Genomic DNA, 56,800 nt, shown 5'->3' with positions numbered 1-56,800 from the left:
GGCTGCGCCTTCAGTGAGTTGTAGAAGCCCTGGTAGCCGCCGGACTTGAGGTGACCGGTGCTCTTGACGGTGCCGTTGGCAGCCTTGACGCCGACCGCGTACGGCGCCGAGAACATGTCCACCTGGGTGCTGTTGAGCCAGATCCCGGCGTCGTTCAGCGTGTACTCCGACCAGTTGAACAGGATGTTCCGGTTGGGGTCGCTGGGGTTCTGCACGGCCGGCTGCACCAGACCGCCGGTAGCCAGCTTGAAGACCAGCTTCTGGCCGTAGGAGAAGTAGATCCGGCCGGAGAACTTCGGGATCCGGATCGTCGTGGACTGGCCGTTGGCCGGGCCGGCGATCGACGCGTCGGGGGCCGGTGCGGGCGGGTTCGCACCGCCCGGCCAGGGGTGGAACCCGCCGCCCGCGTCCGCCCAGCCCTGCTGGCCGGTGGAGAGCAGGGTGCCGAGGTTGTAGATGTAGATCGGCTCGGTGCGGCCGGAGTTGTTGGTGAAGGTGAGCGGGATGGTCGCGGGCACGGCGGCCTCGGCCGGCGCGCTGGGGGCTACCACCGTCAGGCCGGCGCCCGACGCCACCGCGACGGCCAGGGTGGCCCAGGCGGCCCTGCGTCTGGCCGGCGCGGCCCGGTGGGCGGCGGTCGCGGCCGAGGCGTTCCTCGTCCTCATCTGATCACTCCTTCGGGGTCGGCTCTACTCCGGTTTCGACGGCACACGGCGGAGAGGCGCCGGGCACCGGCGGGGTCGCCACGACGATGTCGTGTGGGGTGGCATCGCCTTCTGCGACCTCGCAAACGTGAGAGCGCTCTCAAGAATGGAGGCGCCGGAGTGGGCATGTCAATGACTTGAACGCATCGGAAATGCGCGACCCCGCATCCGTTGAACATCTGAACAGGCCACCGAGGCAAGCCTGTTCACACTCCGGCCGGCCACCAGTCCGACCGGGGTCGTACGCCTGCCCGCCCTCGCGACCCGGCCGAACGGTCGCCGATCTGCCGGTAGGGCGCCGAGAGCGTTCCCAGCGATCGACCCGCCGTCGACCGGACACCGGACCGAGCACCGGATCGAGCGCCCGCCGGTCGGAGGAAGGCCAGCCCGCCCCGGAGCTCCTGACCCGTCGTCACCATCCTTCTGAACACCGGGCCGCACGGCCCGGCCGGGTCGCGCACCGGTATGATCACGTACCCATGGACGCCGCCGCACTGCACGAGATGGTCACCATCCCCCGGGGGCGGGTCACGCTCGCGGACCGGCGGACGCAGCGCAGCTGGTCGGTCGACCTGGCGCCGTACCGGCTCGGGGCCTGCCACGTCACCCAGGCGCAGTACGCGCGGATCACCGGCGACCGCCCCGGCGCCACCCCCGGCGACCGGCTGCCGGTCGAGGGCGTGTCCTGGTGGGACGCGGTCCGGTACTGCAACGCCCTGTCCGAGCACGACGGGTACCGCGCCGCCTACCGCCTGCACCCCGACGGCGAGGGCGTCGAGTGGGACCGGGCCGCCGACGGGTACCGGCTGCCGACCGAGGCCGAGTGGGAGTACGCCTGCCGCGCCGGTACCGCCGGGCCGCGCTACGGGCCGCTCGACGACATCGCCTGGTACCGCGGCAACTCGCAGGAGCGGCTGCACGAGGTGGGCGGCCGGCAACCCAACCCGTGGGGCCTCCACGACATGCTCGGCAACGTCTGGGACTGGTGCTGGGACCTCTACGACGCCGAGGTCTACCGCAGCTACCGGGTCCTCCGCGGTGGGGGCTGGTTCGACGAGCACTGGAGCTGCCGGGCCTCGGTGCGTCGCCGCAGCCACCCGACCTTCCGGGTCGACGACGTGGGCTTCCGCGTCGCCCGCTCCCTCCCGGACGCCCCGACCGGCTGAGCCGCCCCCTCCCGCACCCCCTCCCGCACCCCCTGCCGCGCCGCTCCCGCCACGTCGGAGCCCGCCCGCCGACCGACGGACCCCCGCCATCTCCCGACCTCCCGCAGGACCGGCCGACTCCCCGTGCGGCCGGTCCCCGCCGGGCCGCGACCATCGATTCGCGCACCTGTTCGATTTCGGGCGTAGACTCGGTGCCATGACCATCCAGCTCCAGGCCAGCCTCTTCGACGAGGCGGACGAGATCGGACTGAACCCGCTCGCCGCCGTCCGTCGAACGGTGCTCGGACACGGCGCCTGGATCGACGTACTGCCGGGCTGGCTGACCGGCGCCGACACGCTGTTCGAACAACTGGTCGCGGACGTCCCCTGGCAGGCCGAGCAGCGGCAGATGTACGAGCGGGTGGTCGCGGTGCCCCGTCTGCTGGCGCACTACCGGGAGGGGCGGGAGCTGCCGCACCCCGTCCTGGCGCGGGCCCGCTCGGTGCTCAGCGCGCACTACGCGGCCGAACTCGGGGAGCCCTTCGTCAGCGCGGGGCTCTGCTACTACCGGGACGGCCGGGACAGCGTCGCCTGGCACGGGGACCGGATCGGGCGGGGCGACCGGGAGGACACCATGGTCGCGATCGTCTCGGTGGGCGAGCCGCGGGCCCTGCTGCTGCGTCCCCGGTTCGGCGGCGCCGCGGCGGGCGGGACGGTGCGGCAGCAGTTGGGCCACGGGGATCTGCTGGTGATGGGCGGGTCGTGCCAGCGCACCTGGGAGCACGCCGTCCCGAAGACGGTACGGCCGGTGGGTCCGCGGATCAGCATCCAGTTCCGACCGCGCGGAGTGAGCTGACGCGCGGAGTGACCCGACGGGCCGAGCGAGCCGACGGATCGGTGCGCCGGCAGCCGGCCGGTCGGCCGGTCGGCCGGGGAAAGAATTGGAGCGCCGGGCCCGATTCGAACGGACTCTTCCTACTGAAAGTAGGACGTGCTCCACCAGCACCACCGACGCATTGCCGAAGATCGAACTCCGGCGGAACGAACATTACCAGCTCATCGGACTGACTCGATCCCGCGGCCCCCGCCCACCGGTGGACCGGGCGACGACCCGACGGGCGGCCGGAGCGACCGGCCCGGCGAAGCCGTCGGTCGAAGCAGCCGGTCGAAGCAGCCGGTCGAAGCAGCCGGCGGCGGCGCGACGGCAGGACGAGCCTGCGCACCGCCGCCGGCCCGTGCGGTCACCCCGCCCGGTGGACGATCTCCCCGCCGACGACGGACAGCTCCACCCGGGCGTCCAGGATCGCCTTCGGCTCCCGGTCGAACAGGTCGTCGGAGAGCAGCACCAGGTCGGCGAGCTTGCCCGGCGTCAGCGAACCCAGCTCGTCGTCCAGGAAGTTGGCGTACGCGCTGCCCAGCGTGTAGCCGCGCACGGCGGTGGCGAGGTCCAGCGTCTCCTGGGGCATCCAGGGGTCGCCGCCGCCCAGGCCGCGCCGGGTGACGGCGGTGTACAGGCCGATCAGCGGGTCCATCTCGGCGACGTTCCAGTCGCTGGAGAGGGCGAGGGTGGCGCCCGCCCGGTGCAGGCTGCGCATCGGCCAGGCCTTGGTCCAGCGCTGCTCGCCGACGGCCTCCGCCCAGTCCCGGCCGGGGCCGGCGATGTCGGGCGAGCAGTGCCGGGGCTGCATGCAGGCCACCACGCCGAGTTCGGCGAACCGGGACACGTCGGCCGGGTCCAGGCACTCCACGTGCACCACCTGGTGCCGGGCGTCGCGCGGGCCGTTGACCCTGCGGGCGTGCTCGACGGCGTCCAGGACGGTGCGGATGCCGCGGTCGCCGGTGGCGTGCACGAAGGCCTGGAAGCCCGCCGCGTCCAGACCGGCCAGCACCTCCGCGAACTCCTCCGGCGGGTAGAAGGTCTCGCCGCGGTGGCTGTGGTGCCCGGCGTAGGGCTCCAGCAGGGCGGCCGTGTGCGGCTCCACCACGTCGTCGATGTAGAGCTTCAGCGGGCCGACCCGCAGCCGGTCGGAGGTGTACCGGCGGCTCACCTCGGCGAACTCGGCGAGTTCGGCGGCGGTGGTGCCGCGCGGGTGGAAGAGGGCGGCGACCAGGCGCGAGCGGAGCCTGCCCTCGGCCATGGCGCGCTCGAACAGGGCCAGGTCGTCCAGCGAGTTCTGCGGTTCGACGACGGTGGTGATGCCGTACCGGGCGGCCATGTCCAGGCTGCTGAGCAGCCGCCCGTACTGGCGGTCCGGGGCCGCCCAGGGCACGCCGGCGGCGCGCAGCGCCCGGTGGCCCGCGCGGGAGAGCCCCTTGACCGCGAAGTCGGTGAGGAACCCGGTGGGCTCGCCGGTGGCAGGGTCCTTGCGGACGGTGCCGTAGGGCAGTTCGGTGGTGTCCCGGGTGATGCCGAGCCGGTGCAGGGCGGCCGTGTTCAGCCAGGCGGTGTGCACGTCGTAGCTGAGGACGAAGGCCGGCCGGCCGCCGGTGAACGGGTCGAGGTCGGCCGCGGTGGGCATCCGGCCGCCGGGGATCGCGGAGTAGTCGAAGGCCTCGCCCTCGATCCAGTCGGCCTCGGGGTGGGTGCGCAGCCGCTCGGCGATCCGGGCACCGATCTCGGCGAGGGTGGCGGCGCCGGCGAGCTGGACGCAGTCGGCGTCGGAGCCCAGGCGGACGTGGTTGTGGCTGTCGACGAAGCCCGGCAGGACCAGCCGGCCGCGGGCGTCCACCAGGTCGGTGTCGGGGCCGGCCAGTTCGCGCCAGTCGTCGCCGTCGCCGATCCAGGCGATCCGCCCGGCTCGGACGGCGACCGCCTCGGCCCGCGGCCGGGCGTCGTCGACGGTGTGGACGTGGGCGTTGTGCACGATGAGGTCGGCGGGGCGGCTCGTACGGCCGGCGGGGCGGTTCACGCGTTCTCCGGGAGGGGGGCGGGGGCGGGGGTACCGGGCTGTGCGTCGAGGTCGGCGGGCAGGGTGAGCACCCAGTGGGTGGCCCGGCGCGGGCGCAGGTAGCCGAACCAGTAGGCGACGCCGACGAGCAGCACCGCGCCGGTGATCAGCAGGTCGCGTGCGCTCTGCTGGGTGAGCGAGTACGCCAGCGCACCGATGGTGACCAGCGGGATCACCGGCCAGAGCGGCATCCGCCAGGCCGGGGTGGCGCGGTGACGGGCCCGGCGGGCGGTGAGGGCGGCGCAGCCGAGCAGCAGGTAGATCACCGCGACGACGACGCCGGTGAAGCCGAGCAGGGCGTCGATCGGGACGGCGAGGGCGAGGACGATGCCGGGCACCCCGATGGCGAGGGTGGCGACCCAGGGCGAGCCCCAGCGCGGGTGCAGGCTGCCGAGTGCGCGGTTCACCGGGTCCGGCCAGGTGCGGTCGCGGGCGGAGGCGTAGAGCACCCGGCCGTTCTGCAGGACCATCACGATGACGGCGTTCAGGATGGCCGCGGCGATGCAGAGGCTGATGAAGGTGCCGACGGTGCTGCCGGCCCAGGAGTCCACGACGGCGACGAGGTCGCCGGTGGCGAGCATGTCGGCGGAGTCGACGCCCAGGCAGATCGCGGCGACCGGGACGGTGATGAGGGCGACGCCGGCCAGCAGGGACCACAGGACGGTGCGGGCGACGGTGCGGCGCGGGTCGCGCAGGTCCTCGGAGAGGTACACGGCGGTGCCGAAGCCGTTGTAGGTGAAGAGGGCGACGGCGAGCCCGGAGATCAGCAGTGCGGCGGTGAAGGGACTGGTGCCGCCCTGGCCGTCGGGCACCACGGCGTGGACCAGGGTGGAGACCGGTTGGCGCACGTGCAGGAAGCCGAGGACGCTGACGACCGCCGCGGCGAGCACCTCGATGCCGAGGAAGATGCCGGTGATCAGGGCGTTGGACTTGATGTCGAGGACGCCGACGGCGACGGCCAGCGCCATCACCGCCGCACCGGCCACCGCGGGGTCGACCGAGACCACGGAGGAGAGGTAGCCGGCCGTGCCCAGGGCGATGATCGGCGGGATGACCAGGAGGGACACCAGGGAGATCACGAAGACCAGCCAGCCCGCCGGCCTGCCGAGCAGCCGCCCGACGATCGAGTACTCGCCGCCCGCGCTCGGGACGAGGGTGCCGAGCTCGGCGTAGCAGCAGCCGACGCCGAGCGAGAGCAGCGCGGCGATCAGCAGGGTCAGGACGGCGCCGCTGCCCTGGCTCTGCAGCAGGGGCGGGACGACGATGAAGAGCGAGGAGGCGGGGGTGACGCAGGAGAGCGTGAGCAGGACGCCACCGAAGACGCCCAGGGAGCGCGGCAGCGCCGTGAGGTCCGGCTTGGGGGATTCGTTCATCAGGCACCCGGACTCGGTAGGCGGTGGGGGTGCCGGCCATTCAACGCGTGGCGAAAAGATCGCGTCAAGGCCTACTGGTTAACTTTTCGCCTTCCGAGGCCGATCTGTTCTCTGTTTCATAGGGCAATGATGCTTGCGGCAAACGATATGCCGGTCAGAGCGGCAGATCGTAGGTGTAGGACTCCTTGACGATCTCCAGGTGGTACCAGGACTCCAGCCGGACCACGCCCTCGGACGCACGCAGGGCGTCGAGGCCGGCCAGCAGCGCCGGGCGGTCGCCGGCGTCCACTCCGCAGACCACGTCGAAGCGGCCGTAGCCGGCCGCCGCGTAGTTCACCCCGGGCAGGCGGGCGACCGCCGCGGCCGCCGCCACGGCACCCCCGCGCACGGTGAGACCGACGCCGACCGCCTCCCGGACACCAACGGCCCGGGAGTCCACCAGTCCGGTCACATGGACGGCTCCCGTCTGCAGCAGCCGCAGCACCCTCGCCCGGGTGGCCGGCTGGGAGAGCCCGATCCGCTCGGCCAGCGCGGCGAACGAGGCCCGGCCGTCGGCCTGCAACAGGCCCAGCAGCGTACGGTCCACCTCGTCCACGACCGGCCACCGCGCCGCGGCGGGACCGGCCGCGGGACCGTTGGCGGGATCGGCCACGGGATCCGTCGTGGGCAGGCCGTCGGCGGCGAGGGGGGCGGCGGACAGGGGGGCGGCGGCGAGGGGGGCGGCGGCCGGCGAGTAGGCGTCGCGGACCAGCCGGGTGCAGCGGAAGACCTCGATCCCCCGCACACCGGGCGCCGACCGCAGCACCGCGAACTCCCGCTCCAGCGCGGCCTCGTCCGCCACCCGCAGCTCGGCCACCACCGATCGCGCACCCGCCGTGCAGGACACGAAGCTGGTCGACCGGCGGGCCGCCGCCGCCTCGGCGGCCGGGCGCCCCGGCCCCTCGACGTCCAGCGAGACATGGGCGACCGCCCCGAGGCCGACCACCCACGGACGGACGATTCCGACCACCCGGACGGTGCCCGACTCCAGCAGCCGGTGCACCCTGGCCCTGGCCGCCTCTCGGGAGACGCCCAGCAGTTCGGCGAGCCGCTGGTAGCTGACCCGGCCGTCCTGCTGCAGCTCGCGGACGAGCGCGGCGTCGAACGCGTCCAGCATCATGGTCACTCCCCTTGCCGGCCGGCCCCGCCCGTCCGGCCGCCCGCCTGTCGCGCGGCCCGCGCCCGCGGGGCGGCGGCCCGGTACCCGATAGCGGATACCCGGCGATCGTACCCAGCCCCGGTCTCGGGCCCGGGGGCTTGCTTTCTTGACCGTTCGTTCCAGAGAGTACTAAGGTCCCTTCCGTGGCCCGCACCAAGGAATTCGACCCCGACGCCGTCCTGCAGGCAGCCCTCCGACTGTTCTGGCAGCACGGTTACGAAGCGACCTCGATGAGCGACCTCGTCGAGCATCTCGGCATCGGACGCGCCAGCATCTACGCCACCTTCGGCAGCAAGCACCAGCTCTACCTCCGGGCGCTCGACCGGTACGGCGAGCTGACCGACCCCCGCCTGCTGGACGAACTGTCCCAGCCCGGGGCCGTCCTGCCGGCCGTCCGGGCGCTGGTGCGCAGGTTCGCCGACGAAGCCTCCTCCGAGCAGCGGACCATGGGGTGCTTCGTCACCAACACCGCCGCCGAGCTGGCCTCCCACGACGCCGAGGCGGCCCGCCGGGTCGAGGCCAGCTGGGACCACCTGGAGACCCTGCTGCACTCCGCGCTCGTACGGGCGGCCGCCCGGGGGGAGCTGCCGGGCGCGCGGGACCCGCGGGCGCTCGCCAGACTGCTGATCGTCCTGATGCAGGGCATGCGGGTGGTCGGCAAGGCCAGCGCGGACCCGGCCCGGGTGCGGGACGCCGCCGAACAGGCGCTCGCCCTGCTCGACTGAGCCCGCCGGCACCCGCCGCGGGTGCCGACGCATCCGGACCGGACGACACGCCACCCGGAACGGAGGCGCCCTCCGCCCTCATATTGGACCGATCGGTACACTATGAGGTCGACCGGGCGGGCGGCGCCCGGCCGAACGGTGCCGCCCGTCGCGTTCCTCCGACCATCGCTTTCCCTCCGACCATCGCGTTCCGAGACATCGCCTTCCGACCACACCGCGTACCGACCACACCGCGTTCCGACCAAGGGGAGACTCACCATGACCACTCGATTCGCCGGCCGGACCGTCCTCGTGACGGGTGCGGGCTCCGGGCTCGGCCGCTCCATCGCCCTCGCGTTCGCCGCCGAGGGCGCGCGGGTGGCGGTGGCCGGCCGGGGGGCCGCGCCGCTCGCCGAGACCGTCGCCCTGATCGAGAAGGAGGGCGGCACCGCGGCCGCCTTCACCGCCGACGTCAGCCGGTCGGCGGATGTCCGGGCACTGGTCCGGCAGACCGTCGAGGAGTTCGGCGGCCTCGACGTCGCCGTCAACAACGCGGGCGTCTTCCGCGGCGGTCAGGCGCTCGGCGACCTCCCCGAGGAGGACTGGCACACCCTGCTCGACGTCAACGTGACCGGCGTCCTGCTGTCGATGCAGGCCGAGATCGCCCACATGCGCGCGAACGGCGGCGGGGCGATCGTCAACATCTCGTCCAACCTCGGCACCCACCAGCGCCGGGCCGGCACCGGCGCCTACGCCGCCACCAAGGCCGCGGTCACCGCCCTCACCCGCAGTGCGGCCCTCGACCACACCGGCGACGGCATCCGGATCAACGCCGTCAGCCCGGGCCCCTCGGACACCTCCATGTCGCTGCTCCCCGGCGAGAGCCCGGCCGAACGCGCCGAGCGGATGCGGGACCAGTCCCCGCTCGGCCGGGTGTCCTCGGGCGAGGAGGTCGCCGCCGCCGTCCTCTACCTCGCCTCGCCGGCCGCGGCCTCGGTGGTCGGCGCCGACCTGGTGATGGACGGCGGCGCCTCGGCCTGACCCGAGCAGCCTCGCGGCGGGTGGCCGAAGCCCGGGCCGGGGGCCGGGAGCCGGGAAATCGGCTTCCCGGCCCCCGGCCCCGCGCTCCTGCGCCGGTTGCGCCGCGCCCTCAGCTGCTCGCGTGCACCAGTCGGCCGCCGACGTAGGTGCGCTCGACCCGCGCCTCGCCGATGGCCTGCGGCGGGGCCGTGAAGATGTCACGGTCCAGGACGACCAGGTCGGCGAGGTAGCCCGGCCGCAGGCTGCCGGCCTCGTCGAGGCCGTTCACGTGGGCGGAGCCGGCCGTGTAGGCGGCGAGGGCGGTCGCGAGGTCGAGCCGCTGCTCGGGCAGGAACACCCGCTCCTCGGCGCTCTCCGGCAGCCTGCGGTTCACCGCCACGTGGATCCCGGCCAGCGGGTCGGGGCTGCTGACCGGCCAGTCGCTGCCCGCCGCGAGGGTCGCGCCGGCGCGCAGCAGGTCGCCGAACGGGTACTGCAGGGCCGCGCGCTCCGGGCCGAGGAAGGGGATGGTCAGCTCGTCCATCTGCGGCTCGTGGGCCGCCCAGAGCGGTTGGATGTTGGCGATCGCACCGAGCCGGGCGAAGCGCGGGAGGTCCGTCGGGTGGACGACCTGGAGGTGCGCCAGGTGGTGGCGGGTGTCGCGGCGGCCGTTGACGCGGCGGGCGGCCTCGACGGCGTCGAGCGCCTCGCGGACGGCGCGGTCGCCGAGCGCGTGGAAGTGCACCTGGAAGCCCAGCGCGTCCAGCGCGACCACGTGCTCGCACAGGGCGGACGGGTCGACGAAGCTCAGCCCGCTGTTGGCGGTGGCGCAGCCGCAGCCGTCGAGGTAGGGGCTGGTCATCGCGGCGGTGAAGTTCTCGGCGATCCCGTCCTGCATGATCTTCACCGACCGGGCCCGGAACCGCCCGTGCTCCAAGTTGGCCTGGCGCTCCACGAGTTCGGGGATCTGCTCGGCGCCGCGGCCGCGGTCCCACCAGAGTGCGCCGGCCACCCGGGCGGTCAGACTGCCGTCGCGGGCCGCGGCCAGGTAGGCGTCGGACGGGTCCGGCTGGCCGTTGAACACGCCGAGCAGGGCGTCCTGCCACCCGGTGATGCCGAGCGAGTGCAGCAGCCGCTGGGCGCGCAGCAGGCCGGCCAGCCGCTCGGCGGCGCCGGTCGGCGGGACGAGCCGGGCGACCAGGGCGGTGGCGCCCTCCTGGAGCACGCCGCTGGGGGTGCCGTCCGGCTCGCGCTCGATCCGGCCGTCGGCGGGGTCGGGGGTGTCGCGGGTGACCCCGGCCAGCTCCAGGGCGCGGGTGTTGGCCCAGGCGCCGTGGTGGTCCCGGTTGACCAGGTAGACGGGCCGGTCGGCGACCACCTCGTCCAGCTGCTGCCGGGTGGGCAGGCCTCCGGCGAAGCTCTCCATGGACCAGCCTCCGCCGGTGATCCACTCCCGCTCGGGGTGCGCCCCGGCGTAGGCGGCGATCCGGCTCCGGTACTCCGCCACGCCGGTCGTGCCGGTGAGGTCGCACTCCCCCAGCTCGACCCCGCCGAAGACGGCGTGCACGTGCGCGTCCTGGAAGCCCGGGATCAGCAACCTCCCGCGCAGGTCGACCACTTCGGTCCTCGGACCGATCAACTCCCGTACCTCGTCGTGTCCGACGGCGGTGATCCGCTCGCCGGTCACCGCCAGGCTGCTCGCCCGGGTGCGGGCCGGGTCGCCGGTGTGGACGGGGCCGCCGGTGAACACCAGGTCGGCATGGGTGGAACTGCTCATGGATGTCGGTCCGTTCGTTCGGTGCAGACGATGCGGACGGTGCGGGCCGGCGGTCGACCGGCCCGCACCGCGGGTTCAGGCCGCGGGGGCCGGGGTCAGGTCGGCGGCCTCGGCATCCGTTCCGCGGCCGGTGGTGAAGTAGGGGGACTTGCGGACCCAGCGGGCCCAGGCCGCGGCGACCAACCCGGTACCGATCATGAGCACCGGCCCGAGGAGCTGGAACCAGCCGTTGTCGGCGCTGAGTTCGAAGTGGTCGGCGGAGGTGTAGAACGACCAGGCGAGGTAGCCCCCGAGCGCGACCAGCACCAGCGCGCTGACCAGCGGCGCCACCACGGCCCGCAGCGCCTGCGCCGGCGCCTCGCGCAGCAGGTGCCGGAAGCGGACGGCCGCGGCGGTTCCGGTGAGCGCGTAGTAGAAGGCGACCACGATGCCGATGGAGTTGACGGCGGCGCCGATCAGGTCCGTCACGGTGGGGATCACCAGGCACAGCAGTGCGATCGCGGCGGCGACGGCCGCGACCAGCAGGGTGCCGGCCGCCGGGGTCCCGTACCGCGGGTGCAGCCGGGTCCAGACCGGCCCGAGGGTACGGTCGCGGCCCATCGCGAAGTTGCCGCGCGCGGTGGGGATGACGGCGGCCTGCAGGGAGGCCACGGCGGAGAACGTCAGGGCGATCAGCGGCAGCGCGGCCAGCGGTTGCTGGGCGAGCCGATGCCCGAAGTAGGTCAGCCCCTGGGCCCCGTTGTCCACCAACTCGCCTACCGGCAGGACGCGTTGGAAGGCGGTGCCGGCCAGCAGGAACACCGCCAGCACGGCCACCAGGGCGAGCGTGCCGGCCCGGGAGGCGTCCCGCGGGTGGCGGACCTCCTCGCCCACGCTGAAGACCGACTCGAATCCCCAGTAACAGAACACCATCAGCACCATGCCCTGGGCCAGCGCGGAGAGCGAGGGGATGGCGAACGGGTCGTACCAGGACAGCGAGAACGGCTGGTCGCCGGCGAAGAGGCCGTAGCCGCAGAAGCCCAACAGCACCAGGTACTCGAAGACGAGCAGGTACTTCTGCAACCGGGCCGCCAGGCCCACGCCCCGGACGGCGACCAGGGTCGCGGCCAGCAGGACCAGCAGGCCGATCAGGGTGGTCTGCACGGTGGAGTCCGGGTCCAGGGTGAGCCCCGCCAGCTCGTGCAGGCCTGCCTCGCCCAGGAGTTGGAGGAGCGCCGACCCGGTGATCGCGGTGGTGTAGGCCATGAAGACGATGCTGCCGACCAGGTTCACCCAGCCGGTGAGGAAGCCCAGCCAGGGGTTGAGGATGCCGCCCACCCAGGTGTAGGCGTTGCCGGCGTTGGGCTCCACCCGGTTCAGCCGGGCGTAGCCGCTCGCGATGCCGAGGACCGGCAGGAAGGCGAGCAGGGTGACGGCGGGCAGGTGCAGGCCGACCACGCCCGCGGTCAGGCCGAGGCCGACCCCGACGCTGGAGGTGGCCGCGATGCTGGAGGCGGCGATCACCACGCCGTCCCCGACCCCGAGTGACTTGCGCAGACCCGGGCGCACGGGCCCACCGCCGCCCTGCGGGGCTCTCGCCCCGTCGTTCGCCATGGATGCCAACGGACCACCACCTTGATCGACCGGAGCCTCGGACGGGCTCCGTTGGCAGGAATGAAACGTCCTGCGTCCTTCACACGTCAATGGCGTTGTCGTAAGGTGTCGGCACGGTGACCGGGCCGGAGCGGTCCGCGGGCGGCCGCACTCGGCGGTACGGACCGGCCCGCGAGCAGGCGGACCGGTGAGCAGCGGGACCGTGTGCACGGGCGGCCGGTTCGGACGAGCGGTTGGAGGGAGCACCCCGATGGGTGAACGCGTGGTTCCGGAGCCGCAGCGCCGACGTAGGCGCCCGACCAAGCAGGGCACCGTGCTCTCCGCGGAGGCGATCGTCGCGACCGCGCTGCGGCTGCTCGGACAGCACGGCTCCGAGGCGCTCACCGTCCGCCGGCTCGGCGCCGCCCTCGGGGCCGACCCGAGCGCGATCTACCGGTACTTCCGCAACACCGACGACCTGCTGCTCGCCATCACCGACGAGCTGATCGCCGTCGCCCAGCAGGGCTGGCAGGCGACCGGGGACTGGCAGGCCGACCTGCGGGAGATCGGGCGGCGGATCCACCGCGCCTACCAGCTGCACCCGCAGACGGCCATGCTGGCCGCGTACCGCACCACCGGACGGGCCCACGAGATCGGGGCCGTGGAGGTGATCCTCGGCGTGCTGCGCGACGGCGGGTTCCCCGACGCCGAGGCGGTACGGATCTACCACGCCTTCGTCGACCAGGCCCTGGCCTTCGCCGCCCTCGACGCGGCGGCCAGCGCCCTCCCACCGGCCGCCCGGCAGGCCGACGAGGGCGTGTGGCGGGAGACGTACGCCCGCCTGCCCGCGCGGAGCCACCCGCACATCGCCGCCACCGCGCCGCTGCTGGTGGCCGAGATGAGCACCTCCGGGTACCCGCCGGCCCTGGAGCTGCTGCTGGAGGCCGCCGCGGCACGTCTGGCACGGCTGCGCCGCCCGGCGGGGTGAGCGCTGCGCCCGGCGGGGTGGACAGGACGCCCGGCGGGGCAGCACGACGCCCGGACCGCTGCGCGCGGTCCGGGCGCCGTCCGTCCCGGGCTACTGCGGGGTCACGTACGCCCCGGAGATGCCGCCGTCCACCAGGAAGGTGTTGGCGGTCATGAAGGAGGAGTCGTCGCTGGCCAGGAAGGCGACGGCGGCCGCGATCTCGTCCGGCTCGGCGAAGCGCCCGAGCGGGATGTGGACGAGCCGGCGGGCCGCGCGCTCCGGGTCCTTGGCGAACAGCTCCTGCAGCAGCGGGGTGTTGACCGGGCCGGGGCAGAGCGCGTTGACCCGGATGCCCTCCCGGGCGAACTGCACGCCCAGCTCGCGCGACATCGCCAGCACGCCGCCCTTGGAGGCGCTGTAGGAGATCTGCGAGGTCGCCGCACCCATCACCGCGACGAAGGAGGCGGTGTTGATGATCGACCCCTTGCCCTGGCGCTGCATGTGCGGGATCGCGTACTTGCAGCAGAGGTAGACGCTGGTCAGGTTGACGTCCTGGACCCGCTTCCAGGCCTCCAGGCCGGTGGTCAGGATCGAGTCGTCGTCGGGCGGCGAGATGCCGGCGTTGTTGAAGGCGATGTCGAGGCGGCCGTACTCGGCCACGGCCCGCTCGTACATCTCGCGCACGGCGTCCTCGTCGGTCACGTCGGCCTGCACGAACAGGCCGCCGACCTCCTCGGCGGCGGCCTTGCCGGCCGCGGCGTCGATGTCCACGCAGACCACCCTGGCCCCTTCGGCGGCGAAGCGCCGGGCGGTCGCGAGGCCGATTCCGCTGCCCGCGCCGGTGATGACGGCCACCCGGCCGTCGAGTCGCTCGGTCATGGCGTTACTCCTCCGTGGAGATGAAGACGTTCTTGGTTTCGGTGAAGGCGTGGAGGGCGTCCGGGCCCAGCTCACGGCCGAGCCCGGACTGCTTGAAGCCGCCGAACGGCGTCGAGTAGCGCACCGAGGAGTGCGAGTTGACGGACAGGTTGCCCGCCTCCACCCCGCGCGCCACCCGCAGCGCCCGGCCCACGTCGCGGGTCCAGATCGAGCCGGACAGGCCGTAGTCGGTGGCGTTCGCGATCCGCAGCGCGTCCTGCTCGTCGCGGAACGGAACGACGGCGACCACCGGCCCGAAGATCTCCTCGGTGAACGCCGGCGCGTCGTGGCCGACGGGCGACAGCACGGTGGGCGGGAACCAGAAGCCCGGCCCGTCCGGTGCCGTGCCGGTGAAGGCGACCTGGGTGTCGGCGGTGACGTAGGACGCCACCCTGGCCCGGTGGGCGGCCGAGATCAGCGGGCCCATCTCGGTCTTCTCGTCACTCGGGTCGCCCACCCGCACCCCGCGGACGGCCGGCTCCAGCAGGGCCATGAACTCCTCGAACACGCCCGCCTCGACGAGGATCCGGGAGCGGGCGCAGCAGTCCTGCCCGGCGTTGTCGAAGACGGCGTACGGCGCGGTGGCGGCGGCCTTGGCGAGGTCGGCGTCGGCGAACACGATGTTGGCGCTCTTGCCGCCGAGTTCGAGGGTGACCGGCTTGACCTGCTGGGCGCAGCCGGCGGCGATGCCCTTGCCGACGGCGGTGGAGCCGGTGAACACGACCTTGGCCACGTCGGGGTGGGTGACGAACCGGTGGCCGACGACCGGGCCGCGGCCCGGCAGCACCTGGAGGACGCCCTCGGGAATCCCCGCCTGCAGGGCGAGTTCGGCCAGCCGCAGGGCGGTGAGCGGGGTCAGTTCGGCGGGTTTGAGGACGACGGTGTTGCCGGCGGCGAGGGCCGGGGCCAGGCCCCAGGCGGCGATCGGCATCGGGAAGTTCCAGGGCACGATGACGCCGACCACGCCGAGCGGTTCCTGGAAGGTCACGTCCAGGCCGCCGGCGACCGGGATCTGGCGTCCGAAGAGGCGTTCGGGTGCGGCGGCGTAGTACTCGATGACGTCGCGGGCGTTGCCGGCCTCCCAGCGGGCGTTGCCCACCGTGTGGCCGGCGTTGGCGACTTCGAGGGCGGCGAGGTGGTCGCGGTCGGCGTCGACGGCGGCGGCGAAGGCCCGCAGCAGCCGGGCGCGGTCCGCCGGGGCGACCCTGCGCCAGCCGTCGAAGGCGCGCCTGGCGCGGGCGACGGCGGCGTCGGTCTCGGCGAGGCCGGCCATCTCCACCGTCCGGATCACCTCCTCGGTGGCGGGGTTGACCACCTCGAAGAGGTCCTGGTCCGAACTCACGGTGCTGTCTCCTAGGGGGTGGTGGCCGTGGCAGCGGTGACGAACGCCTCGAAGAGGCGGGGGTCGGAGGGATCGGTCTCGGGGTGCCACTGCACGCCGAGGGCGAAGCGGTGGTCGGGCAGTTCGACGGCCTCGACGGTCTCGTCGGAGCTCCAGGCCGCGGGCAGCAGCCCGCCGCCCAGCCGGTCGACCGCCTGGTGGTGGTAGCAGGCCACCTTGGCGGTGCGGCCGAGGATCCCGGCGAGCCGGGTGGCGGGGCGGATCATCACGGCCTGGGTGCTGAAGGTGGCGGGGGCGAGCTGGTGGTCCCGGTCGCCGACCCGGTCGGGCAGGTGCTGCACCAGGCTGCCGCCGAGGGCGACGTTCAGCAGTTGCATGCCCCGGCAGATGCCGAGCACCGGGAGGTCCCGCTCCAGGGCGCCGTCCAGCAGGCCGAACTCCCAGCTGTCGCGCAGCGGGTGGGGGTCGCCGGTGCTGGGGTGCGGCTCCTCGCCGTACCTGGCGGGGTCGATGTCGGGCCCTCCGGAGAGGAGCAGGCCGTCCAGCCGGTCCAGCAGGCGGCCGGTCGCACCGCTCTGCGGGGGCAGCAGGACGGGCGTGGCGCCGGCCCGGGCGACGGCGTCGACGTAGTTCTGCGGCAGCAGGGCCGCGCTCTGCTCCCAGACGCCCCAGGCGGCCCGGTCGAGGTAGCTGGTGATCCCCACCAGCGGCCCGCCGGTCACAGCCGCTCGAATCCGCGCCGGCGCTCCCAGTCGGTCACCGCCGCGTCGTAGGCGGCGAGTTCGACCCGGCCGGCGTGCGTGTAGTGGCGGACCACGTCCTTGCCGAAGGCGAGTGCGGCGGCCTCGCTGTGCTCGAAGGCCTCGACCGCGTCGCGCAGCGTGGCGGGCACCCTGGGCGCGTCGGAGCCGTAGGCGTTGCCGGTGAACTCCGGCTCCAGTGGCAGCTGGTGCTCGATCCCGTGCAGTCCGGCCGCGATCAGCGCGGCCACCGCGAGGTACGGGTTGACGTCGCCGCCGGGCACCCGGTTCTCGAACCGCAGCGAGGCGCCGTGGCCGACCACCCGCAGCGCACAGGTGCGGTTGTCACGCCCCCAGGCGATCGCGGTGGGCGCGAAACTGCCCGGCACGTACCGTTTGTAGGAGTTGACGGTCGGAGCGAGCAGCAGCGCGAAGTCCGCCAGGCAGGCGAGCTGCCCGGCGAGGAAGTGCTCCATCACCGGGGAGAAGCCGTGCGCCCCCTCCCCCGCCATCACCGGCCGGCCGTCGTCCTCGCGCAGGCTCAGGTGGATGTGACAGGAGTTGCCCTCGCGCTGGTCGTACTTGGCCATGAAGGTGAGGCTGACGCCCTCCTGGGCGGCGATCTCCTTGGCCCCGGTCTTGTACACCGCGTGGTCGTCGCAGGTGCGCAGCGCCTCGTCGTACTTGAAGGCGATCTCGTGCTGGCCGAGGTTGCACTCGCCCTTCGCCGACTCGACGGTGAGCCCGGCGCCGGCCATCCCGTTGCGCAGCCGGCGCAGCAGCGGCTCCACCCGGGAGGTCCCGAGGATGGAGTAGTCGACGTTGTACTGGTTGACCGGGGTGAGCCGGTGGTAGTCCCGCTCCCAGGCCTGCTCGTAGCTGTCCTTGAAGACGATGAACTCCAACTCGGTTCCGGCGTAGGCGTGCCAGCCGTAGGCGGCGAGGCGTTCCAGCTGTCGGCGCAGGATCTGCCGGGGCGAGACGGTGACCGGCCGGCCGTCGTGGTGGGTGACGTCGCACTGGACCATCGCGGTGGCGGGGTGCCAGGGGACGGCCCGCAGGGTGCCGAGGTCGGGGGTGAGCACGAGGTCCCCGTAGCCGCTCTCCCAGGAGGAGATCTCGTAGCCGTCCACGGTGTTCATGTCGATGTCGACGGCGAGCAGGTAGCCGCACCCCTCGGCGGAGTTGGGCACGACGTCGGTGAGGAAGTACTCGGCGGCGACGCGCTTTCCCTGCAGGCGTCCCTGCATGTCGGTCATCGCCAGGACGACGGTGTCGATGGCACCCTCGGCGACACGGGCGCGCAGCTGCTCCAGGGTCAGGCGCGGACTCATCGGATCTCCAGTTCGGCTTCCAGGGCGGCGAGTTCCTCGGGCGTGCCGGTCACCTTGGGGCCGGTGAACCAGTGCCGGGCGGAGACCAGCCACCAGAGGCCGGCGAAGCCGAGGACCACGGCCACCGCGACGGGGGTGTAGTTGAAGCTGAGGGCGGTGACCGGGCTGACGGTGGGGAGCATGAACAGCACCGCGATCACCGCGGTCCAGCCGACGGCCACCATGCCGATCGGCCGGCTCCACCGGCCGAGGTGCCAGGGCCCGCGGGCGAAGGCCTCGCCCTGGCGCAGCCGCAGGAACACCGGGATGACGTAGGCGATGTAGAGGCCGATCACCGAGACGGAGGTGACGGCCGCGTAGGCGGTGGTGTTCCACAGGGCCGGCAGGCCGAGCAGGAAGGCCCCGCCGGCGGCGAGCCAGACGGCGCTGGTGGGGGTCTGGGTACGGGGGTTGATCCGGTGCCAGAGCCGGGAGCCGGGCAGTGCGCCGTCCCGCGAGAAGGCGTAGATCATGCGGGAGTTGGCGGTGACGGAGGCCATGCCGCAGAAGAACTGGGCGCCGATCACGATGACCAGCAGCAGCTTGGCGCCGGTGTCGCCGATGGCGTCGATGAAGATCTGGGCGGGCGGTACGCCGGTGGAGCTGGTGAGGGCCCCGTCGTAGTCCTGGATGGCGAAGGTGAGGCCGAGCAGCAGCACCCAGCCGGCGACCAGCGAGACCAGGACGGAGTTGACGATGCCGCGCGGGCCGGAGCGGGCGGCGTCCCTGGTCTCCTCGGTCATGTGGGCGGAGGCGTCGTAGCCGGTGAGGGTGTACTGGGCGAGCAGCAGGCCGAGCATGGCGACGTAGAACGAACTGTGGAAGCCGGTGTTGTTGACGAACTTCGTGAGGACGAAGGAGGCGGAGGCGTGGTGGGAGGGCACCAGGACGAGGACGCCGACGATGATCGTGACGCCGGCCAGGTGCCACCAGACGCTGACGTTGTTGAACAGGGCGACGAGTCGGACGCCGCGGGTGTTGAGCAGGCCGTGGACGAGCAGGATCACCGCGAAGACCGTGACGGTGTGCCCCGGGGTGGCCGCGAAGCCGAACTGCATCTCCAGCAGGGCGTTGGCGAAGGTGGCCGCGCCGTAGTCGACGCCGGCGGTCACCGCGACCTGCCCGAGGAAGTTGAACCAGCCGGTGAACCAGGCCCAGGCCGGTCCGCGGGAGGGGGCGAGTTTCGCCGCCCAGTAGTAGAGGCCGCCGGCGGTGGGGTACGAGGAGCAGATCTCGGCCATGGCGAGGGCGACGCAGAGGGTCATCAGGCCGACCACGGGCCAGCCCCAGGTGATCATCGCGGGGCCGCCGGTGTTCAGGCCGAAGCCGTACAGGGTGAGGCAGCCGGAGAGGATCGAGACGATCGAGAAGGAGACCGCGAAGTTGGAGAAGCCCGACATCGAGCGGGCGAGCTCCTGGGTGTAGCCGAGCTCGCGCAGGCGCCGCTCGTCGGAGGACAGCTCGCTCGGGGCGGGGGCCGCCGGGGCGAGGGCGGCGGCGGGGGTCGCCGGGGAGGGGATGGCCGAGGGGCCGGCCGGACCTTCCGGTGCGGCTGCCGGAAACACCGGTGTGCCAGGGTGGTCGACGGGTGAGGGTTCGGGAGACATGCGCACCCCTTGGGGGTTCGGTGGGGATCCGAAACGTGCGCCCACAGCGCTGTGGCGGCCAATGGACTGAAACCAGACCATTGGCGTAGTGCGCATGGTTCACCCTGCGGCTCCACCGCGTCAAGGGGACCTGCCGACCGACCGCCCGACCCGTACCTCGGTACGATTCCGGAGTGGACCTGGCGGGCGGGCGCGACGCGCGGACGGACTGGCGGGGCGGCGCGATCTTCCGCCCCGTCCGCACCGGCAATGCCTTCGAGGAGACGGTCGAGCGGATCCTGGAGGCCATCAAGCTCGGCGTCCTCGCCCACGGCGACCGCCTCCCGGCCGAACGGGAGCTCGCCACCCGGCTGAACGTGAGCCGCGAGACGCTGCGCGAGGCGATCCGCTCCCTGCAGCTGGCCGGTTGCGTGGAGTCACGGCGCGGTCGCTACGGCGGCACCTTCGTCACCTACCGGCTGCCCCCGCCGGACCTCGGCGAGCTGCGCCGGGCCGTCCAGGACATGGGCGCCGAGCTGGAGGACGCCCTCACCTACCGGATGGTGCTGGAGACCGGCGCCTCCGAGCAGGCCGCCCGGCGCCCGCTCACCGAGGAGCAGCGCGACTACCTGCGCGAGCGCCTCGCCGAGCTGGAGAGCGCCCCACCCGAGGAGTACCGGCAGCTGGACTCCCGGTTCCACCTGGCGATCGCCGAGCTGACCGGCTCGCACACGTTGGCGGCCGGCATCGCCGAGAGCCGGATGCGCCTGAACGACCTGCTCAACGCGATACCGATGCTGGAGCGGAACATCGACCACGCCTCGGAGCAGCACCGCACGATGGTGGAGACGATCCTGGCTGGGGACGCGGAGGGCGCCCGGCGCTCCACCGAGGAGCACCTGGAGGCCACGGCCGCCCTGCTGCGCGGATTCCTCGGCTGACGCCCGCCGGGCCCGCGCAATCCTCGGGCCGAGTCGGGGGTCGGGGCCGGGCGGGAGGCGGGCGGGGGCCCGCCGGGCCCGGCCGGCGGCACCCGCCGGAGCCGCCCCGCGGACGCCCCCGGAAGCGGAGTGACCCGAGTCACTCCATCGATGCGTAACGCCCGGGGCTCTGGGAACGATTAGTCGAACGGTGCTTGCCGCGTGGAGGATCCTTGATCCGTCACACTCTCCGTGCGCGGCGGAGCCGTTTCATGCCCACTGCACCGAGAGGCCACTCGTGTCGCCCAGCCCGTCCCGCACGCTTCCGCATCGGATCGCTGAATCCGCGTCCTTGATGGCACTCATCGAGCGCGGCAGGACCAAAGGACACATCACCGGCGATGAGGTGCGCCAGGCTTTCGAGGCCGACAACATTCCGACCACCCAGTGGAAGGTCGTCCTGCGGAGCCTGAACCAGGTGCTCGACGAGGACGGGGTGGTTCTGGCGGTCCGGCCTGCTCAGGAGCCCAAACCAGCTGCTGGAGACCCCAACCGGCGCTCTGTCAAGAAAACCGTAGCCACGCGCGCTACCCCTGTCAAGAAGATCACAGCGGCCCCCGTGGAGACCGCGGACGAGGCCTCCGGGGCCCCCGCCGACTCCCCCGCACCGGTGAAGAAGGCGGCCGCGGCGAAGAAGGCCGCGCCCGCCAAGAAGGCCGCCGCGGTGAAGAAGACCGCCGCGAAGAAGACCACCACGGCCGCCGCCGCCAAGAAGACCGCGGCGAAGGCCGGCCCGGAGGACACCTCCGCGGCCGAGCCCGCCGCCGAGGACGACCTCTTCGACGAGGCCACGGCCGGCGACGCCGGCCAGGAGCCGGAGACCCCCGGCATCGGCAGCTTCGTGCTGTCGGACGACGACGAGGACGACGCCCCCAAGGTCCAGGTCACCACCCCCGGCGCCAGCGCCGACGCGGTGAAGGACTACCTGAAGCAGATCGGCAAGGTCTCGCTGCTCAACGCCGAGCAGGAGGTCTCGCTCGCCAAGCGCATCGAGGCCGGTCTGTTCGCGATGGAGAAGCTGGCCTCGGGCGAGGAGCTCACCCCGGTCTTCCGGCGCGAGCTGGAGCTGATCGCCGAGGACGGCCGCCGCGCCAAGGACCACCTGCTGGAGGCCAACCTCCGCCTGGTCGTCTCGGTGGCCAAGCGCTACACCGGCCGCGGCATGCTGTTCCTGGACCTCATCCAGGAGGGCAACCTGGGCCTGGTCCGCGCGGTCGAGAAGTTCGACTACACCAAGGGCTTCAAGTTCTCCACGTACGCCACCTGGTGGATCCGCCAGGCGATCACGCGGGCGATGGCCGACCAGTCCCGCACCATCCGCATCCCGGTGCACATGGTCGAGGTCATCAACAAGCTGGCCCGCCTGCAGCGCCAGATGCTGCAGTCGCTCGGCCGCGAACCCACCCCGGAGGAGCTGGGCAAGGAGCTCGACCTCACCCCGGAGCGGGTGATCGAGGTCCAGCGGTACGGGCGCGAGCCCATCTCGCTGCATACCCCGCTCGGCGACGAGGGCGACAGCGAGTTCGGTGACCTGATCGAGGACACCGAGGCGGTCAAGCCGGCCGACGCGGTCAGCTTCACCCTGCTCCAGGAGCAGCTCCGGGCCGTCCTGGAGACGCTGGCCGAGCGCGAGGCCGGTGTGGTCTCGATGCGCTTCGGCCTCACCGACGGCCAGCCGAAGACGCTGGACGAGATCGGCAAGGTCTACGGGGTCACCCGCGAGCGGATCCGCCAGATCGAGTCCAAGACGATGTCCAAGCTGCGCCACCCGTCGCGCTCCCAGGTGCTGCGCGACTACCTGGACTGACCGGGCCGGCGCTCCGGCCCCACGAGCCCCGGCCCGGTACCCCCGGCCGGGGCTCGTCCGGGTGCCCGCCCCCCGGTCCGGCCGGGAGTACCGGGCTCCCCGGCGGAACGGGGAGGCCCCGGTGGGCCGGCGGGAGGAAGCCGGCCAATGCGACGGGCCCGATTTGAACGGACTCTCCCTACTGAAAGTAGGGCGTGCTCCACCAGCACCTCCGACGCGTGTCCGGAGGATCTCTCCTCCGACGTGGAGAACATTACCAGGGCCGCGGCAGTGCTCCCGCACCCCGCGCCCGGACGCACCGCCGGGAGGCGGAGGAGCGGCACGGATCCGGACGGCGCCGCCGCCTCCCCCGCCCCGGGCGCTACAGGTGCTTGGCGATCTCCGGCAGCAGTTCCTTGAAGGTGCGCCCGGCGGCCGGCTCGCCGATCGCCGTCAGCTGCCAGCCGGTGCCCGCCCGGTGGACCTTGGCCATGATCTGGGCGGTGTACGGGCCGCCGCCGGTCAGGGTGTAGCGGGCCAGCTCGGTTCCGTTGGTCTCGTCCACCAGGCGGCAGAAGGCGTTCTCCACCTCCTGGAAGGTCTGGCCGGTGAACGAGTTGACGGTGAAGACGATCTGCTCGACCTGCGCCGGGACCTTCTGCAGGTCCACCACGATGGACTCGTCGTCCGCGCCCTGGCCGGCGCCGCCGGTCAGGTTGTCACCGCTGTGCCGCACCGAGCCGTCCGAGCTGGTCAGCTTCTGGAAGTAGACGACCTCCACCGGCTTGCTGCCGGCGAACAGGACCGCCGAGGCGTCCAGGTCGATCTCCTTCGGAAGCAGCTTCGCCAGGAACCCCTTGCGCGGCGAGGCCTTCCAGCCGAGGCCCATCCGCACCACGCCGAGCGCGCCTCCCCCGGCCTTCTCCAGGCTGATCCGCTGTCCCTTGCCGAGGTTGACGCTCATGAGTCCTGCTCTCCTTGTGTCGGTCGACGGTCGGACGAGGCGCTCGTGCACCCGAGCATCCGGGTCACTGGTGCTCCGGTGACACCGGTGCGCGGTGACACCGGTGCGCCGGGGGGCCGACCGGTGCGCCGGCCGGCCCCTGCCGGACCGGTCAGACGTTGACCCCGTAGTCGGAGGCGATGCCCCGCAGACCGGAGGCGTAACCCTGCCCGATCGCGCGGAACTTCCACTCGGCGCCGTAGCGGTACAGCTCACCGAAGACCATCGCCGTCTCGGAGGAGGCGTCCTCGGTGAGGTCGTAGCGGGCGAGCTCGCTGCCGTTGGCCTGGTTGACGATCCGGATGAAGGCGTTGCGGACCTGGCCGAAGTTCTGCAGCCGGGCGTCGGCGTCGTAGATCGAGACCGGGAAGACGACCTTGGCGACGTTGCCGGGGACGGTCGAGAGGTCGACCTTGATCTGCTCGTCGTCGCCGTCCCCGCCGCCCGTGAGGTTGTCGCCGCTGTGCTCGACCGAACCGTCGGGGCTCCTGAGGTTGTTGAAGAAGACGAAGTGCTGGTCGGAGACCACCCGGCCGCCCTCGGTGCACAGCAGCGCGCTGGCGTCGAGGTCGAAGTCGGCCCCCGTGGTGGAGCGGACGTCCCAGCCCAGCCCGACGATGACCGCGGTCAGCCCCGGGGCCTCCTTGGTCAGCGAGACGTTGCCGCCCTTGGCCAGCGAGACTCCCATGTTGCCCTCCTGGGGATTCCCCGTGCCGGGCCCGGAACGCCCGGCTCTCTGTGGTTCGGGACTGATAAATCTACAACACTGTAGAGAACAGGAGAATCTGCCCGTCCGTCATCGGTCGGACACCGGCGGGGTGCTGCGCCCGGACACCGCCTGCCGCCGCGGCCCGGCCGCCGTCCCGACCACAGGCCCGGCCCCGGCCCGGCCACCGGCAAAACCCGGGCAAAGGCCCGGCAAAAGACCGTCAGGTCCGCTCAGTAGAATGGGCGGCGCCCGCCCGAGCAGGACCGGGCGGCGAGACCGGAGGGAGAGCCCGGTATGGGCACGGAACAGCAAGCCCCCGCCGAGCACCCGCGCGTCCGCAGGCGCGGGCAGGGCGAACTGGAGGCCCAGGTACTGGCCGCGCTCCAGGCGGCGCCCGGCCCGGCGACCGCGGCCTGGGTGCAGCAGCACCTCGGCGACGGCCTGGCCTACACCACCGTGATGACCATCCTTTCGCGGCTGCACGCCAAGAAGGCCGTCTCGCGCAGCCGTTCGGGCCGCTCGTACGTCTGGCGGGCCGCCGCCGACACCGCCGGGCTGGCCGCCCTGCGGATGCGCCGGGTGCTCGACAACGAGGCCGACCGCGACGCCGTGCTGGCCAGCTTCGTCAGCACGCTGCTCCCCGACGACGAGCACCTGCTGCGGGCCCTGCTCGACAGCGCCGCCGACGGCGGGAGCTAGGTCCGTTGGGTGTCTTCGTCTTCCTGCCGCTCGTGCTGCCGCTGACCGCGCTGCCGATCGCGCGGCTGGCCGAACTCCACCTGCACCCCCGCACCGCGGCCCGCCTGCTCACCGCGCTCAGCGTGGTGATGGGCGGGTGCAGCACGCTCTGCCTGGGGCTGCTGGGCGTGGTCGGCACCGCCCAGATCCCCGGCAACCCGCTGCCGGACACCTGGTCCGCCCCGCAGGTCAGGGACGCCGTGCCGTTCCACGAGGCGGTGGGCTTCGGCAGCATCGCGCTGCTCTGCCTGCTCGCGGTCGCCTGCGGTGGCTTCCTTGGGCGGCACCTCAGGGTCCGGGCCCGACTGCGGCACGCCCTCGCCGCCGTCCCGCACGACCGGGACGTGGCCGTCCTGCCGGACGTCGCGCCGTACGCCTACGCGCTGCCCGGCCGGCCGGGGCGGGTGGTCGCCTCCAGCGCGATGGCCGCGGGGCTCGCGCCGGCCGAGTTCCGGGCCCTGCTGGCGCACGAGCGGGCCCACCTGACGCACCGCCACCACCGCATCCTGACGGCCACCCGACTCGCCAGCCGGGCCAACCCCTTCCTCCGTCCGCTGCAGGCAGCCGTGGCCTTCAGCACCGAGCGGTGGGCGGACGAGGAGGCCGCCCGGGTGGTCGGCGACCGGCGGCTCACGGCGCGCGCGGTCGCCAACGCCGCCCTGCTCTCCCACCGGGCCGGCGGCCGGCCCGGCACCCCGCCCGGCCTCGCCGCCTTCGCCGCGCCCGGCCCCGTACCCCGGCGGGTCGCCGCCCTCCTCGGCCCCGGCCCGGCGGCCGGCGGCTGGCCGCCGGCGCACAGTCGGGCCGGGCTCGCCGCGATGGTCGCGGCGGCGGGCACGGCGGCATCGGCGCTGTCGGCCGCCAACGCGGTGGTGGCCCTGCTGCTGGTGGTGAAGGCGGCGACGCCGCTGTAGGGGGGCGGCCCGCGCCGTGATCACCCGTTCGGCCCCGCCCACCCTGCGTCGCTAGGCCGCACGGGTGAGGCTGCTGGGGAGCCCTGCCCGGGCTCCCGGCCTCGGGTTCACCGGCCCCCGGTCGGGAGCGGCGCCCCGCCGCCGCCCGCCCCGCCGCCGAACGGAGTCGCATACATGAAGGCCGCCGTCGTCAAGGACTTCACCGCCCCGCTGGAGATCCAGGACCGTCCCGTCCCCGAGCCGGCCCCGCACCAGGTGCTGGTCCGGATCGAGGCCTCCGGGCTGTGCCACACCGACATCCACGCCGCGCACGGCGACTGGCCGGTGAAACCGTCACCCCCGTTCGTCCCCGGCCACGAGGGGGTGGGCATCGTCGAGGCCGCCGGGCAGGCCGTCCGGCACGTGGCGGTCGGCGAACGGGTCGCCATCGCCTGGCTCGCCGACGCGTGCGGCCGCTGTGACCAGTGCGTCTCGGGGTGGGAGACGCTCTGCCTCCGGCAGCACAACAGCGGCTACTCGGTGGACGGCGCGTACGCCGAGTACGCGCTGGCGCACGGCGACTACGTCGTCCCCGTGCCCGAGGGACTGGATCCGCTGGACGCCGCGCCGCTCTCCTGCGCCGGGGTGACCACCTACAAGGCCGTCAAGGTCTCCGGCGCGCGGCCCGGCACCCGGGTGCTGGTGTCCGGCATCGGCGGACTGGGCCACCTCGCCCTGCAGTACGCGCGGATCAGCGGCGCCGAGACCATCGCGGTGGACGTCACCGACGACAAGCTGGCCCTCGCCCGCGAGCTCGGCGCCGACCACGTGATCGACGCCCGCACCCAGGACGTGGCGGCCGAGGTGCAGAAGCTCGGCGGCGCGCACGCGGCGATCGCGCTGGCCGTCAGCAACGCCTCCTTCCAGGCCGCGTACGGCGCGCTGCGGCGCGGCGGCACGCTGGTCCTGGTCGCGCTGCCCGCCGGGGGTCGGCTCGAACTGCCCGTCTTCGACACGGTGCTCAACGGCACCAGTGTGATCGGCTCCATCGTCGGCACCCGGGAGGACCTGGCGGAGGTGTTCCGGCTGCACGCGCTCGGTCGGACCACGGTGATCCGCGAGTCGCGGCGGCTGGAGGAGGTCAACACCTGCTTCGAGGACATCCTCTCGGGCCGGGTGACCGCCCGGCTGGTCTTCGACCTGACCTGACCCGGCCGGACCCGACCCGACTCGACCTGGTCGGACCTCACCCGGCCTGACCTGGTCGGACGGACCCGGGCCGGTGGGACCGGGTTGGTGGGACCGGGTTGGTGGGACCGGGTCGGTGGAGCGGCCGCGGGCGGGGCCGCTCCACCGACCTGCGGTCGGGGCCGGGGCGCTACCCCACGAGCAGGTCGATCAGGCCGGCCCGCCCACCCCGGTGCCAGGCCAGCCGCTGGCGCCGCGCGCCCGTACCCGCCGCCAGGAAGGCCTCCAACAGCTCCCCGACCCGCTCGGTGTCCCCCACCGCGGCGAGCCCCGGCGCCGCGTACGCCATCAGCTCCTCGACCACGGACCCGGCCGGGCGCGCGTACGGGAGGTTCGGCGAGGCCAGCCGGCCGTCGAGCCCGTTGTGGGCGGCCTGCCAGGTGGCCGCCCGGAGCAGTTCCTCGTCGGGCCGCAACGGCGGTACGCCGGCGCGGTCGTCCGCCAGCGCGGTCGCCACCAGGGCACGGACCAGCGCCGCGAACAGTTCGGCGTCCTGCGGCAGGAGCTGGACGTCGGCGGCCCGGACCTCGATGGTGGGGTAGCGCTCGGACAGCCGCGCGTGCCAGTAGAGCGCACCGCGGTCCCGGATCAGTCCGGTGTCCTGCAAGGCCCGCACCCGCCGCTCGTAGTCCGCCGCGTCGCGGAAGGCCGGGGGCTGGCCGCTGGCCGGCCAGCGGTCGAAGTGGATCGTCCGCCAGCTGGCGAAACCGGTCTCCCGGCCCTGCCAGAAGGGCGAGTTCGCCGCCATCGCCACCAGCACCGGCAGCCAGGGCCGGAGCCGGTTGAGGACCGCGATCCCGCTGTCCCGGTCCGGGACGCCGACGTGCACGTGCATGCCGTTGAGCATCAGGTCGTCCACCAGCTGCGGTGCGTCGGCACGCGCCGAGCGGTAGCGGGCCCGGTCGGTGACCGGCACCGGCATGAGGCCCTGGAACGGGGCCGCGCCCACCGGGGCGATCCGACAGCCCGCCTTCCGCGCCGCCGTGCCGAGCGCGTCCCGCAGGCGGACGAGGTGGTCCGCCGCCTCCGCCAGTTCCTCGCAGACCGGTGTGGCCACCTCGACCTGCACCTGGAGCAGCTCGTGCTGGGCCTCCTCGGGCCGCAGGGCCGGGAGCAGGTCCGCCGCGGCCAGTACCTCGGCGGCCCGGGGTACCGGCACCCCGCTCACCTCGTCGACGAGCAGGTACTCTTCCTCGATTCCGAAGGTCAGCATGGCGCCCGGCTACCCCGCGCGCCCCGGGCCCAATCCCGCAGGCGCGTCCGAGACGGAACGGCGGTCAGGTCACCGGCACGGGGTACGGATCCGGGCCGGGCACCGGGAAGGGGCCGGGGGCCGGGTCCGGCACCGGGTCCGGCCAGGGGTCGGGGGTCGGGGCCGGCGGCGCGGGTGGCACCGGATCGGGGCCGCCGGGAGCGGGGGCCGGCCCGGGCAGCGGACCGGGGCCCGGCCCGCCCGGGCCCGGCGCCGGGGTCGGGTTCGGGGGGACGGGGTCCGGCGGGCGGACCAGCGACGGATCGTGCGGGCGGACCGGGATCGGGCCGGACGGACGGGTCATGAGCATTCCTCCACCGGGTGTCGGGGGGCGAGCCCCGCGGTGACGGGCACGGTGCCCGCCGCCGGGCCGCCTACCCGGATTCCGCCGGGACATGGTCGGCCCGCCGACCCGTCACTCCATCGACCTGCATCGATCCAGCACTGGATCGACCTGTCACTCGGTCGATCTGGCGCTCTGTCGACATGGTGCCCGGTCCGGTGGGCTGCCCGCCCCCAGGGCTTCGAAGCCAATGCCCGCGGGCCGGAGGACCCTCACGGCTTCGGGGCCGATGCCTGCGAGCCGGGAGGGCCGGGGCGGTGCGCCGGCGAGCCCGGCGGGCCCAGCGGCTCGCGCGGCCGGGGCTCGGCGGGCCGCCCCGTCCCGCCCGCCAGGACGTCGGCGAGCGCGGTGGCCAGGGCCAGCAGGACGAAGCCGATGGCCACGACCAGCCCGAGCTGGAAGGCGCCGGCCCAGTCCTGCGGGTGGCCGGCGAGCCGGGTGAAGAACACCGAGCCGACGGCGGCGATGCCCGCCGCCGAGCCGATCCGCTGCGCCGTCTGGAGCACACCGCCCGCACTGCCCGCCCGCACCACCGGCACCTCGGCCAGCGTGAGCACCTGGTTCGGCGAGATCACCAGCCCGCTGCCGATGCCCGCCACCAGCAGCGGGGCGGCGGTCGCCCAGCCGACGTACGGGCCCGACCACAGGTGCACCACCCCGCCGGCCACCGCCAGCCCGACCGCCACCAGGACGAGCCCGGCGGTCACCAGCGGCCGCCCGAACCGGTGCACCACCCGGCCCCCGACGGCGGCGCCCGCGCCGGAGCCGAGGGCGAACGGCGTGATCGACAGCCCGGCCGCCAGCGCGCTGTAGCCCAGCCCGTTCTGCAGATAGAGCGTGAAGATGAAGAAGATCGCGGTGAAACCGGCGAAGTACACCAGCGACAGCAGCGTCCCCAGTGCGTACGACCTGGCCCGGAACAGGCTCATGCTGACCAGTGGCTCGTGGCGCCGGGCGTAGCGGCGCTCCCAGCCGGCGAACGCGGCGAGCAGCACCACGGCCGCGGGCAGCAGCAGCCACTTGCCCGCACCCGGCCACTGCTCGACCTGGATGAACGGCAGCAGGAGCAGGACCGTCCCCGCCCCCAGCAGCAGGACGCCCACCGGGTCGAAGTCGCGCCCCCGGGCGCGCCCCGGCGCACCGGGCGCGGCGACGGGACGGGCCGTCGGCGGTGGCAGCAACCGGTACGCGAGCGGCAGCGCGACCAGGCCGATCGGCAGGTTGACGTAGAACACCCAGCGCCAGCCGTCGGCGGTGCCGAAGAGCTGGATGAGCAGACCGCCGAGCAGCGGACCGACGGCCGTGGAGACGCCGATGGTGGCGCCCAGCAGTCCGAAGGCCCGGCCCCGGTCGGCGCCCTGGAAGAGCTCCTGGATGAACCCGGACACCTGGGGGACGAGGATGCCGCCGGCCGCGCCCTGGGCGAGCCGGGCGGCGATCAGCCACCCCTCGCTCTGGGCGGCGCCGGCCAGCACGCTGGTGGCCGTGAACAGCGCCAGCCCGCTCATGAAGACGGCCCGCCGGCTGCGCGCGTCACCCAGCCGGCCCGAGGGGACGAGCGCCAGGCCGAAGGTCAGCGCGTAGCCGGAGAGCACCCACTGCAGGCCGCTCTCGGACATGTCGAGCCCGGCACGGACGGACGGCAGTGCCACGTTCACGATGCTGACGTCGAGCAGGGTCATGAACCCCGCGACCAGGCAGACCGCGAGGGCCTGCCAGCGGTGGTCCCGCCCGGCCGCCGGGGCCGGGGTCGCGCCCGTCACGACGCCCGTCCCGCCGCCGCCCCGCCCGCCGGACTCCGGCCGGGCCGCTGGCGGCCCGGCGAGGGCCCGCCCGTCGGTGTGCCGGACCGTCCGGGCGCTGTCGGGGCCGTCGTCCGGCCGTCCCGTGTCGCCATCGCTCCTCCGTCCGGCGGGGGCGCGGCGCAGGTCGAACGCGGGTGCGCCGCTCGTCCAGTGTCGGCCGAACGGCCGCACCCGGCTCGCCCGGACGGGCGAGGGCCCCGCCCGGGGCGGCGGGCGCGCGCCTCCGGAGGCCGGGAACGGCGGCGGGGGCTGAGGGCATCGGGCGCGGAGAGCGACGGGTGCGGGGAGCGACGGGTGCGGGGAGCGACGGGTGCGGGGAGTGCCGACAGTGCGGAGTTGCGGAAAGTGGTGGGCGTGCCGGCGGAGGAGCGGGGCAGACGGATGCCGTGGCCGGCCCTGGAGGGTCCAGGGAGCGCCGCTACGAGGAGATCTCCATGTCGTTTCTCTGGGCGGTCATCGCCGGACTGGTCATCGGCGTGCTCGCGAGAATAGTGCTGCCGGGACGCCAGCCGATCCCGATCTGGCTGACGATCCTGCTGGGAATCGTCGGAGCTCTGGGCGGGAACGCCCTCGCCGGCGCGCTCGGAGTCCGCGACACCGGCGGAGTCGACTGGATACGCCATCTGCTCCAGATCGGTGTGGCCGCCCTGGTGATCGCCGTCGTGTCGCCGGTCTGGGGACGCCGGACCTGACCGACGCACGCCTCCCGGCCCCGCCGCCCGCCCGGGTGGCGGGGCCGGCCGCCGTTCGGGCCGCGTCGACCGGCCCGGCCCGGGTGGTGCCCGCGCCGCGGTGACGCGGATCTCCGACCCGTCACCAGATTTCCCCTCTCCCGCAGGAGTGCCGGGGGCGAACAGGGGCACCCGTTGTACACCTGACTTCTCCGCCGGAGGCTGCCGCGCACATGGACCCCCACACGAACCCGCCCACCGAACCGTCCACGACCGCACGCGGCGCCGGCCCCGCCCGCCAGCCGGGCGACCTGCCGCAGCACCCCACCCGCGTGGAGCGGGAGTTGTCGGCCCACCTCGCCGGTCCGGCGCCCCGGACCCTGCGCATGGTGCTCCGCTACGATCTCGCGGCGCCGTACGAGGTCTCGATCTGCTTCCCCGCGCCCGCCGTGCTGGCGGACGGCCTGGTCGTCGAGGACGGCGGGCGGGCGGAGGACGGCGTCGTCTGGACCGTCGCCCGTGAGCTGCTCGCCGACGGCATCCGGCACCCGGCCGGCCAGGGCGACCTGCGACTGCGGCCGGCCGGGACCGGCCTGACCAGGCTGGAGTTCTACGGCGACGGCGGCGTCGCCCTGCTGCACACCGACAGTGCCGACCTGGCCGCGTTCCTGGCCGAGACGGAGCGGGCACTGCCGGTCGGCGGGGAGCACCGGCTGATCGTCTGGCCGGACACCGTCGAGGCCCTGCTGCGCTACGCGGACCGCGGATAGGCCGCGACCCGGTCCGTCACCGCAGGGGCCGGACGGTGACGGACCGGACGTTGACGGACCGGACGTTGACGGACCGGACGTTGACGGACCGGACGTTGACGGACCGGACGTTGACGGACCGGACGTTGACGGACCGGATGTTGGCGGACCGGATGTTGGCGGACCGGGCGTGACGGGCCGAAGGGTGACCGGCCGGGCCGGACCGGCTACCAGCCGATCCCGATGGTGAGCCGGCTCGGCGGGTTGGCGTTGGGCAGGATCCGCACCGAGCTCTGGTCGTTGATGTCGTCGTAGGCGAAACCGTAGGCCCGGTGGCCGAGGCCGACGGAGTGGAAGAACCCGGCGTAGTCGTTCTTGGCGGTGGCGGCCGGGTAGTACGCGCCCGGGGCGTACCACTTGGTGGTGTCGAGCGCGACGCCCCGGTTGAAGGCGGCGCAGAACTCGGCGCCGAGCTCCAGTTCGGTGGTGTTCATCCCGGCCGAGGCGAGGGCTCCGGCGCAGGCCGTCACGTCCGCGGTGGTCGGCTTGCCCAGGAAGTACGGGCCGGCGCCGTCCTTGGTGAACTGCAGGCGCCCGTTGACCACTCGGCCGGTGAAGGTCTGGTTGAGCCGGGTCAGGGTGAACTGGTTCGCGGTGTAGTACGACCAGGCCTGGTCGATCACCGGCTGCAGGTACCCGGCCTGGGCGCCGCCGGGGCGGAAGGACGCGGCGCTGCGCGGCGCGGTGATCCGGTAGGGCGTGGCGAGCGGACCGAAGGCCGGGCCGACCGCGGCGGCGTACTGCGCGCGGACCTGGTCGCGGGTGAGCGTGATGCCGACGGTCTGGTCGTAACCGGTGGCGGACTGCTCCAGCCGGGCGGTGACCGGGAACCCGAACATGTCGACCTGGGTGGTGTTGCCGCCGAACGGGATCACGCCGTACCGGTAGGTGAACTCGTACCAGTCGAAGTACACGTCGGCGTTGGGGTCGGCGGGGTTGAGCAGGTCGGGTCCGCCCCAGCCCGCGTCGTCCGGTGAGATCGGGATGTACATGGGCGAGCCGATCGAGAGGTACATCCGGGCGCCCTCCAGACCGCTGGGGACGGTGACGGTGGCGGCCTGGGCGAGGGAGAAGGACATCGCCGCGTAGGAGCGGCCGTTCTTGGTGAGGTGCCCCGGAGCGCTCTCCTCCAGGTGGCTGATGTGGGCCAGGGTGCCGTTCGGCCGCAGGTAGGACCACTGGCCCGGGGTGGCCATCCCGAGGACGAGCACGTAGACCTGACTGTCCGGCCAGATGCCGCGGGTGTTGTTCTGGAACACCACGGGGAAGGTGCCGGTGCCGCCGGGCGGGGGCGTGCCGCCACCGGGGGGCGGGGTGCCGCCGCCGGTGCCGACCGTCCAGGCGAAGTGCGGGGTGTCGAGGAGCGGTCCGCCCTTCTCGTAGGTGAACCAGTAGTCGACGGCGGCGCCGGCCGGCAGGCCCGTGGCGGTCTTCGTCCAGGTGCCGGCGGCGTTGTCCATCCGGAAGTTCTGCTGGCCCGAGCCGTTGACCAGGTAGTGGACGTCGACCAGGGCGGCGGGGGCGGTGGGTCTGAACCAGAACTGGGCCTGGCCGGTGCCGGCCGCGGTGACGCCCTGGGTGTAGTCGACGGCGGCGCCGGCGGGCGTGGCTCCCGCGAAGGCCGCACAGAGCAGCAGCAACACGGCCAGGAGCAGGCCCGGGGTGGAACGACGGGACGGGGTCATGGCTTCCCTCGTGGGGTGGGGGCTACGGGGATGTTGGGAGTCGGGGCCGGGAACGTGGGGCTCGGGCTCGGGCTCGGACTCGGACTCGGACTCGGACTGTGGGACTCGGGGGCGGGGATCCGGAACTCGGAGAGCGGGGCGGTGGGGAGGGCAACTCCTGCCCTCGGGACCCCACGCCTTGAGAGCGCTCTCGGCAGGAGCGTGACGAGGAGCCCGTTGACTGTCAAGAGTTCTGACGGAAGCTCAGCCTCGAAGCGGGGTAAATCGCCCATTGGTCTTCAATTCTTCAATGGATAACACGCCTCTTTCGCTCGATGCATTGACACTCCGTCGCCAGCTCGGTTACCAACATCCCCGAGAGCGCTCTCATCGACAGTCCCCCACCCGAGAGGCAGTCATGACCGCACGAACACGCGCACGGCTCCGGCCGCGCCGCCTCAGAGCCCTGCTCGCCACCTTCTCCACGGCCGCCCTACTGGCCGTCGGACTGGCCGGCGCGATGAACGACGCCAGCGCGGTCGTCCCGGCCCCGGCCGGCTGGACGCAGGTCTTCTCCGACGACTTCAACGGACCGGCCGGCACCGGGGTCAACACCACCAACTGGCGCTACACCACCGGCACCGGCTACCCCGGCGGACCCGGCGGCTTCGGCACCGGCGAGGTCGAGACGATGACGTCCAGCACCGGCAACGTGTCCCTCGACGGCGCCGGGAACCTGCGGATCACCCCGATCCGCGACGGCGCCGGCAACTGGACCTCCGGGCGGATCGAGACCAACCGCGAGGACTTCCAACCGCCGGTCGGCGGCAAGCTCCGGGTCGAGGCCCGGATGCAGCTCCCCAACGTCACCGGCGCCGCGGCCAAGGGCTACTGGCCCGCGTTCTGGATGCTCGGCACGCCCTACCGGGGCAACTGGTGGAACTGGCCGGGCATCGGCGAGATCGACATCATGGAGAACGTCCAGGGCATCAACAACGAGTGGGCCACGATGCACTGCGGCACCAGCCCCGGCGGCCCCTGCAACGAGAAGAGCGGCATCGGCGGCCAGAAGGTGTGCAGCCCCGGCACCTGCCAGAGCGGCTTCCACACCTACGGCATGGAGTGGGACCGCAGCACCAGCCCCGAGCAGGTGCGGTTCTACCTCGACGGAGTGCAGTTCCACTCGGTGAGCGCCAACCAGATGGACGCCGGGACCTGGGCCGCCGCGACCAACCACGGCTACTTCCTGATCCTCAACGTGGCCATGGGCGGCGAGTTCCCGGCCGCCTTCGGCGGCGGCCCCGACGCCGGCACCGCCTCGGGGGTGCCGCTGACCGTCGACTACGTCGGCGTCTGGCAGGCGGGCCCCGGCGGCGGTACTCCGACGCCCACCCCGACACCCACCGCCACGCCCACCCCGACCGCCACGCCCACCGCCACCCCGACGGGAACCCCCACCGCCACTCCCACCGCCACGCCGGTGCCCGGCAGCCGGGACGCCTACACCACGATCCAGGCCGAGTCCTACGACGGGCAGGCCGGCACCGTCCTGGAGGCCTGCAGCGAGGGCGGCCAGGACCTGGGCACGCTCGCCAACGGCGACTGGGCGCTCTACAAGGGGGTCGACTTCGGCACCAGTGCGGCCCGCCAGTTCAACGCCCGGGTGGCGAGCGGCGCCGCCGGCGGTGTCAGCGGACTCGTCGAGGTCCGCCTCGACAGCCGTACCAGCGCGCCGATCGGCTCCTTCGCCGTCGCCAACACCGGCGGTTGGCAGAGCTGGCGGTCCGTCCCCGCCAACATCAGCGCCGTCACCGGCACCCACGACGTGTACCTGACGTTCACCAGCGGCCAGCCGGCCGACTTCGTCAGCCTCAACTGGTTCACCTTCGGCCACTGATCACCCGGCCCCGGCGGCCCCGGAACGCGGGGAGCGGGGAGCAGGGTGCGGGGAGCGGGGGCCGGCCCACCGCCGGCTCCCGCTCCCCGCACACCCACGGCCCACAGGTCGACGGCGGGTGACCGGGCCGCCCCACGGCACCTCGGCCACCCGCCGTCGTCACTCCCGACCGGCCCACACCGATCGGCCCTCGACCGCCCTCGACGGCGATCGGTCCACGACCGCCCCTCGTCGGCGGTCAGTCCTTGACGGCGCCCGCCAGTCCGGAGACCAGCTTGCGCTGGACGGCCACGAAGAACACCAGCACCGGCACGGTCATCAGCGTCGACGCGGCCATGATGCCGCCCCAGTCGTTCTCGTCCGGCTTGAAGAAGACCAGCAGGGCGGACGGGAGGGTCTGGTTCTGGGTGGCGCTGATGATGAACGTCTTCGCGAAGACGAAGTCGTTCCAGGCCGCGATGAACGAGAACACGCTGGTCGCGGCGAGGCCCGGGGCGACCAGCGGCAGCAGGATCCGCCACAGGATCCGGGTGCGGCTCGCGCCGTCGATCTGGGCGGCCTCCTCGATGGAGACCGGCACCGCCGCCACGAAGCCCCGCATCATCCAGATGCCGAACGGCAGCGAGAAGGCCAGCTGCACCAGGATCAGCGAGGCCAGCGTGTTCAGCCCGATGCCGGGGGCGAACCGGCCGGCGTCGCGGAACATGAAGAACAGCGGGATGGTCAGCGCCTCGACCGGGATCATCTGGGCGATCAGGAACATCACCATGACGGTGGTCCGGAACCGGAACCTGAACCGGGTGACAGCGACCGCCGCCAGGAAGACCACCACTGCGGACAGCACGACCACCGCCAGCGCGATCACCACGCTGTTGAGGAAGTACCGGCCGAAGCCGTCCACGCTGAGGACCTGCCGGAAGCTCTCCAGGGTCGGGTGCGTCGTCCAGGGCCTGGGGTGCAGCGACTGCACCTCGCCCTTGGGCTTGAACGCGGACAGCACCATCCAGAAGATCGGGAAGGCGGCGACCGCGGCCACCAGGTACGCGATGGTGTCGGCGGCGAGGCGCCGACGGCTTCGGGTGTTCACAGCTCGTTCCCCGTACGTCGCAGGGTGCGGATGTAGAGAGCCGTCGGGATGACCAGGACCAGCAGCATGATCACGCCGATGGCCGCGCCGAGCCCGTACTGCGAGGAGGCGAAGGCCTTCTGGTACGCGTACACGTTCAGCACCAGGTTCTGCCCGGCGATGCCCCCGCCGGTGGTCATCACGTAGATCTGGGTGAAGACCTTGAAGTCCCAGATCACCGACTGGATCACCACGATGGTCAGGATCGGGCGCAGCATCGGCGCGGTGATCCGACGGAAGGTCGTCCAGGTGCCGGCGCCGTCCAGCGACGCCGCCTCCAGGATCTCGGTCGGGATCGCGTTGATGCCGGCGTACAGCGTCACCATCACGAACGGGTAGGAGTGCCAGACCACCACGGCCCCGACGATCAGGAACGCCGTCCACTTGTCGTAGAACCAGTTGTACTCGTGGAATCCCGACAGGCCCAGCTTCACCAGCGTGTCGTTGACCAGGCCCAGGTTCGTGTCGAACAGGAAGCTCCAGACGGTGGAGCCGGTCATCGCGGGAGCCGCCCAGGCCGCCATCGAGGCCGTGGTCAGCACCAGCCGGGCGGTCCTGCCGATCCTGGTCAGCAGGACGGCGAGGGCCGCCCCGACCACCAGGGTCGCGACCACGCAGAAGGCCGCGAAGCCGACCGTCTGGGCGAGCACCGTCCAGAACTGGGCGTCGGTCAGGATGCCGCGGTAGTTGTCGAGGCCGACGAAGCGGGTCGGGACGCCGCCCGAGGCCTGCGCCTGGCCGAAGTCGAGCACCGACAGCAGACCGAGCTGGTAGATCGGGTACGCGACCAGCGGGATCAGGATGACGGCGGCCGGCAGGAGCAGCAGCAGCGGGGTGCGGCGCCGGCCGCGCGGGGGCGCGGCCGGGCCGGGGCCCCGGCGGCGCCCCGCGGGGGGAGCGGACGCCGCCGGGGCGGTCGTGGTGGGTGCGGACACGGGCGGGACCTGCTCTCAGTGCGCCGCGAAGGCGGTGTTGATCTGCTGCGCCGCGTCGCCGGACGCCTTGGCCACGTCGGCCTTCCCGGTGACGACCTGCTGGAGCATGGTCGGGACGACGGCCTGCGCGTCGATCTGCGCCCAGCCCTGGTCCATCGGGACGAACCGGGTGCCGGCCGCGATGGTGTCGGTGAACGGCTTGAGGAAGGCGTCCTTGGCGGCGACGGCGGTGTTCACCGACTTCAGCGTCGGCAGGTTGCCCATCGCGTCGTACATGCCCTGCTGGTAGGCGGGGCTCGCGAGGAGCTCGGCGAACTCCACGGCGAGGGTGCGGTGCTTGGCGGCCTTCATCACGCCCAGGTTGTTGCCGCCGGCGAAGGCCGGGGCGATCGAACCGGCCTTGCCGCCGGGCAGCGGCACCACGGCGTACTTCCCCTTCGCCGGACCGGCGTCCACCTTGCTGCGGCTGGAGTTGGGCAGGATCGCCATCGCCGCCTTGCCGGCCGCGAACAGGTCGACCGTCTTGCCGCCGGTGAGGTCCGCGCACTGCTGCGCGGGGCAGCCGTCCGCACCGAACAGGTCGGTGTAGCGCTTCACGCCGGCCTGCGACTCGGCCGAGGCGATCGCCGCGGTGTACTTGTCGCCCGCCTTGGTGGCGATGTCGCCGCCCGCGTCCCAGACGAAGGGCAGGGCGCCGAAGGTGTACTTGCCGCCGACCGCGATGCCGAAGGTGTCGGGGTGCTGGGCGTGCACGGCCTTGGTCGCGGCGACCAGCTCGTCGTACGAGGTCGGCGCGGCGAGCCCGGCCTCGGTGAACAGGTCGGTGCGGTAGTACAGCGCGCGCACGCCGACCCACCAGGGCAGGCCGTAGGTCTTGCCGTCCAGGACGGCGGTCTTGGCGATCGCCGGGTCGAGGTCGGCCTTCGCGCTCCAGCCGTCCAGCTCGGCGCCGATGTCGGCGAGGCCGCCGGCCGCGACGTAGCCGGGGAGGTCGGTGTTGCCGAACTCCACCAGGTCGGGGGCGCTGGACGGGTCGTTGAAGGCGCCCTTCATCTTCGCCGCCCGGGCCGCCGCGTCGGTGTCGATGTAACTCACGTTGACGGTGACGCCCTGGTGGGCCGCCTGGAACTCGGTGACCGCCTTGGCGACCACGCCCTCCTTGGGCGCGTTGCCCGCCTCGTTGTAGAGCCAGACCTGCAGGGTGCCGGTCCGGTCGTCCGCCGCCTTGTCGCCGGCGGGCAGGGCGGTGCCGGGCGAACAGGCCGACAGTGCGAGGCAGCCCACGGTCAGCGCGGCGGCCGTGGCGGTCCATCTGATGAGTCGCATGGGTGGAGACCTCCCGCCCGACAGGCGCCGCCGCGACACCGGTCCGTCGGGGGGGCGGACGCGTCGAGACAGGCCCTGACCGGGGCCGATGGTGAAGAGATGCGGGGGTGGGAGCGGAGCCGCCCGGCATACCGTGCCGGGGTTCCGCTCGATGCCGTGACGTTAGGCGGGGGCTCGCCCGGCCAACAAGAGACCCCTCGGGAAGTTTTGCACTGCACAACACCATGCCGAAGAATCGGCACGCACCGCCGGGAGCGCGGTACCGTCTGATCGGACGGAGGGCCCGGCCCGGGTCACCCCGGACCGCACACCCCGTCAAGGCCCGCCCGGCCGGACCGAGCAGTCGGACCCGGGCGGGCCCGCCGCGACGCGCACGAGGGCGACGCGCACGAGAGAGGAACGCAGCGATGACGGAGAAGGCCCCCGACGACGGGCCGGCGACCGAGGCACCGACCGGCCGCAGGGCCGCGCCGGCCGCACCCGGGGACCGGAACCAGTCCTCCTCGCTGCGCCGCGCGCTCGCCGTCCTCGGACACGTCCGGGACCACGCCAACGGCGGACGAGGCGTCCCGCTCGGACAGCTCGCCGAGGAGCTGGGGCTCAACAAGAGCACCGTGCTGCGGCTCACCGGCCCGCTGCTCGACGAGCACCTGCTCGACCGCGACCGGGAGACCGGCTGGTTCCGGCTCGGCCACGGCGCGCTCCGGCTCGGCCAGGCCTACCTGTCCACCCTCGACCTGCGCAGCGTCGCCGCCGAACACCTGCGCCGGCTCCAGCGCGAGGCCGGCGAGACCGTCCACCTGACGGTCTGGGAGAGCCCGGGCATCGTCTACGTCGACAAGGTCGAGGACGAGACCAACGTCCGGATGGCCTCCCGGGTCGGGAGCCGGGCACCCGCCTACTGCACCGCCACCGGCAAGGCGATGCTGGCCTGGCTGCCCGACACCGAGGTCGACGCGGTGGTCGAGGCCGGGCTGCGCCCGGTCACCGCCTGGACCATCTCCGACGCCGAGCGGCTGCGCGCCGACCTCGCCCGGATCCGTACCCGCGGCTACTCGATAGACGACCGGGAGAACGAGCCGGAGGTCCGCTGCGTGGCCGCACCCATCTTCGACCACACCGGCGAGGTCACGGCGGCGCTGTCGGTGTCCGGCCTGATCTCGCGGATGACGGCCGCCCGGGTCCGCAACCTCGGACCGGTGGTGTCCCAGGTCGGCCTGCGGATCTCGCGCGAGCTCGGATCCGACCGGCAGCCGACGGAGGCCCCGCCCGAGCGCAAGCGCTGAGCCCGGACGGGGGCGCGGCCCGCCGGCCGCCGATCGCCGGGGCGGTGGATCAGCCGCCCACCCGCAGCCCCGCGGCCTCGCCGAACCGCGCGGTGCCGGCCTGCTCGGCGGCCACCGGCGTGAAGCGGACCGGCAGGTGCACCAGGGCGCGGTGGAACGGGCCCGGCCGCCACAGGAGTTCGGGCAGCGGGACGGCGAGTTCGAGGTCGCCCAGTCGGCTGGTGAGCTGCTCGATCGCGGTGATCGCGATCAGCAGCGCGGGGTCCCGGGCCGGGCAGGCGTGCGGGCCGGCCGCCCACGCCAGGTGCGCGCTCTCGCCACTGCGCAGGTGGGTGGCCTCCGGTGCGGGCGCCGCCTGCGAGTTGGCCGCCGCGTAGGAGACCAGCATCAGCTGCCCGGCCTCGATCCGGCGGCCGTGGAAGGTGACGTCGTACCGCGGGTAGTGCGCCGACAGGTTGGCGATCGGCGGTTCGTGCCACAGCACCTCGTCGATCGCCTGGTGGGCCGTCATGGCGCCGCCGAACAGCGAGCCGGCGTAGCCGTCGTCCGTCAGGATGCGCAGCAGGGCGTTGCCGATGAGGTTGGTGGTGGGCTCGTGCCCCGCGCTCATCGTCAGCGTGATCTGCCGGACCACCTCGTCGTTCTCCAGCCCCGCCGGGTGGTTGAGGAACCAGGAGGTCAGGTCCTGCCGGCCGCGCTCGCGCCGGTCGGCGACCATCCCCGCGACCACCGCGACGAAGTCGGCGTAGGCCGCCGCCGCCTTCTCGGTGGACTCCATCATCCCCGACATGCCCGCCACCAGCCGGGCGCTGTGCTCCTCGGCCACGCCGAACCAGGTGTTGAAGACGAACAGCGGCAGCTGGCGGGCGTACTGGGCGATCAGGTCGGCGGTGCCGGATCCGTCGAAGCGCCGGATGAGCTCGTGGGCGACCTGGGCCACCCGCGCCTGCAGCACGTGCGGTTCGATCAGCGCCAGGCCGTCGGTGATCACCTGGCGGTAGCGGGCGTGCACCTCGCCGTCGCTGAACAGCGCGGTGGGCCGCCAGCCGAGCACCGGCAGCACCGGGGAGTCCGGCGGCAGGTCGCGCTGCCAGGCGCGCGGGTCCTTGGAGAAGGTGTCCGTGTCGCGCAGCACGTCCAGCGCCGCCTGGTAGTCGGTGACCAGCAGCGCCTCGACGCCGGGTGCGATCTCGACGGGTGCGGTCGCGCCGTGGCCGCGCAGCCGGTCGTAGTGGCCGTGCGGGTCCGCGGCGAACGCCGGGCCGTAGAGGGCGGTGGGTCGGGGGCCGGACTGGGTCACCGCTGCTCCTGGGGCAGGCTGGGAAGGCTGTGCAGGACGTGTTCGGCCAAGGCGATGAGCGCCTCGACGCTGGTGGCGCGGTCGCGGGCGTCGCACAGCACCAGCGGGGTGTCGGGGTGCAGGTCGAGATGGCCGCGCAGCACCTCGGCCGAGTGCGCGGGCGCGTCCGGGAAGCAGTTGACGGCGACCGCGTACGGCAGCCCCTGCTCCTCGACCATGTCCATGATCTCGAAGGACTCCGCCAGCCGCCGGGTGTCGGCCAGCACCAGTGCGCCGAGGGCGCCCCGCGCGATGTCCTGCCAGAGCGGGAAGAACCGCCGCTGGCCGGGGGTGCCGAAGAGGTAGAGGACCACGTTGCCCGGCAGGGTGAGGCGGCCGAAGTCGACGGCCACCGTGGTGGTGGTCTTGTCGGGCAGCCCGGCCGTGTCGTCCACCGGGGCGCCGGTCTCGGTCATCACCTCCTCGGTGTGCAGGGTGGGGATCTCGGACAGGGTCCTGATCAGGGTGGTCTTGCCGACCCCGAAGGGGCCGGCGACCAGCATCTTCATCAGGAGCTGGTCCCGGTCGGGCAGGTAGCCGACCGGGCTACCGGAGGCTGCGGAGTCCATCGAGGAGCCTCTCGACGAGTGAGCGGTCTATCTGCTGGGCGCGCGGGATCGGGCTGCGGGCCTGTAGGCCGCCCGCGTCGACCAGATCGGCCGCGAGGAAGTTGGTGGCACTGACCGGCAGCCGCAGGTGCGCCGCCGCCTCCACCAGGGTCAGCGCTCCGGGCCGCAACAGCTCCCACAGACGCCGGTGTTCGGCCTCCAGACCCCGGGGCGGGTCCGGACTGGCGGAGTGCAGCACGGTCAGCCGGTCGAAGGCGTCGCGGCTGGGCCGGCTGCGGCCGCCGGTGGCCAGGTAGGCGGGCACCATGCGCCGCCGCGGGGGGACGGCGGTCATGTCCGGGCGACGGCGTCCTGCTGCCGGGCCGGGCTGGCCATCGCCCGGGACAGGGCCGCGACCTGGACCTGCATCTGGTAGGCGACGTTGCCCAGTTGGGCGTCCGGGGCGGCGAAGACGGCCAGCGAGGTGTTCTGCCCGGCCGGGACGACGATGGCGAACCCGAGGTCGGACTCCACCACGGTCTGCGCCAGCTTCGGCTGCTCGACGTCGGTGAAGGCGGTGGTGAACGCGCGCGCGGCGGCGTGCACGGTGGCCGTCATGGCGGCGACCCGCTCGGCCGAGGCCCGGCTCAGGTCCTTGGAGGCACCCTCGATGAGGCCGTCGCCGGTGGCGATGACCGCGTGCAGTACTCCGGGCAGCTCCAGTAGCGGGGCCAGCACCCAGGAGATCTCGTCGGTGACGGGAGGGCGGGACGTGCTCACTGGTCGGCTCCTTGGGGGTTCTCGGACGTGGGGCTGGGTGCGGACGAGGCGACGGCGGCCCGGCCCGAGCCGGTGCCGTCCTGCAGGGCCTGCCAGCGCGCGGAGGCCTGCTCGGGGGTGCGCCCGGAGGTGGCCGGCGCCTCGGCCCGGTGGTCGGTGGACGGGGTCTGCGGCGGGAGCGGCGCCCGCCGCCGGCGGCTGGGCAGCGCCGCGGGGTCGGCGAACCCGGCGGGCGCCGGCGTGGCGGACGGCGGGGTGACGGACGGCGGGGTGACGGACAGCGGGGTGACGGACAGCGGGGTGACGGACGGCGGGGCGGGTTCGACCACGGGTGCGGGGTCGGAGGTGGGTACGACCGCCGGTACGGGGTCGGGGTCGGGGGCCGCGGACGGCTCGGCGTCCCTGCCCACCGGCAGTGGCACGGCGGCCGGCAGCGGTGCGGCCACCGGCAGCGGGGTGAGGACGGACAGCTGCTGCCCGGCGTCCACCACGGTCAGCAGCGCGCCGGGGATCCGCACGATGGTCCGCATCCCGCCGTAGGGGGACGGCTCGATGTGGCAGGCGAAGCCGTACTGCCGGGCGAGCTTGCCGACGACCGCGAAGCCGGCCTTCGGCGGGTTGCCCAGCTCGGTGAGGAGCACCTCGGGCGGGCCGGTGAGCAGGCGCTTGGCCCGCCTCAACTGGTCCTCCTCCATGCCGATGCCGCTGTCGTCGATGACGACCAGTGCGCCGCGCCCGCCCTGCTGGACGGTCACCGGCACCTCGGTCTCCGGGTGCGAGTAGGCGGTGGCGTTGGCGAGCAGCTCGGCGATCGCGACCGCGAGCGGCTCGGCCGCACGGGCGACCACGGCCAGCCGCTCCTCGCGCAGGTGGTTGGCGACCTTGATCCGGGCGTAACCGGGCACCCGGGAGAGCGCCCCGAGCACCACCTCGGCGAGCGGGGAGTCGGTGCGGGCGAGTCCGGGCCAGGCCTCGCAGAGCACGGCCACGGTCTGGATGCGGCGCAGCGCGACCTCGTTGCGGAAGTCCAGTTCCAGCAGTCGGGGGTCGTCGTGATCGTGCTGCAACTGCTGGACCAGGCTCTGGATCTGGTAGAGCAGGGTCTGGATCTTGGAGGTCGCGCCGCGCATGGTGGCCCGGGCGGCGCCGTCCACCCGGTCGCGCTCGCCGGTGACGGCCACCGCGACGGCGTCGAGGACGGCCTGCAGGGCGCGTTCGGCCTGGTCCCCGGTGACGCCCGGGGCCTTGGGGCCGGGCACCGGAGCCATCGGGTGGGTGAGCCTGAGCGCGGTCGCCGGGAGGCGCTCCTCCGCCAGGTGGGCGATCTCGGCCAGCAGGGCGCGGCCGGCCTCCTCCGCGGAGCGCAGCCGTTCCTCGCTCCTGGCCAGCCGGTCCTCGGCGGTGCGGGTGCGTTGCTCGCTCTGCGCCAGGCGGCCCTCGGCGGTGCGGGTGTGCTCCTCGCTGCGGGCGAGCCGGGCCTCGGCCTCCCGGGCGCGGTCCTCGCAGCGGGCCAGGCGCTCCTCGGCGCCCTCGGCCCGTACGGTGACCCGGCGGCGGGCGCGCGCCAGGATGCCGGTCGCCACCAGGGCGGCGGCGGTGAGGGCCGCCAGGGCGAGCAGCGCGATCTGCGTCATCGATGTCCTCGGTCGCGTGGGGGGGTTCGGCGGGATCCGGGCGGAGCTCCGCGCCGTGGGGATCGCGGTCGGGCCGTCGCGGGCCCTGGCTCCGACCGGGCGGGCGGTGTGCGACGGGCCGGATCCCTCCGCGGCTCGGCGCCCTCGCCCGGACGGGTGGTCGGGGTGGGCGGCTCAGGCCGGCAACGGCTGCCCGCCGCCGGCCGGGGTCCGTCGGCCGGGGATCGCGGCCGACCGCAACTCCTTCGCCACGGTGGCGACCTGGCTCATCACGTCGAGGATGGCCGGCTGCTCGGAGCCGTCCAGGTGCCGGTACTCGGAGCCGATGGTGACCACCAGCCGCTCGGGCAGGCCCAGTTCGGGGTGACGCTGCTCGGCGATCACCCGGCGGGCGGCGTCCAGCGCGGGTATCCCGGCCGAGTGCAGCGCGTGGGCGCGCTCCTGGACGTACGCCAGCAGGTCGATGTGCCGCTGGACGCCGGCCCGGTCGAGCAGCGGCCCGTGGCCGGGTACGACGATCTCGGCGCCGGTGTCCAACACCCGTGCGCAGGCGTCGATCACGTTCTGCAGCGGCCCGGCCCAGTGCACCGGGTGGTCGCCGGGGAACTCGGGCGTCGAGGCGAATATGACGTCGCCGGAGAAGACCGCCCGCTGCCGGGGCAGGTGCACGATCAGGTCGCCCTCGGTGTGCGCCGGCGGCAGGCCGATCACGTGCACGGGGTGGTCCCCCACCCGCAGTTCGAGTTCGCCCTGGAACATCAGGGTGGGGTGCACCGGCTCGGCGCTCGACCAGTCGAACTGCCCGAAGTGCTCGGCGAGGTACCAGCCGAGCGGGGAGTGCGGGTCGGCGCCGTCGACCAGGGCCTGCTGCTGCTGCGGGGTCGGCTCGTAGTGGATGTGCTCCAGGGCCTCCCTGGTGCTGATCACCTCGGCGTCCGGCAGCACCCCCGCGCCCCAGAGGTGGTCCCCGTTGGCATGGGTGACGATCACGCGGTCGACGGACACGCCGTCGGCCAGCCGCTTGCGGCTCTCGGTAAGGAACTCCCCTGCCAGGGACGGGTCGTACGGGGTGTCGATCCAGGCCGCGGTGCGCGCGGAGGCCAGCAGGCCGCAGTTGGCCAGGCCCCAGCCCCTCTTCGGCGGAAGCCATACGTACAGGTCTTCGGCAATCGTGCTCATGTTCGCACGCGCGGTCGTCATGGTCGCGATTATGCCGATGCCGGGTCGGCCGCGCGGCCGAACGCACACGATCACCACAGCCGTATGCCGCGAGAGCACCCCAAACGGTACGAACCGCCCGCCGGTCCGGAGCGGCCGGCGCCGGGCCCGTCCACCAGCTGGACGGCGGACGGACGGCGGACGGACGGCGGGGCGGCTGGTCCCGGGCGGCCACCGGTGCGCGGGAACCGGCGCGCGACCGCCGGTGACCGTCGGGTCCGGGGCACCGCCCGGCAGCGCCCCGGACGTTCGGTCAGCGGGCATTGTCAGTGGTCATCGGCATGATGTGGCCCATGACTTCCACCGCTCCCGTCGCCGTGCTCGCCGATCCCGACGCCTACGCGCGCGCCGTCGACACGGCCGTGTCCGCCGCGGCGGCCTACTACGCGGGCGGCGAGACGCCGCTCGACGACGCCGCGTACGACGCGCTGGTCCGCGGCATCGAGGCGTACGAGGCCGGCCACCCGGCCGAGGTCCTGCCGCACAGCCCGAGCGGCAAGGTGGCGGGCGGCGCGGCGAGCGGGGACGTGACCCACGGCGCGCCGATGCTGAGCCTGGCGAACGTGTTCTCCGCCGACGAGCTGACCGCCTGGGCGGACGGGCTGGAGCGCCGGATCGGCCGGCCCGTCGCCGGATGGCACGTCAGCCCCAAGCTGGACGGCCTCGCGGTCGCCGCCCGCTACCGCGAGGGCCGGCTGGTGCAGTTGGTCACCCGCGGCGACGGCACCGCCGGTGAGGACGTCTCGCACGCGATCGGCACGGTGGTCGGCCTGCCCGACCGGCTGACCTCGGCGCAGACCCTGGAGGTGCGCGGCGAGGTGCTGATGACGCACACGCAGTTCGAGCACGCCAACGCCGCCCGGATCGCGCACGGCGGCGCCGCCTTCGCCAACGCGCGCGGCGCTGCCGCCGGCAGCCTCCGCGCGCGGGACCGCGCGTACGCGGTGGAGATGACCTACTTCGCCTACGACGCCGTGGTGTCGGAGAGCAGCGACGACACGCTCCGGGCCGCGTCGGCGCTCGGCCACGGCCACCTGACGGCCCTGCTCGGCGAGCTCGGCGTGCGGACCACCGACGACACCGGCGTCGCGGGGCGCGGGGCCGCCACCCTGGACGAGGTCCGGGCCCGGGTCACCGAGATCGCCGCACTCCGGGCCGGCCTGCCGTTCGGCATCGACGGGATCGTGGTCCGCGCCGACGCCGCGGCCGACCGCGCCGACGCCGGCGAGGGCTCGCGGGCACCGCGCTGGGCGGTGGCCTACAAGCTGCCGGCCACCGAGAAGGTCACCCGGCTGCTGGGCGTCGAGTGGTCCGTCGGCCGGACGGGCGTCATCGCGCCGCGCGCCGTCCTGGAGCCCGTCCTGATCGACGGGTCCACCATCACCTACGCCACCCTGCACAACCCCTCCGACATCACCCGCCGGGACCTGCGGATCGGCGACCACGTGCTGGTCCACAAGGCCGGCGACGTCATTCCCCGGGTGGAGGCACCGGTGCTGGGCCTGCGCACCGGGGGCGAGCTGCCGGTCGCCTTCCCCGAGGTCTGCCCGGAGTGCGGTTCCGCGATCGACACCTCCGAGCAGCGCTGGCGTTGCGTGCGCGGCCGTGACTGCCGCCTGGTCGCCTCGCTGAGCTACGCCGCCGGCCGCGACCAGCTCGACATCGAGGGCCTGGGCGCCAGCCGGGTCGTCCAGCTGGTCGAGGCGGGCCTGGTGGCCGACCTGGCCGACGTCCTCGCCCTGACGAAGGAGCAGCTGCTCACGCTGGACCGGATGGGTGACACCAGTTCGGACAACCTGGTCGCCGCCCTCGCGGACGCCAGGTCCCGGCCGCTGTCCCGGGTGTTCTGCGCCCTCGGGGTGCGGGGCACCGGGCGGTCGATGTCCCGGCGGATCGCGAGGGCGTTCGGTTCGATGGAGGCGGTGCGGGCGGCCGACGCCGAGGCCCTGCAGCAGGTGGACGGCATCGGGGCCGAGAAGGCCGGCCAGGTGGTCGCCGAGCTCCGCGAACTCGCCCCGTTGATCGACAAGTTGGTGCTCGCCGGGGTGAACATGACCGAGCCCGGCGTCACGCCCGCCGGCCCGGCCCCGGCCGGTGACGAAGCCGCAGCCACGGCCACAACCGCCGGTACCGGAGACGGAGACGGACCGGAGCTCCCGCTCACCGGTATGGCCGTGGTCGTCACCGGCGCGATGACCGGCCCGCTGGAGGCGCTCGGCCGCAACGAGATGAACGCCCTGATCGAACGCGCCGGCGGCCGGGCCTCCTCCGGCGTCTCGTCCCGCACCAGCCTCCTGGTGGCCGGTGAGCGGGCCGGCTCCAAGCGCGCCAAGGCCGAGCAACTCGGCGTCCGCGTCATCACGCCGGCGGAGTTCGCCGAGCTCCTCGGCGGCCTGCTCGACCCGGCCACCCCGTGAGCACCGGGCGGGCGGTGCGGCACCCGGCCGACGGCGGCCCCGCGAGCACCGCACGGACGAGGGCGGGGGCCGGATGACCGCGCCCCTCGCCGTGCTGGTCAACGGGCTGCCCGGCTCGGGCAAGACCACGCTGGCCCGCGCCCTGGCACGGCACCTGGGCCTGCCGCTGTTCAGCAAGGACGTGATCAAGGAGGCCCACGCCGACGTGCTGGGCCCCGACCCGGCCGGCCGGCGGCAACGGCAGTGGAACGCGGCCCTCGGAGCCGCAGCCGCCGAGGCGATGTGGGCTCTGCTGGCCGACGCACCCGCCGGCGCCGTCCTGGAGTCCTGGTGGCCGATCGACGCCCGCGACTTCGTCGTACGGGGTCTGAGCCGCGCCCATGGCCCTGCGGCCGTGGAGATCCGGTGCGACGTCCCGCCGGCGACCGCCCGACGGCGCTTCGAGGCACGACACCCGCGCCATCCGATCCACGGCGGACCGCCCACGGACGACGACTGGGAGCGATGGGTGCGTACGGCACGACCGCTGGGCGTCGGGCCGACCCTTGACGTCGACACCGCCCGGCCGGTCGACGAGCAGGCGGTCGTCTCGTGGATCCGGGCCGCCGGAGCGCCTCGCGCCTGAGCGGCAGCCCGCTGCCGGACCGTACGGGCGCGGCGGCTGCGCGGCGGCGACAGGAGCGGGCATGCCGCTGGGCGCGGCCCCGAGGAGGAGGCCGGGTCCGGGCCCGGAAAAGAATGGAGCGCCGGGCCCGATTCGAACGGACTCTTCCTACTGAAAGTAGGACGTGCTCCACCAGCACCACCGACGCCTGACGAAAGATCACTCTCTCGACGGGAGGAACACTACCAGCTCAGCCCGGGTGCCCGGCACCGCCGGGGCCTCCTCCCGAGGCCCCGGGCCGCGGGGTCAGCGGTAGCCGGTGGCGTCCGCCGGCCGGCCCGGGTCCTGCACCTCCACCATGTAGCGCCAGGCGTCCGGCCGGCTGCCGTCCAGGTCGGTGAACCCGTACTCGCGGGCGAGCTGCCCGCTGGAGAGGGACTGCCCGTTCCAGCGCGCGCGCCCGGGATCGGTGGCCAGCGCCAGCACGGCCCGGCCGACGTACGAGGGGGTCTCGGAGATGCAGAAGTGCGGCACCTGCCCGGTCGCGTCCCGCCAGGTGTCCTCGGTGACGCCGAAGTGGTCGAGCATCATCTCCGAGCGCATCCACCCGGGCGTCAGGGCCACGGCCGTGGCCCCGCGCGGGCCGAGTTCGTGGCCGAGCGCGAACGCCATCCGCAGCACCGCGGACTTGGCGACGTCGTAGAAGAAGGACACCCGGTACCTGCTCCGGTTGTACTCGTCGGTGCCGTCGGTCATCTCCACCACCAGGCCGCCGGGGTTGCGCAGCAGCAGCGGCAGCGCGTGGTGGCTGGTGACGGCGTGGGTCTCGACGGCCAGCCGGAGCAGCCGCAGGCCGTTGTCCAGGTCGTGCTCCCAGACCGTGCTGTCCCACTCGAACAGCCGCTCACCGCCCCAGATGTCGTTGACCAGCACGTCCAGGCGCCCCTGCTCGGCGTCGATCCGCCGCACGAGCGCCTCGACCTGGGCGGGCACCAGGTGGTCGGCCACCACCGCCACGCCGTGGCCGCCCGCGGCCGTGACCAGCGCGGCGGTCTCCTCGACGGTCTCCGGCCGGTCGTACTCCGAGCGCCGGCCGGTGGTGCTGCGACCGGAGACGTACACGGTCGCACCGGCGGTGCCGAGCTGGACGGCGATCGCCCGCCCGGCGCCCCGGGTCGCCCCGGCCACCAGCGCCACCTTGCCGGCGAGTTCCTCTGACATGGCTGGTCCTTCACTTCCGGGGGTCCGGGGCCGAGGGGCTCCGGACCCGGGAGGAATCGGGTGTCGCCTCCGATTCTCGACCAGGGACGGGCGACGGCGGGCCCGGACACGGGACGTCCACCGCCCCTCCCCCCGACCGACGAACCCGCGAACCCCCGCCTGCCGCCCCCGAACCCAGGCTCAGTGGCGACCGGAGACCACGTCCGCGATCCGGGCGATCGGCGAGGTGCCGGCCCGGCCGCCGCTCTCCTGCCGGTCGGCGGCGTGGTAGGCGGCGTACATGCCGTGCACGCCCAGCCAGCGCAGCGGTTCGGGCTCCCAGCGCCGTACGGCGTGCCCGACCCAGGGCAGCGCGGTGAGTTCGGTGGCGCCGGCCGGGCCGTGCCCGGCGTACTCGCGCAGCACCAGGTCACGCAGGGTCCGGGCGGCCAGGTTGGTGGTGGTGACACCGCTGCCCACGTACCCGCCCGCCCAGCCCAGGCCGGAGGCCGGGTCCAGTTCCACCGTCGAGCACCAGTCTCGGGGTACGCCCAGCACCCCCGACCAGGCGTGCGCCACCCCCGCGTGCGGGCCGACGTACCCGCCGGCCGACGGGAAGAAGCGCAGCAGGATCTCCCGCAGCTGGTCGACCGTCCGCCGGTGGGTGAAGCCGTCGTGATCGACCCGCGAGCCGAAGCGGTACGGGACGCCGCGCCCGCCGAGCGCGATCCGGTCGTCCGCGGTGCGCTGCGCGTACATGTACGCGTGCGCCATGTCGCCGAGCGTCTCGCGACCCTCCCAGCCCGCCTCGGCCCAGAAGGACGGCGGCAGCGGATCGGTGACGATCATCGAGGAGTTCATCGGCAGCCAGGTCCGCCGCTCCCCGCGCAGCCCGGCGGTGAACCCCTCGGTCGCCCGCAGCACGAACCGGGCCGAGACCTCGCCGTACGGGGTGAGGGCGCGGGCCGGCACCCGGCCGGCGCCGGGCCGGATCTCCGACACCGGCGTGGCCTCGTGGATCGTCACCCCCAGGGACTCGCAGACCCGGGCCAGGCCGCGCAGCAGCTTCACCGGCTGGATCCGCGCGCCGTACGGACCCCAGGCTCCGCCCAGCGTGCCCGCCACCCCGATCCGGGCCGCCGACTCCGCCGCTCCCAGCAGCACCTGCTCGTGCTGGCCGTAGGCCCGCTCCTGGGCGACGAACGCCTCCAGGCGGGCCAGCTGCGCCGGGTTGCGGGCCACCTCCAGGACGCCGCCCTTGACGATGTCCGCCTCGATGCCCTCCGCCTCGGCGACCCGGATCACCTCGTCGACCGCGTCGTTCATCGCTCCCTGCATGGCGACCGCCGCGTCCCGGCCGTAGCGGCGGGCGAACACGCCGCGGCCGGCGAAGCCGCTGTACAGCCAGCCGCCGTTGCGCCCGGAGGCGCCGTAGCCGCAGAACCGCTGTTCCAGCACGGTCACCCGCAGTGACGGATCGGCCTTCTTGAGGTAGTAGGCGGTCCACAGGCCGGTGAACCCGCCGCCGACGACGCAGACGTCGGCCTCGGCCGGGCCCTCCAGGCGGGCCCGGGGCTCGGGGAGCCCGGTCTCGGCGTACCAGAACGAGACCGCGCCGTTGGCGGTGGCGGACTCGGCGGAGGTGGCGGGAGTGGCGGAGGTGCCCACGGGGAGCCTGCTTTCCGGACGGGCCGGCGGTTGCGCGCCGGACATGCCTGGCACGCTAATCACGACCCTACGCCCGGGCAACCGTCAGGCTGCCAGGGTCGGGGCCGCCCGCACGACAGGTCGTAGGGCGGGCCGCGCGACGAGCCCGCGGCGGCCCCGACGCCCGCTCCGACCGCAGCCGCCGCGACCCGAACGGTGGGCCTGCTCACAGTCACCGCGACCCGCCCGTGGCCCGGGCGGCCGGTGCGTAGGGTGAGCGGGTGGATTCCTGGGAGCTGCACCGACCGACCGGCCACCGGACCGGCCCCGAACCGCACGCCGCCGCGCCGGGCGCCGGACCGACCCGCGAGCGGGAGGCGCCGGGCCGGCCCGGGCGCGCACCGGCACCGGGCGCACCGTGCCGGTCGCGCCGCGCACGTCCGGCCGGGGGCGCCCGGTGACCGCCGGCTCCGGCCTGACGGCCGGCCAGTTCGTCGGCCTGCTGGCCGATCCGGGGAGCTTCACCTGGTGGGACGAGCCGGTCGGCCACGAGGGCGCGGACCCCGCCTACCTGGCCTCGCTGGCCAGGGCGCAGGCCCGGACCGGCCTGGACGAGGCCGTCACCACCGGCCGGATCCTGCTGGCCGGGCGGCCGGTGGCGGTGGTCGCCTCGGAGTTCGGGTTCCTCGGCGGCTCGATCGGCGTGTCCACCGCCGAACGGATCACCCGGGCCGTGGAGCGGGCCACCGCCGAGCGACTGCCGCTGATCGCGCTGCCCGTCTCGGGCGGCACCCGGATGCAGGAGGGCTCGGCCGCGTTCCTGTGCATGCTCCGGGTCACCGCCGCCGTCCAGGCCCACCAGGCCGCCGGGCTGCCCTACCTCACCTACCTGCGCAACCCGACCATGGGCGGCGTCTTCGCCTCCTGGGGCACGCTGGGCCACCTCGTGCTGGCCGAGCCGGGCGCCCGCCTCGGGTTCCTCGGACCGCGGGTGTACGAGGAGCTGCGCGGCGTCCCCCTGCCGGACGGCGTCCAGCTGGCCGAGACCCTGGCCGGCCGCGGACTGGTGGACGCCGTGGTGGCGCCCGGCGACCTGCGCGACGCCCTGCGCCGGCTGCTCGCGCTGCTCTGCGACCGGCCGGCGCCCGCGGACACCCCGCGCCCGCCGACCGAACCGGACGCACCCGACGCACCAGGCGCGGCGGGCGCTCCGGACGCCTGGGAGGCCGTGCTGCGGACCCGGGACCCGGGCCGGCCGGGCACCCGCGAGCTGCTACGCCACGCGGCCGGCCGCCCGGTGCACCTGGAGTCGCCGGCCGGACCGGAGGGCCCCGACCGCGCGCTCGTCCGAGCCCTGGCCTCGTTCGACGGGCAGCCCGCCGTGGTGGTCGGGCAGCAGCGCCGCACCGGTCGCCAGGAACTGCCGTTCACCGCGGCGGACCTGCGCGCGGTGCGGCGGACGGCGCGGCAGGCCGAGCAGCTCGGACTGCCGCTGGTGACGGTGGTGGACACAGCGGGGGCCGAACTCTCCGCGCAGGCCGAACTCGACGGTGTGGCGGTGGAGATCGCGCAGTGCCTGACCACCCTGCTGGCGCTCCGCACCCCGGTGCTCGCCGTGCTGCTCGGTCAGGGCTCGGGGGGCGGGGCGCTCGCCCTGCTGCCGGCCGACCGGGTGCTCGCCGCCCGGCACGCCTGGCTCGCCCCGCTGCCGCCCGAGGGTGCCTCGGCGATCGTGCACCGGGACGGCGAGCACGCCGCCGAACTGGCCCGGGCCCAGGGCATCGGCGCGTACGACCTCGCGGCCGTGGGCCTGGTCGACCGGGTGATCCCCGAACTGCCGGACGCGGCGGCCGAGCCCGAGGCGTTCTGCACCCGTGTCGGCCACGCGATCGGGGCCGCGCTGGCCGAGCTGGCGGCCGGCTCCGAGGCGGACCGGGCCGCGGCCCGCAGGCTCCGCCACCGCCGGCTCGGCGACGCCCTCCGCTGAACCCGCCGGGCCCCGGGCCCCTGCTCTTCCGGACCTACGACCCGGCCCCACGAACCGGGGCCCGGACTGCCGGGGCCGGGCCGGACGGTGCCTACCGGGCCTGCCGGGCCGCCCGCCAGTCCGGGGCCAGGACCGACCAGATCTCCTCGTCGTGCCGCTCGCCCCGGTACAGGTAGGCCTCCCGCAGGACGCCGTCCCGGGTCATCCCGAGCCGTCGGGCCACGGCGATGCTCGGCTTGTTGCCCGCGCAGACCCACCACTCCACGCGGTGGATGCCGCGCTCCTCGACGGCCCAGTCGATGATGGTCCGCACGGCCCGGGTCACCAGGCCCCGCCCCACCGCCGAGGGCTCCAGCCAGCAGCCCGCCTCCGCGGTGCCCTGCGCGACGTCCATCCGGCGGAAGATGACCGCTCCGACCAGCGTGCCGTCGGTGCGGATGCCGTAGATCCGGCCGGCGTCGGCCGCCGTCTTCTCCGCGTACGCCTGCAGGAAGGCCCGGCTCGACTCCAGGTCCGTGACGAAGTCCGGCAGCGCGTTGAACTGCCCGATGAACTCGCGCCCGCGGTCGATGTGGGCCAGGAATTCGTCGGCCTGCCACGGCTCCAGCGGGCGCAACTCCGCGCCGTCGTCACCCAGCGGTATCGCGTACATCGCCACTCCACGGTCGGGGCCAGGGCACTCTGCGCTCGGATCCTCTCACGGGCCGCCGCGGCCTCGGACGGAATTTCGGGGGCGCGGCGGCCGGCCGATTCCGCCCCGCCCCGGGCCGGCCGGGGCGGGGCGGAATCGGAGGGGGCGGAGCGGACGGGGTGTCACCAGCGCGCGTGGACTCCCGCGCGGATCCGGCGGTCGTACAGGTCGCCGACGGCGGCCAGGGTCGACGCGGGGAGCGGTGGCAGGGCGGCGGCGGCCGCGTTCGCCCGTGCCTGCGCGGCGTTGCGCGCCCCGGGGATGACCGTGCTGACGCCGGGCTGCTGGACGATCCAGCGCAGCGCGGTCTGCGCGGGCGTGGCGCCCTCGGGGGCGAGCTCCGCGAACTCGACCGCCGCCTCGACGCCGGTGGCGAAGTCGACGCCGGAGAAGGTCTCGCCCTGGTCGAAGGCCGAGCCGTCCCGGTTGTAGGTGCGGTGGTCGTCGGCGGGGAAGACGGTGTCCCGGGTGTAGCGGCCGGAGAGCAGGCCGGAGGCGAGCGGGACGCGGGCGATGATGCCGACGCCCGCGGCGACCGCGGCCGGCAGGACGTCGTCCAGCGGCTTGAGCCGGAAGGGGTTGAGGATGATCTGCACGCTCGCCACGCCCGGCCGGGCGATCGCGGTCAGCGCCTCGGCGCAGGTCTCGACGCTGACGCCGTACGCGGCGATCCGCTCCTCGGCCACCAGGGTGTCGAGCGCGTCGAAGACCTCGTCGGAGGAGTAGACGGGGGTGGGCGGGCAGTGCAGTTGGACGAGGTCGAGCCGCTCGACGCCCAGGTTGGCGCGGGAGCGGTCCGTCCAGGACCGGAGGTTGTCCAGGGTGTAGTGCTCGGGGCGCTGCTCCACCCGGCGGCCCGCCTTGGTGGCCACCAGGATGCCGGCGTCGGGGCGTTCCCGCAGGTAGCGGCCGATGAGCTGCTCGCTGCGTCCGTCGCCGTAGACGTCCGCGGTGTCGAAGAAGGTGACGCCGGACTCCACCGCCGCGTCGAGCACGGCGAGGGCGTCCTCCTCGCGGACGTCACCCCAGTCCGCGCCGAGCTGCCAGGTGCCGAGACCGACGACGGAGGCCTTGCGGCCGGTCCTGCCGAGTACGCGCTGTTCCATGCCCAGAGCCTCTCACTTCGCGCCGCGGGTCGGCGCCCGTCCGGCAACCCCGCGTGTCCGGGTGGTCCCCCGCCGCCGGGGCGGCCGGGGGTCCGTTCGGCGGCCCGGTGGTCGGACGGCTCACGGATCGACGCGTCCTCCGTCCGGGGCATTCGGCGCGGTGCGGGCGCGCGTCGGACGCCGGCGTGCGGTGCCCCCGCGGGGGTACGGGGGCAGGCGGCGCCGGGCTTGTGTCAGCTGGATTGTTAACGCTAACAATCCTGCCGTCAAGACCCCGCGCGACCTCCTCCGAATCCCCTCCTCCGCGAGACCCAACGGTAATATCGGCCCCCTTGACGAGGTTTCTGTGAGCGTTAACACTCATGTAACGCCAGGCCGGGAGCGGTCCGGCAGCGACACCCCCACCCGGCGCCGGAAGGCCCGCCCGGCCACCACCGGGCGGCCACCGGGCCCCCTGAGACACCCCGGTGCCGGGGCTCGCACGCCCCCGCTCGACCGGCCCCGAACCCACCCCGGGGCCGCGCGCCGACCACGGCACACCACTGGAGGAATTGTGCGGAAAGTACTGACGGGCCTCGCCGCGACCGGCCTCGCGCTCACCCTGGCGGCCTGCGGCCAGAGCGCCAACGGCGCCGGCGAGGGAGCGGGCGGCGGCGACGCCAAGGGCGGTCTGGTCGGCATCGCCATGCCGACCAAGTCCTCGGAGCGCTGGATCAACGACGGCAGCAACATGGTCAAGCAGTTCCAGGCCAAGGGGTACAAGACCGACCTGCAGTACGGCGACAACGTCGTCGAGAACCAGGTCTCGCAGATCGAGAACATGATCACCAAGGGCGCCAAGCTGCTGGTGGTCGCGGCCATCGACGGCTCCTCGCTCACCGACGTCCTGCAGAAGGCCGCCGACGCCAAGATCCCGGTCATCTCGTACGACCGGCTGATCCGGGGCACCAAGAACGTCGACTACTACGCGACCTTCGACAACTACAAGGTCGGCGTCCTCCAGGGCACGTACATCGCCGACAAGCTGGGCCTGGCCGGTGGGAAGGGCCCGTTCAACCTGGAGCTGTTCGCCGGCTCGCCGGACGACAACAACGCCACCTTCTTCTTCAAGGGCGCGATGAGCGTGCTGTCGCCGTACCTGGACAGCAAGAAGCTGGTCGTGCAGAGCGGGCAGACCGACTTCAACCAGGTCGCCACCCTCCGCTGGGACGGCGGCCTGGCGCAGTCCCGGATGGACAACCTGCTGAGCAAGTCCTACACCTCGGCGCAGGTGGACGCCGTGCTCTCGCCCTACGACGGCATCTCGATCGGCATCCTCTCCTCCCTCAAGGGCGTCGGCTACGGCGCTGCCGGGAAGCCGATGCCCGTCGTCACCGGCCAGGACGGCGAACTGGCCTCGGTGAAGTCGATCCTGGCGGGCGAGCAGACCCAGACCGTCTACAAGGACACCCGCGAGCTGGCCAAGGTCGCCGTCCAGATGGGCGACGCGCTGCTGACCGGCGGGAAGCCCGAGGTCAACGACGAGAAGCAGTACGAGAACGGCGTCAAGGTCGTCCCCGCGTACCTGCTGCAGCCGGTCAGCGTCGACAAGGAGAACTACCAGAAGGTGCTGGTGGACGGCGGGCAGTACAGCGCCGACCAGCTCAAGTAGTCCCGGGGCCCGAGCTCCGGGCCGCGCCGAGCCCGGCGCGGGGGGGGGGGGGGCCCCCCCCCCCCCCCCCCGCCCCCCCCCGCCCCCCCCCCCCCCCCGCGCCCCCCCCCCCAACACACCGCCCCCGCGCCCACAAGCGT

47 protein-coding genes and 1 tRNA gene (1 of these 48 cut by a window edge) are annotated in these 56,800 nt (G+C 73.9%); 18 read left to right on the top strand and 30 right to left on the bottom strand.

Annotation, left to right across the window (positions count from 1 at the left end; genetic code table 11):
* Positions 1-665 carry the 5' portion of a glycoside hydrolase family 64 protein gene (locus tag ACFTWP_RS17885; RefSeq protein ID WP_380265522.1) on the bottom strand. 580 nt of this gene lie to the left of the window's left edge, so 665 of the gene's 1,245 nt are visible here — the first part of the coding sequence; it begins with the start codon at positions 663-665; its stop codon lies off the left edge, out of view.
* 518 nt (positions 666-1,183) lie between these two features.
* On the opposite strand from ACFTWP_RS17885, the gene ACFTWP_RS17880 reads away from it, so the two are divergent.
* Together ACFTWP_RS17880 and ACFTWP_RS17875 are read left to right on the top strand one after the other, a co-directional pair.
* A complete protein-coding gene (locus tag ACFTWP_RS17880) occupies positions 1,184-1,870 on the top strand; it encodes a formylglycine-generating enzyme family protein (RefSeq protein WP_380265521.1) in 687 nt (228 codons plus the stop codon).
* 196 nt (positions 1,871-2,066) lie between these two features.
* Entirely contained in the window at positions 2,067-2,705 is a 639-nt protein-coding gene (locus tag ACFTWP_RS17875) for an alpha-ketoglutarate-dependent dioxygenase AlkB (RefSeq protein WP_380265520.1), read from the top strand.
* An 86-nt stretch (positions 2,706-2,791) separates the two neighbouring features.
* Here the strand turns inward: ACFTWP_RS17875 and ACFTWP_RS17870 are convergent.
* The 4 genes from ACFTWP_RS17870 to ACFTWP_RS17855 form a co-directional block, all read right to left on the bottom strand.
* Positions 2,792-2,864: transfer RNA gene (locus ACFTWP_RS17870), tRNA-Glu, on the bottom strand.
* Positions 2,865-3,090: 226 nt separating this feature from the next.
* Positions 3,091-4,758 carry an amidohydrolase gene (locus tag ACFTWP_RS17865; RefSeq protein ID WP_380265519.1) on the bottom strand — a complete coding sequence of 556 codons (1,668 nt, stop codon included), beginning with the start codon at positions 4,756-4,758 and terminating at the stop codon, positions 3,091-3,093.
* Positions 4,755-6,170 (bottom strand): APC family permease, encoded by a 1,416-nt coding sequence (locus tag ACFTWP_RS17860; RefSeq protein ID WP_380265518.1) that lies wholly within the window; start codon positions 6,168-6,170, stop codon positions 4,755-4,757. The genes ACFTWP_RS17865 and ACFTWP_RS17860 overlap by 4 nt, the downstream gene beginning before the upstream one ends.
* 154 nt (positions 6,171-6,324) lie before the next feature.
* Entirely contained in the window at positions 6,325-7,329 is a 1,005-nt protein-coding gene (locus tag ACFTWP_RS17855) for an Lrp/AsnC family transcriptional regulator (RefSeq protein ID WP_380265517.1), read from the bottom strand.
* 182 nt (positions 7,330-7,511) lie between these two features.
* Between ACFTWP_RS17855 and ACFTWP_RS17850 the strand changes: the two genes are divergently transcribed.
* Both ACFTWP_RS17850 and ACFTWP_RS17845 read left to right on the top strand, forming a co-directional pair.
* A complete protein-coding gene (locus ACFTWP_RS17850; RefSeq protein WP_380265516.1) occupies positions 7,512-8,093 on the top strand; it encodes a TetR/AcrR family transcriptional regulator in 582 nt (193 codons plus the stop codon).
* A 258-nt stretch (positions 8,094-8,351) separates the two neighbouring features.
* On the top strand, positions 8,352-9,113 hold the full coding sequence (locus tag ACFTWP_RS17845; protein ID WP_380265515.1) for an SDR family NAD(P)-dependent oxidoreductase: 762 nt from the start codon (positions 8,352-8,354) through the stop codon (positions 9,111-9,113).
* Positions 9,114-9,222: 109 nt separating this feature from the next.
* On the opposite strand, the gene ACFTWP_RS17840 is transcribed toward ACFTWP_RS17845, so the two are convergent.
* Positions 9,223-10,869 carry an amidohydrolase gene (locus ACFTWP_RS17840; protein WP_380265514.1) on the bottom strand — a complete coding sequence of 549 codons (1,647 nt, stop codon included), beginning with the start codon at positions 10,867-10,869 and terminating at the stop codon, positions 9,223-9,225.
* A gap of 75 nt (positions 10,870-10,944) precedes the next feature.
* Positions 10,945-12,462, bottom strand: a complete 1,518-nt coding sequence (locus tag ACFTWP_RS17835) for an APC family permease (protein ID WP_380265564.1) — start codon at positions 12,460-12,462, stop codon at positions 10,945-10,947.
* Positions 12,463-12,712: 250 nt separating this feature from the next.
* On the opposite strand from ACFTWP_RS17835, the gene ACFTWP_RS17830 reads away from it, so the two are divergent.
* On the top strand, positions 12,713-13,429 hold the full coding sequence (locus ACFTWP_RS17830) for a TetR/AcrR family transcriptional regulator (RefSeq protein WP_380265513.1): 717 nt from the start codon (positions 12,713-12,715) through the stop codon (positions 13,427-13,429).
* A 90-nt stretch (positions 13,430-13,519) separates the two neighbouring features.
* Here ACFTWP_RS17830 and ACFTWP_RS17825 read toward each other — a convergent pair whose 3' ends face one another.
* The 5 genes from ACFTWP_RS17825 to ACFTWP_RS17805 are packed head-to-tail and all read right to left on the bottom strand — an operon-like array spanning position 13,520 to position 19,181.
* The gene (locus tag ACFTWP_RS17825) at positions 13,520-14,287 is read right to left on the bottom strand and encodes a 3-oxoacyl-ACP reductase (RefSeq protein WP_190210701.1); all 768 of its coding nucleotides are present in this window, start codon (positions 14,285-14,287) and stop codon (positions 13,520-13,522) included.
* Between the two features lie 4 nt (positions 14,288-14,291).
* Positions 14,292-15,668: an aldehyde dehydrogenase family protein gene (locus ACFTWP_RS17820; protein ID WP_380265512.1), complete on the bottom strand. Its 1,377-nt coding sequence runs from the start codon at positions 15,666-15,668 to the stop codon at positions 14,292-14,294.
* An 11-nt stretch (positions 15,669-15,679) separates the two neighbouring features.
* Complete coding sequence (locus tag ACFTWP_RS17815) at positions 15,680-16,390, bottom strand: gamma-glutamyl-gamma-aminobutyrate hydrolase family protein (RefSeq protein ID WP_380265511.1); 711 nt, start codon at positions 16,388-16,390, stop codon at positions 15,680-15,682.
* Positions 16,387-17,742 carry a glutamine synthetase family protein gene (locus ACFTWP_RS17810; RefSeq protein ID WP_380265510.1) on the bottom strand — a complete coding sequence of 452 codons (1,356 nt, stop codon included), beginning with the start codon at positions 17,740-17,742 and terminating at the stop codon, positions 16,387-16,389. Before ACFTWP_RS17810 ends, ACFTWP_RS17815 begins: the two co-directional genes overlap by 4 nt.
* Positions 17,739-19,181 carry an amino acid permease gene (locus ACFTWP_RS17805; protein WP_380265563.1) on the bottom strand — a complete coding sequence of 481 codons (1,443 nt, stop codon included), beginning with the start codon at positions 19,179-19,181 and terminating at the stop codon, positions 17,739-17,741. The genes ACFTWP_RS17810 and ACFTWP_RS17805 overlap by 4 nt, the downstream gene beginning before the upstream one ends.
* 380 nt (positions 19,182-19,561) lie before the next feature.
* Here ACFTWP_RS17805 and ACFTWP_RS17800 point away from each other — a divergent pair, with 380 nt between their 5' ends.
* Together ACFTWP_RS17800 and ACFTWP_RS17795 are read left to right on the top strand one after the other, a co-directional pair.
* Entirely contained in the window at positions 19,562-20,308 is a 747-nt protein-coding gene (locus ACFTWP_RS17800; protein ID WP_380265509.1) for a FadR/GntR family transcriptional regulator, read from the top strand.
* A gap of 277 nt (positions 20,309-20,585) precedes the next feature.
* A complete protein-coding gene (locus ACFTWP_RS17795) occupies positions 20,586-22,154 on the top strand; it encodes an RNA polymerase sigma factor (protein WP_380265508.1) in 1,569 nt (522 codons plus the stop codon).
* Between the two features lie 361 nt (positions 22,155-22,515).
* Here ACFTWP_RS17795 and ACFTWP_RS17790 read toward each other — a convergent pair whose 3' ends face one another.
* Together ACFTWP_RS17790 and ACFTWP_RS17785 are read right to left on the bottom strand one after the other, a co-directional pair.
* Positions 22,516-23,097, bottom strand: coding sequence for a TerD family protein (locus ACFTWP_RS17790; RefSeq protein WP_380265506.1), 582 nt, complete (start codon positions 23,095-23,097; stop codon positions 22,516-22,518).
* A gap of 151 nt (positions 23,098-23,248) precedes the next feature.
* Positions 23,249-23,824, bottom strand: a complete 576-nt coding sequence (locus ACFTWP_RS17785; RefSeq protein WP_380265504.1) for a TerD family protein — start codon at positions 23,822-23,824, stop codon at positions 23,249-23,251.
* A gap of 315 nt (positions 23,825-24,139) precedes the next feature.
* Here ACFTWP_RS17785 and ACFTWP_RS17780 point away from each other — a divergent pair, with 315 nt between their 5' ends.
* The 3 genes from ACFTWP_RS17780 (at position 24,140) to adhP (ending at position 26,685) form a co-directional block, all read left to right on the top strand.
* Positions 24,140-24,544 (top strand): BlaI/MecI/CopY family transcriptional regulator, encoded by a 405-nt coding sequence (locus tag ACFTWP_RS17780; RefSeq protein ID WP_380265503.1) that lies wholly within the window; start codon positions 24,140-24,142, stop codon positions 24,542-24,544.
* Positions 24,545-24,549: 5 nt separating this feature from the next.
* A complete protein-coding gene (locus ACFTWP_RS17775) occupies positions 24,550-25,497 on the top strand; it encodes a M56 family metallopeptidase (protein ID WP_380265502.1) in 948 nt (315 codons plus the stop codon).
* Between the two features lie 174 nt (positions 25,498-25,671).
* Positions 25,672-26,685 carry an alcohol dehydrogenase AdhP gene (gene adhP / locus ACFTWP_RS17770; RefSeq protein WP_380265501.1) on the top strand — a complete coding sequence of 338 codons (1,014 nt, stop codon included), beginning with the start codon at positions 25,672-25,674 and terminating at the stop codon, positions 26,683-26,685.
* A gap of 169 nt (positions 26,686-26,854) precedes the next feature.
* Here adhP and ACFTWP_RS17765 read toward each other — a convergent pair whose 3' ends face one another.
* Together ACFTWP_RS17765 and ACFTWP_RS17760 are read right to left on the bottom strand one after the other, a co-directional pair.
* Complete coding sequence (locus ACFTWP_RS17765) at positions 26,855-27,937, bottom strand: glutamate--cysteine ligase (RefSeq protein ID WP_380265500.1); 1,083 nt, start codon at positions 27,935-27,937, stop codon at positions 26,855-26,857.
* 594 nt (positions 27,938-28,531) lie between these two features.
* Positions 28,532-30,001 (bottom strand): MFS transporter, encoded by a 1,470-nt coding sequence (locus ACFTWP_RS17760; protein WP_380265562.1) that lies wholly within the window; start codon positions 29,999-30,001, stop codon positions 28,532-28,534.
* A 557-nt stretch (positions 30,002-30,558) separates the two neighbouring features.
* Between ACFTWP_RS17760 and ACFTWP_RS17755 the strand changes: the two genes are divergently transcribed.
* Positions 30,559-30,816 carry a GlsB/YeaQ/YmgE family stress response membrane protein gene (locus ACFTWP_RS17755; RefSeq protein ID WP_380265499.1) on the top strand — a complete coding sequence of 86 codons (258 nt, stop codon included), beginning with the start codon at positions 30,559-30,561 and terminating at the stop codon, positions 30,814-30,816.
* A gap of 212 nt (positions 30,817-31,028) precedes the next feature.
* Positions 31,029-31,565, top strand: a complete 537-nt coding sequence (locus tag ACFTWP_RS17750) for an SsgA family sporulation/cell division regulator (RefSeq protein ID WP_380265497.1) — start codon at positions 31,029-31,031, stop codon at positions 31,563-31,565.
* A 206-nt stretch (positions 31,566-31,771) separates the two neighbouring features.
* Here ACFTWP_RS17750 and ACFTWP_RS17745 read toward each other — a convergent pair whose 3' ends face one another.
* Entirely contained in the window at positions 31,772-33,289 is a 1,518-nt protein-coding gene (locus tag ACFTWP_RS17745; RefSeq protein WP_380265495.1) for a beta-1,3-glucanase family protein, read from the bottom strand.
* A gap of 397 nt (positions 33,290-33,686) precedes the next feature.
* On the opposite strand from ACFTWP_RS17745, the gene ACFTWP_RS17740 reads away from it, so the two are divergent.
* Positions 33,687-35,165, top strand: a complete 1,479-nt coding sequence (locus ACFTWP_RS17740; RefSeq protein WP_380265494.1) for a carbohydrate-binding protein — start codon at positions 33,687-33,689, stop codon at positions 35,163-35,165.
* Positions 35,166-35,403: 238 nt separating this feature from the next.
* On the opposite strand, the gene ACFTWP_RS17735 is transcribed toward ACFTWP_RS17740, so the two are convergent.
* Genes ACFTWP_RS17735 through ACFTWP_RS17725 form a run of 3 tightly spaced genes read right to left on the bottom strand, consistent with a single transcriptional unit; the run spans position 35,404 to position 38,552 of the window.
* Positions 35,404-36,252: a carbohydrate ABC transporter permease gene (locus tag ACFTWP_RS17735; RefSeq protein WP_380265493.1), complete on the bottom strand. Its 849-nt coding sequence runs from the start codon at positions 36,250-36,252 to the stop codon at positions 35,404-35,406.
* A complete protein-coding gene (locus ACFTWP_RS17730) occupies positions 36,249-37,226 on the bottom strand; it encodes a carbohydrate ABC transporter permease (RefSeq protein WP_380265492.1) in 978 nt (325 codons plus the stop codon). Before ACFTWP_RS17730 ends, ACFTWP_RS17735 begins: the two co-directional genes overlap by 4 nt.
* A 15-nt stretch (positions 37,227-37,241) precedes the next feature.
* The gene (locus tag ACFTWP_RS17725) at positions 37,242-38,552 is read right to left on the bottom strand and encodes an extracellular solute-binding protein (protein WP_380265491.1); all 1,311 of its coding nucleotides are present in this window, start codon (positions 38,550-38,552) and stop codon (positions 37,242-37,244) included.
* A gap of 407 nt (positions 38,553-38,959) precedes the next feature.
* On the opposite strand from ACFTWP_RS17725, the gene ACFTWP_RS17720 reads away from it, so the two are divergent.
* Positions 38,960-39,838 carry an IclR family transcriptional regulator gene (locus ACFTWP_RS17720; RefSeq protein ID WP_380265489.1) on the top strand — a complete coding sequence of 293 codons (879 nt, stop codon included), beginning with the start codon at positions 38,960-38,962 and terminating at the stop codon, positions 39,836-39,838.
* A gap of 49 nt (positions 39,839-39,887) precedes the next feature.
* On the opposite strand, the gene ACFTWP_RS17715 is transcribed toward ACFTWP_RS17720, so the two are convergent.
* The 6 genes from ACFTWP_RS17715 to ACFTWP_RS17690 form a co-directional block, all read right to left on the bottom strand.
* Positions 39,888-41,138 carry a cytochrome P450 gene (locus tag ACFTWP_RS17715; RefSeq protein WP_380265487.1) on the bottom strand — a complete coding sequence of 417 codons (1,251 nt, stop codon included), beginning with the start codon at positions 41,136-41,138 and terminating at the stop codon, positions 39,888-39,890.
* The gene (locus ACFTWP_RS17710; RefSeq protein WP_380265486.1) at positions 41,135-41,746 is read right to left on the bottom strand and encodes an ATP/GTP-binding protein; all 612 of its coding nucleotides are present in this window, start codon (positions 41,744-41,746) and stop codon (positions 41,135-41,137) included. The genes ACFTWP_RS17715 and ACFTWP_RS17710 overlap by 4 nt, the downstream gene beginning before the upstream one ends.
* Positions 41,724-42,080 (bottom strand): DUF742 domain-containing protein, encoded by a 357-nt coding sequence (locus ACFTWP_RS17705; RefSeq protein ID WP_380265484.1) that lies wholly within the window; start codon positions 42,078-42,080, stop codon positions 41,724-41,726. Before ACFTWP_RS17705 ends, ACFTWP_RS17710 begins: the two co-directional genes overlap by 23 nt.
* Entirely contained in the window at positions 42,077-42,505 is a 429-nt protein-coding gene (locus tag ACFTWP_RS17700; RefSeq protein ID WP_380265483.1) for a roadblock/LC7 domain-containing protein, read from the bottom strand. The genes ACFTWP_RS17705 and ACFTWP_RS17700 overlap by 4 nt, the downstream gene beginning before the upstream one ends.
* Positions 42,502-44,139: an ATP-binding protein gene (locus ACFTWP_RS17695; RefSeq protein ID WP_380265482.1), complete on the bottom strand. Its 1,638-nt coding sequence runs from the start codon at positions 44,137-44,139 to the stop codon at positions 42,502-42,504. Before ACFTWP_RS17695 ends, ACFTWP_RS17700 begins: the two co-directional genes overlap by 4 nt.
* 174 nt (positions 44,140-44,313) lie before the next feature.
* Entirely contained in the window at positions 44,314-45,339 is a 1,026-nt protein-coding gene (locus ACFTWP_RS17690; protein ID WP_380265481.1) for an MBL fold metallo-hydrolase, read from the bottom strand.
* 302 nt (positions 45,340-45,641) lie between these two features.
* Here ACFTWP_RS17690 and ligA point away from each other — a divergent pair, with 302 nt between their 5' ends.
* Both ligA and ACFTWP_RS17680 read left to right on the top strand, forming a co-directional pair.
* A complete protein-coding gene (gene ligA, locus ACFTWP_RS17685; protein WP_380265561.1) occupies positions 45,642-47,774 on the top strand; it encodes an NAD-dependent DNA ligase LigA in 2,133 nt (710 codons plus the stop codon).
* Between the two features lie 73 nt (positions 47,775-47,847).
* Complete coding sequence (locus ACFTWP_RS17680) at positions 47,848-48,399, top strand: AAA family ATPase (protein ID WP_380265480.1); 552 nt, start codon at positions 47,848-47,850, stop codon at positions 48,397-48,399.
* A 285-nt stretch (positions 48,400-48,684) separates the two neighbouring features.
* On the opposite strand, the gene ACFTWP_RS17675 is transcribed toward ACFTWP_RS17680, so the two are convergent.
* Both ACFTWP_RS17675 and ACFTWP_RS17670 read right to left on the bottom strand, forming a co-directional pair.
* Positions 48,685-49,599, bottom strand: coding sequence for an SDR family oxidoreductase (locus tag ACFTWP_RS17675; protein WP_380265479.1), 915 nt, complete (start codon positions 49,597-49,599; stop codon positions 48,685-48,687).
* A 180-nt stretch (positions 49,600-49,779) separates the two neighbouring features.
* Positions 49,780-51,246, bottom strand: a complete 1,467-nt coding sequence (locus ACFTWP_RS17670) for an NAD(P)/FAD-dependent oxidoreductase (RefSeq protein ID WP_380265477.1) — start codon at positions 51,244-51,246, stop codon at positions 49,780-49,782.
* 436 nt (positions 51,247-51,682) lie between these two features.
* Between ACFTWP_RS17670 and ACFTWP_RS17665 the strand changes: the two genes are divergently transcribed.
* Entirely contained in the window at positions 51,683-53,212 is a 1,530-nt protein-coding gene (locus tag ACFTWP_RS17665) for a carboxyl transferase domain-containing protein (protein ID WP_380265475.1), read from the top strand.
* A gap of 91 nt (positions 53,213-53,303) precedes the next feature.
* Here ACFTWP_RS17665 and ACFTWP_RS17660 read toward each other — a convergent pair whose 3' ends face one another.
* On the bottom strand, positions 53,304-53,864 hold the full coding sequence (locus ACFTWP_RS17660; protein ID WP_380265474.1) for a GNAT family N-acetyltransferase: 561 nt from the start codon (positions 53,862-53,864) through the stop codon (positions 53,304-53,306).
* Between the two features lie 161 nt (positions 53,865-54,025).
* Positions 54,026-55,009 (bottom strand): aldo/keto reductase, encoded by a 984-nt coding sequence (locus ACFTWP_RS17655; RefSeq protein ID WP_380265473.1) that lies wholly within the window; start codon positions 55,007-55,009, stop codon positions 54,026-54,028.
* A 553-nt stretch (positions 55,010-55,562) separates the two neighbouring features.
* Between ACFTWP_RS17655 and chvE the strand changes: the two genes are divergently transcribed.
* On the top strand, positions 55,563-56,660 hold the full coding sequence (chvE, locus tag ACFTWP_RS17650) for a multiple monosaccharide ABC transporter substrate-binding protein (RefSeq protein ID WP_380265472.1): 1,098 nt from the start codon (positions 55,563-55,565) through the stop codon (positions 56,658-56,660).
* Positions 56,661-56,800 lie beyond the last annotated feature (140 nt).

The sequence above is a fragment of the Kitasatospora sp. NPDC057015 genome (assembly GCF_042673745.1).
Lineage (GTDB): Bacteria > Actinomycetota > Actinomycetes > Streptomycetales > Streptomycetaceae > Kitasatospora.
Note: the sequence above shows the minus strand (reverse complement) of the source record. Positions and strands in the feature narration are given on the sequence as shown.

Bases quoted from the DNA above. Each gene is read 5' to 3' on its own strand.
- ACFTWP_RS17745 (WP_380265495.1), bottom strand. From the start codon at position 33,289: ATGACCCCGTCCCGTCGTTCCACCCCGGGCCTGCTCCTGGCCGTGTTG.
- ACFTWP_RS17655 (WP_380265473.1), bottom strand. From the start codon at position 55,009: ATGGAACAGCGCGTACTCGGCAGGACCGGCCGCAAGGCCTCCGTCGTC.
- ACFTWP_RS17760 (WP_380265562.1), bottom strand. From the start codon at position 30,001: ATGACCCTGCTCGACGTCAGCATCGTGAACGTGGCACTGCCGTCCGTC.
- ACFTWP_RS17750 (WP_380265497.1), top strand. From the start codon at position 31,029: ATGGACCCCCACACGAACCCGCCCACCGAACCGTCCACGACCGCACGC.
- ACFTWP_RS17845 (WP_380265515.1), top strand. From the start codon at position 8,352: ATGACCACTCGATTCGCCGGCCGGACCGTCCTCGTGACGGGTGCGGGC.
- ACFTWP_RS17875 (WP_380265520.1), top strand. From the start codon at position 2,067: ATGACCATCCAGCTCCAGGCCAGCCTCTTCGACGAGGCGGACGAGATC.
- ACFTWP_RS17830 (WP_380265513.1), top strand. From the start codon at position 12,713: ATGGGTGAACGCGTGGTTCCGGAGCCGCAGCGCCGACGTAGGCGCCCG.
- ACFTWP_RS17755 (WP_380265499.1), top strand. From the start codon at position 30,559: ATGTCGTTTCTCTGGGCGGTCATCGCCGGACTGGTCATCGGCGTGCTC.
- ACFTWP_RS17705 (WP_380265484.1), bottom strand. From the start codon at position 42,080: ATGACCGCCGTCCCCCCGCGGCGGCGCATGGTGCCCGCCTACCTGGCC.
- ACFTWP_RS17790 (WP_380265506.1), bottom strand. From the start codon at position 23,097: ATGAGCGTCAACCTCGGCAAGGGACAGCGGATCAGCCTGGAGAAGGCC.
- ACFTWP_RS17680 (WP_380265480.1), top strand. From the start codon at position 47,848: ATGACCGCGCCCCTCGCCGTGCTGGTCAACGGGCTGCCCGGCTCGGGC.
- ACFTWP_RS17880 (WP_380265521.1), top strand. From the start codon at position 1,184: ATGGACGCCGCCGCACTGCACGAGATGGTCACCATCCCCCGGGGGCGG.
- ACFTWP_RS17780 (WP_380265503.1), top strand. From the start codon at position 24,140: ATGGGCACGGAACAGCAAGCCCCCGCCGAGCACCCGCGCGTCCGCAGG.
- ACFTWP_RS17765 (WP_380265500.1), bottom strand. From the start codon at position 27,937: ATGCTGACCTTCGGAATCGAGGAAGAGTACCTGCTCGTCGACGAGGTG.
- adhP (WP_380265501.1), top strand. From the start codon at position 25,672: ATGAAGGCCGCCGTCGTCAAGGACTTCACCGCCCCGCTGGAGATCCAG.
- ACFTWP_RS17675 (WP_380265479.1), bottom strand. From the start codon at position 49,599: ATGTCAGAGGAACTCGCCGGCAAGGTGGCGCTGGTGGCCGGGGCGACC.
- ACFTWP_RS17785 (WP_380265504.1), bottom strand. From the start codon at position 23,824: ATGGGAGTCTCGCTGGCCAAGGGCGGCAACGTCTCGCTGACCAAGGAG.
- ACFTWP_RS17660 (WP_380265474.1), bottom strand. From the start codon at position 53,864: ATGTACGCGATACCGCTGGGTGACGACGGCGCGGAGTTGCGCCCGCTG.
- ACFTWP_RS17835 (WP_380265564.1), bottom strand. From the start codon at position 12,462: ATGGCGAACGACGGGGCGAGAGCCCCGCAGGGCGGCGGTGGGCCCGTG.
- ACFTWP_RS17810 (WP_380265510.1), bottom strand. From the start codon at position 17,742: ATGAGTCCGCGCCTGACCCTGGAGCAGCTGCGCGCCCGTGTCGCCGAG.
- ACFTWP_RS17725 (WP_380265491.1), bottom strand. From the start codon at position 38,552: ATGCGACTCATCAGATGGACCGCCACGGCCGCCGCGCTGACCGTGGGC.
- ACFTWP_RS17860 (WP_380265518.1), bottom strand. From the start codon at position 6,170: ATGAACGAATCCCCCAAGCCGGACCTCACGGCGCTGCCGCGCTCCCTG.
- ACFTWP_RS17740 (WP_380265494.1), top strand. From the start codon at position 33,687: ATGACCGCACGAACACGCGCACGGCTCCGGCCGCGCCGCCTCAGAGCC.
- ACFTWP_RS17720 (WP_380265489.1), top strand. From the start codon at position 38,960: ATGACGGAGAAGGCCCCCGACGACGGGCCGGCGACCGAGGCACCGACC.
- ACFTWP_RS17855 (WP_380265517.1), bottom strand. From the start codon at position 7,329: ATGATGCTGGACGCGTTCGACGCCGCGCTCGTCCGCGAGCTGCAGCAG.
- ACFTWP_RS17805 (WP_380265563.1), bottom strand. From the start codon at position 19,181: ATGTCGGGCTTCTCCAACTTCGCGGTCTCCTTCTCGATCGTCTCGATC.
- ACFTWP_RS17840 (WP_380265514.1), bottom strand. From the start codon at position 10,869: ATGAGCAGTTCCACCCATGCCGACCTGGTGTTCACCGGCGGCCCCGTC.
- ligA (WP_380265561.1), top strand. From the start codon at position 45,642: ATGTGGCCCATGACTTCCACCGCTCCCGTCGCCGTGCTCGCCGATCCC.
- ACFTWP_RS17825 (WP_190210701.1), bottom strand. From the start codon at position 14,287: ATGACCGAGCGACTCGACGGCCGGGTGGCCGTCATCACCGGCGCGGGC.
- ACFTWP_RS17690 (WP_380265481.1), bottom strand. From the start codon at position 45,339: ATGACGACCGCGCGTGCGAACATGAGCACGATTGCCGAAGACCTGTAC.
- ACFTWP_RS17710 (WP_380265486.1), bottom strand. From the start codon at position 41,746: ATGGACTCCGCAGCCTCCGGTAGCCCGGTCGGCTACCTGCCCGACCGG.
- ACFTWP_RS17695 (WP_380265482.1), bottom strand. From the start codon at position 44,139: ATGACGCAGATCGCGCTGCTCGCCCTGGCGGCCCTCACCGCCGCCGCC.